Raw genomic sequence first — 55,675 nt, forward strand, 5'->3', positions numbered from 1 at the left:
AGGCGTGAAGGGTGCGTCGCCGGGATAGAGCGAGCCGAAGACCTCGTCGGTGGAGACGTGGTGGAAGCGGAAGGCGGTCTTGGCCTCGCCCTCCAGCGTGTTCCAGTATTCGCGCGCGGCTTCCAGCAGCACCTGCGTGCCGACGACGTTGGTGCGGATGAACTCCGCCGGCCCGTCGATGGAGCGGTCCACATGGCTTTCCGCGGCGAGGTGCATCACGGCCGTCGGGCGATGCGCCGCGAAGGCGGCGCGCATCGCCTCGGGATCGCAGATGTCGGCCTTGATGTGGATGTGGCGCGGATCGCCGGCGTGCATGCCGAGCGAGGCCGGCGTGGCCGCGTAGGTCATCTTGTCGATATTGACGACCGCATGGTCCGTCGCCGTCAGGAGACGGCGCACCACCGCGGATCCGATGAAGCCAAAACCACCCGTGAGAAGAAGCGTCAAGGTGCCCCCGATAGTCATGGCCTGCGACCATCCGCGGTTAGCGGCCTTTAGATGCGGGGTCAAGAAACAGCTGGGTGAATGAGGTCACGCTCCGGTCGAGCCGCGAGCATCGCCAACATGAGCGCGTGCGAGCATCTCCCGGTTGGCGCGCGGCGCGGCTTCGCTTAAAGAGGTTTCTCCCGCAAGGAATGCCGCATGCAAGACGTTGAAGTCTCGATTGGTCCGGTCACCCTTGGCAATCATCTGCCACTCGCGCTGATCGCCGGGCCTTGCCAGATGGAGAGCCGCGCCCACGCGCTCGAGACGGCGGGTGCGCTGAAGGAGATCGCCGCGCGCCGCGGGTTCGGGCTGATCTACAAGACCTCCTACGACAAGGCGAACCGGACCTCGGCGAAGGCCGCGCGGGGCATCGGCATGTCGAAGGCGCTGGAGGTGTTCGCCGAGATCCGCGAGAGCCTCGGCCTGCCGGTGCTGACCGACGTGCACGAGGTGACGCATTGCGCGCCGGTCGCCGAGGCGGTGGACGTGCTGCAGATCCCGGCCTTCCTGTGCCGGCAGACGGATCTGCTGCTGGCGGCCGCTGCCACGGGCCGGGCGGTGAACATCAAGAAGGGCCAGTTCCTGGCGCCGTGGGACATGAAGAACGCGGCGGCGAAGGTGACCGGCGCCGGCAATCCGCGGGTGCTGCTGACGGAGCGCGGCGCGTCCTTCGGCTACAACACGCTGGTCAGCGACATGCGCTCGCTGCCGATCATGGCGCGCGACACCGGCCTGCCGGTGGTGTTCGACGCGACGCATTCGGTGCAGCAGCCGGGCGGGCAGGGGACGTCGTCCGGCGGTCAGCGGGAGTTCGTGGAGACGCTGTCGCGGGCGGCGGTGGCGGTGGGCGTGGCGGCCGTGTTCATCGAGACGCACGAGGATCCGGACAATGCGCCGTCGGACGGGCCGAACATGGTGCCGCTGAAGGATTTCGAGGCGCTGATCGGACGGCTGCAGGCAATCGACGCGCTCGTGAAGGGCTGGGGCTGAGGCCGCGGGCGAAGCAGCGGCAGGCCGTGCTGAATCCCGGGAGCGTCGGTTCCAAGGATGGCGCGGCCACGGGCCTTCGTGGCTGCCGCCGGATGCCGGTCGGCGCGCGTCTTCGTGGAGAGCGGTCCCAGCTCTGGCGTCGTGGACGGCGATGCCGCGGTTGTGCCCGGGCGGGCGTGGGATGCGCTCGCAGCGAGGTCTTGAGTCCCGGGCTGAGCGCCGGCCGCGTTGGCGGGTGCGCGGCCCATGAGGCAAGCATGCATTCAACGCAGAGGCGACATGGACCATATCAAACGGACGACTGAGGAAGTCTTTCAGGCGGTCATCGGCGCCGAAGCCGAAGCCATCAGCCAGATCAGCATCCTCGACGAGGCCGTGAACGAGGCTGTTCGCCTCGTCGCTTCGGATGACTACATCGTGATCGCGACCGGGGTGGGAAAGTCCGGCCTGGTCGCAGCTAAGGTCGCCTCGACCATGTCGAGCCTGGGGATACCCGCCGTGTTCCTCGATCCGACCGGCGCGGCGCACGGCGATCTCGGCCTCGTGCGGCCGCGATCCGTGGTGCTCGCCTTCTCCAACAGCGGCAACACGGCCGAGCTGGTGGCCATCCTCCCCAGCCTTGTCGCGCGCGGCGCGCGCATCATCGCCGTGGTCGCCGATGCCGCCTCGGCGCTGGGTCGGGCCGCTGAGGTCTGTCTCGCCTATGGCCGCGTGCCGGAAGCCGATGGGCTCGGCCTGGCTCCGACCACGAGCACCACCATCCAGATCGCGCTGGGCGATGCGCTTGCGGTGGCGGCCTCCGTCGAGCGCGGGCAGTCCGCCGATGGCTTTCACGCCAACCATCCCGCCGGGACGCTCGGTCGCCGGCTGATCCGCGTCAACCAGGCCATGCGCACGGCGCCAGATGTCCCGCGCGTGTCCATCGACGCAACCTTCCTTGACGTGATTGATGCCATCTCCGATAAACGGATCGGGTTAACATGCGTTGTCGACGAGGCTGATCGCCTCATGGGCATCGTGTCGGATGGAGATGTGCGCCGTGCCCTGCATATGCCCGGAGACCCGCGCAATCTTCACGTCGCCGACATGATGCAGCGCAATCCGGAGACGGTGCCGCCAGGCATCCGCATTTCGGAAGTTCTCGACAACGACCGGGGCCTCAACCGGCACCTCTCCCTGCCTGTCGTCGATGAGCGCGGCGTTCTGCTCGGCGTTCTCGTCGGCCTCGATCTGCTCAAGTAGACAACTCCAAGCTCTCGAAGAGGTGCGCTGATGCGTGTAGTCGGATTCGTTCCTGCCAAGGCGTCGAGCGAGCGTATCAATTCGAAGAACATGCGGATCCTCGACGGCGAGTATCTGGTCCGCCGCAAGCTTCGCCAGTTGGTGGAAAGCGGCATCTTCGACGAGATCTACCTGGACACGGAATCGGAGGAGATCGCGGCGATCGCCGCCGACATGCCCGTGAAGGTGCTGCGCCGGGACCCGGCGCTGGCGAGCAATGCCACGGACGGGCACGAGCTCTTCAGCAACGAGTGCCGCTCCGTGCCGGGCGCCGACATCTATGTGCAGGCGCTTTGCACGGCGCCCTTCGTCGGACCCGATACCCTGCGCCGTGCGCTGGCCACGCTGCAGAAATCGCCCGAGGCCGACAGCCTCGTCGCGGTGACGCGGGAAAAGCACTACGAGTGGTCGGGCGAAAACCCGCTCTACGGCCGTGGCCGAATTCCCAACAGCGTCGATCTGCCTCCGCACACCATCGAGGCGATGAGCCTCTACATGATACGCGCCACCTCCGCGGATTTTCCGGTGAAGCGCTTCGGGCAGCAGCCCGTGCTATTTGACCTGACGACGCAGGAACGTCTCGACATCAACTACACCGAGGATCTCGAACTGGCGGAGACGATCTGCGCCGGCGGCCGTCAGCGGGAGAACATGCTGTTCCGGGCGCTGAGGCCGCATCTCAGCTCCTGCGTCTTCTCCGATCTGACCAAGGATCTCGGCCTCTCCTGCACCCTGCCCGCGAGCATCAAGCCGGTCGCCGGCCGGCGTATTCTGGGCCGCGCCAAGACCTTGCGGCTGGTGCCCCTGCCGGCGGACGCGACGCGCGAGAACGGCGCGTGGAAGGGCATCTACGACGCCCTGAAATCCTATGCGTTCCTCCGCTCGGGCGACGTCATTATGGTGTCCACCGCCGTGCCCGACCGCGCGTATTTCGGCGAGCTCAATGCCCACCTCGCCATGCGCGCCGGCGCGGTGGGCGTGGTGGTGGACGGATACACGCGTGACGTGGAGGCGGTCTCGACGCTGGATCTCCCGGTCTTCGCACGGGGCGTCTGGGCCAACGACATCAAGTACGAGGGCACCACGGGCGCGATGAACATCGATGTGACGATGGGCGACGTGCCGGTGCGGAACAACGATGTCGTCTTCGCCGACGCCGATGCGGTTGTCGTCATTCCGCACGAGCGGTGGGAAGAAGTCCTCCAGCAGAGTCTCGACGCCATCGTCAACGAGTCGCGCGTGCGCCTGAATGCTGCGCTCGGTCGGCCGGTGAATGAGTTGCTGGAGAAGTTCGGCTTCTTTTGATTGAAGTGGTTTGCTGAGATATATATTGCCGAAACATGCAGAGGACATAGAGATCTCATGAACCAGTACAAGATCGACAGGGCCGCGGATATCTACGAGGTGGAGAATACCTTCTACCTCAGGGCGGCCATGCCCCGCGTCGGCAAGTTCCTGGCTCATTATGAGCTGTATCGGCGAATTCAGAATCTGCCTGGCGCCATCGTCGAATTCGGCGTGTACAAGGGCGCGTCGCTGATGCGTTTCCTGACCTTCCGCCACCTGCTCGAGAACGACATGGCGCGGCCGATCATCGGCTTCGATGCCTTCGGCCGGTTTCCGGTGGCGTCCAACGAGGACGAGACCGGGATCCGCTTCATCCAGAAGTTCGAAGCGGCGGGAGGGGACGGCATCTCCAAGGAGGAATTGGAGAAGGCTATCGCAGAGAAAGGGCTTCGCAACTGCAGCCTGGTGGAAGGCGACATTTTCCAGACCCTGCCACGCTACCTCGAGGAGCATCCGGAACTTCGGATCGCCCTGCTTCATCTTGATATGGATGTCTACGAACCGACCCGTTTTGCGCTCGACTTGTTGAAGGATCGCATGGTTCCCGGCGGCCATGTTGTCTTCGATGACTATAACCTTGTCGCGGGAGCCAGCCAGGTGGCGGACGAATTCGCCAGGTCACGGCAGTTGAAGCTCGAGAAGCTCTCTTTCTATACCGTGCCGGCATTTATCGTAACCTGAACAGCCTTCGCCGATAGTGAAGGCAAATACCCTGAAATGTCAGTTCAGGACGCTGATGGACATTGGCCGGCGGAGTATGGAGGCGCTACCATTGTCCGCCTGATGGCACCGGGTATGATTTGAGCTGAAGTGCGGAGGTCTGAGAGGTAACTTCAGGCCTGGGGAGGCGCGTCGGCAAGTAATAGCTATAAAAATCGTCCAAATTGAACTGAGGGGCTGGTCGGGATGTTCTCGGACCGGGCGATAGACATCATCGGAATAATTTTCGTTCTGAACATCGGAGATGCGGCAGTGGCAGGTAAGCGGCATTTTGATCATGTTTATCTGGCAAGTCATTCGGCCTGGGGCTGGCTTATGTTATCTCATGTGCTTTATAAGAAAAAAGGATGCGGTGAGGATTTTTCTTTCGCTATCGTCTATAAAGGCCAGGATCATATATCCGATATTTTGAAAGGAATTGCGGAAAATTTGGGCGGAGAATTTCTATTCTCCGAAGAGATAGATGGAGATGCAGAGCCGATTTCTTGTGATACGATATATCTGCATTCCCATATGTTCAAGCATTACGATGTGCCTCTTTTGCCGAAGATAAAATTCAAGATATATTGGTTGTATTCAGATGGATATCGCAATGATTTCCGGAATGAGGATCGAAAGGTTGGAAAGAACGCGAGGGGAATAGTTTATTTTGGATGGTGTTTGTATCGTGAGGACTATATCCGGCCCTTTCACGACGATTGCGTCGTACCATTTTCCTTTATTCGGCAGATTCATGTCCAAATTCGGTCTGCTTTACTGGATAGAAAAGATCTGGGATTGTTGCCGTCCGGATCATCCATTGTTTTGCTGAGATACTGGACGCGAAAAATATATCAGCCGACAGTCCATTTCAAACTGTCAGATATCGTGCTCAAGTACCTTGAGGCAGGGGATTGCCCAAAAGAACAGCCCCTTATTATTAAAAGGGATACGAGGATTATTAAGAGTGACTTTCAGGAGGTGCTCGCAGCCTGTTCTGCAGCGGGATTCTCAACTCACGACATGTCTGACGTCATCCGCGCTTCAAGGGATGAATGTTCTTATTTTCCATTTGAAATATTTCTGCCAGATGGATTTCTCGGAACTATCTTTCCGTTCGATAGTGGTGTTTCCGTATACGTGGCAGCGATGTGTGGCGCAAAGTTAATTTTGCCGACACCATCTTTCATCTCGGAAATTCTTGGCCAGTACGAAGGCGCGGAGTTGGCGGAAGATTTGAGGGGGCGCTACGAAGTCCTGATCAAGAAATTCCAGGAAAACAACGCCGTGGATTACATTCCCACCTTAATCAAAGAGGAATCGGAAGGCGGCTCGGAATATCGCGAGTGGCGGCCGAGCCGGCCGGCGCCTTGAACGCTGCCGTCGGGAAGTCGGCCGCACTGGCGATTGATGGTACGTCGAAACGACGGCGCGCGTGACACTGGCGCCGAGGCTGGGTCAGCGCTTCCCTTTGCGCATGCGCCAGAGCTCGGCCGCGATGGCAAAATCCTCCTCCCAATCCACGTCGATGGTCTTCTCCTTGGAGACGGGGTAGAGGACCGGCCGCTCGCCGATGCGGTCCTGGCGATCGCGGTAGGTTGCGACATCCGCGATGAAGATGGAGCTGTTGACCTCGTACATCGGCGGCAGCGTCTGGGTGCGCGGCCACTTCTCCTTGTTGCGGTCGTAGTTGATCGGCCCGTTGTTGTCCCACATGAAGGTGTGCAGCGCGAGCACGCCCATCAGGCTGTCATGCGTGCCGGCCGCCAGCGCCGCGCGATAGGCGGCGATCGCGGCGCTGTACTCCACGGCGTCGAAGAAGGGCGAGGTCACGTGCGTCCAGAGAACGTCGCCTTCGGGGACGATGCTGGGCACGTAGGAGATGACCTCGTCGGTCGAGGTCGAGGAGGAGCAGAGCTGGTCCGGCCGATGGTCGATGCGCAGCCGCCCCTTCGAATGCGGCACGTGCCGCTCGCCGATCTCGATGACCAGCGGGTCGTTGGTGGAGAGCAGCACGAGGTCGATCTCGGGCGTGGCCAGCAAGTGGCCGAGCTTGATGCCGAGCAGCCCCTCCTCCTGGTCGGCGAAGGGGCGCGTGTTCTTGTGTGGCACGCGCTGGCTGCCGGCGCGGCAGGGCAGGAAGGCGGTGAGGGTCATGCGAGGTGTCCGGACGCCTGCTGCAGCCGCGCAAGCGCCGTCTCCAGTCCGCGCAGATCGTCGATGAGGGGAGTGCCATGCTCGGCGGCCAGCAGGCGCATGCGGGGCTGCGCCGCGGAGAAGCCGTCCATGTAGACGAAGCCCATGCCGGCCTTGCGCGCGGCGGTCATGTCGGCCTCGGCGTCGCCCACGAAGACGATGTCGCCGGGATCGACCGGCCCGTCCTTCGCGAGATCCTCCAGGACCAGCGCGAGGTTGTCGAACTTGTTGGTGGGCGAGCCCAGGATCAGCCGGAACATCGGCGCGTCGCCGCGCTCGGCCATCACGCCGCGCAGCTCGGCCTGGTCGGAGCCGGAGACGATGTAGACCGGTTGCCGCGCGGCCAGGCCGCCGACCACCTCGCGCATGCCCGGCGTGGCCGAGCAGGTCGTGTAGCGGCCGCTCAGCGCCTCGGCGTAGCGCGCGAGGAGATGGTCGCGGTCCAGCGGCGGGCGCACCGCCAGCTCCCAGCCGAGCAGCGCCTCGAAGAGGCGGTAGCGCGACATGCCGAAGCTTGCGCGCTGGAACTCGACGAAGCGGGCGATGTCGCCCGCATCGTAGCCGCCGGCCTCCAGCACTTCGCGGAAGCAGGTGGTCTTGAGCTCGTTGGAATCGAGCAGCACGCCATCGCAGTCGAAGACGATGGCGGCAAAGCCGCGCTCGGGCATGACGCGCCTAGTGGACCGCGGAGACGAGGCCGTAGACGGAGATCACGTCGAGCGCGTAGCGCGTCGGCGTCAGGCTGTGCAGCCGCACCGTGGGGTGCTTGCTGCGGAAGAGGTCCAGCATGCGCTGCACCTCGAGGGAGAGCTCCTGCTCGGCCGCGCTGGCCATCGCATAGCCGTCGAAGCCGATCAGCGCGCATTCGTCGGTCCCGAGCGCGGCCACGGCGCCGAGAGCGAGGTCGAGCGGGCTGATGTCCGAGACCGGGCCGATGCTGCCCTCCTCGCCGGCGGCGAGGGGCTGGGCCTGGCGCACCGGTACGCCGAGCTCGCGCGGGACGCAGCCCGTCACGCGCGGCGGCGGAGCGACGACGCAGCCCGAGATGGTGGAGAGGTTGTCCTCCACATCCGCGCGCATCGCGGCATGGCCGGGCAAGCAGAAGAGCTGCTCGCCGCCGAGGCTGCCGGCGAGGTCGAGATGGCGCGTGCTGGCGAAGAGCACGAGCGCATCGGTCTTGCTCACGTAGCGGCGGATGGCGTCAAGATGCGTGCGCACCGAATTGCCGCCGCCCACGACCACGACCGGCCGCGAGGAGTTCGCCATCTTCTCCTGCGCCGGGTAGGCGGTGGTGTCGACCTCGCTCTTGCTCTGGCGCTGCAGCGCCTGGATGATCGAGAGCACCGAGTAGCGGTTCTTCGAGATCCAGTTCATCACGTCGCGCTGCGGCAGGTTGTTCGCGCCCGAGATCATGTAGGGCAGGCTGGTGCCCCAGCCGTACTGGACGCGCAGATCCTCGAAGGGCTCGATCACCGCGCTCAGCGCCTGGTAGTCGAGCGAGTGGTCGTTCGCCTCGCTGTCGAGGTGCACGAGCAGCGTCTCGATGCGCAGGTTGCCCGCGCCGCGGCCCATGCCGACCAGCGTGCCGTCGATGATGTCGGCGCCGCCCTCGATCGCGGCGAGCGAGTTGGCGAAGGCGAGGCACATGTTGTCATGGCCGTGGAAGCCGAGCGGCTTGTCGGGCAGGGCCGCGCGCAGGTTCTGGAAGAGCTTGCGCACGCTCGTCGGCGAGCAGCCGCCGTAGCTGTCCACCAGCGCGAGGCTGTCGAAGGCGTCCTTGTCCTCGAAGGCGGCCGCGATCTTCGACAGGTCGTCCTGGAAGGTGGAGAGGTACATGATGTTGTACCCGACCTTCACGCCGGCCGCCTTGAGCGCCTTCGCGAGCGAGACGCCATGGGCCAGCGCCGTCGGCGCCACGGTGATGCGCACCATGTCGATGATCGACGAGAGGTGGCCGAAGAGCGGGCCCATACGATCCGGGGTGTAGCCCTTGCCGTCGATCATGACGACGAGCTTCTGGTCAGGCCGCAGTGCAGCACGCGCCTGCATCAGGCGCTCAGGCGAGAGAAAGAAGTACTCGCCAGAATAACCGCGCTGTGGATCGTTGACGTAGCCAAGCTCCACATGATCGATTGGCAGGCGAGACATCGAGGAGAGGTAAGTACGGACAGTCAAGGGATCGAAATCCCAGTCCGTATAATAGCCGCCGTCTCGAAGGGTGCAGTCCAGGAGTTCGACCATCCGCTCACGCCCTCGCTAAGGATTACATGCCATGAGTATCATGTGTTTTGCAGGGGATGCAACCGTGTCCCCGCACTGCACAAGCAGATACCTCGTCAAAATCCGCGGGCGCGGCGTAGGACGGCCGGGCACGGGAATCAGACCCCTTCCGTGGCTGTGGTGAGGAAGAGGCTGCTGTAGAAGGGCTCGATCCCGCTGGCCGCCTTCTCCGCGTAGAGCCTGTGCATGCGCGCGCGCTCCTCTTCGGTGGAGCGGGCGAATTTCAGCCGGATGACATCCTCGATCCGGAACTTGCCGAGCTTGGCCGGCCCCTCGATCACGAAGCGTTCCGTGCATTCCGTGAGCACGACGTCCGGCCTCTCCTGCTCGATGACGGACTGGTCGGGACTCGTGCTGTGGATGAAGACGAAGCGTTGGAAGATCTCTCCGAGGAAGGTCGCGAGATTCCAGGCGAAGGAATCGCCGAAGAGGACAAGCCTGCCGAGCGGCGCGCCGGGGCTCTCGTAGACCAGCGTGCGCCCGCGGTTGCGCAGCTCGCTGTCGAAGAGCAGCTTCGCGCGCGGCGCGCGTGCGGCCGCGGTGATGCGGAGCTCCGAGCGACGGGGCTCCATCTTGCTGTCGAGGTCTCCGCTGGACTTCCGCTCGGCGAACTCGAAGTCGTCGATCGAGAGCGCGGCCTCCAGGCCCAGCAGCTTCAACGTGGTCTCGACCGTGACATAGGCGCCGTAGTCGTTCCAGTGCGTGTCGCCCTTGTCGTAGACGCGCATGCGGTCGGCCTGCAGCAGCTCCTGGACGGGGAAGATCGTGCGGGCCTCGGCGGGCGCGGCGGCGACGAGCGCATCGACTGGCCGCACGGCGGCCCTCCGGTCGCGATGTGGATACCAGCGGTCGTAGACCGACTCCTTGGAGGGAGCGATGATCTGGACATGCTGGAAGCCCTGCCGTGCCGCCAGGGCCGCCATCCCCGCGAGCATGGCCTGCCACGCCGCCAGGGTCCTGTCGCCCAGCTCGACCTCGCCCAGGTACTGGCCGACGCTCCGGTTCTTGTCGTGGTCCAGGTAGAGCCATCCGTCCTCGCCCTCGAGGACCTTCTGGGGTGCCGTCACGGGTGTCGTCATGGCGCTGCGCCCGCTTCGGCGAGGGATGGCTTGGGCACGAAGATGCGGAACGCGGATTCGACCGTCTGATCGAGGAACAGACCGTTCTTGAAGCGCAGCGTGGAACGGATGGAGACGCGGGGATCGAAGTACTTCGACGGCTCCGACCGGCCGGCGGATCGCGCCACGGCGAGGTCGCGGCCCGCGAGGCAGTAGGCGCAGGACAGCAGCACGTCCGAGAGCTCCCGCGCGCTGGCGAAGGAGCGCGTGGCGTTCACGGGCGCGAAGTAGGCGATCTCGACCGCATGATCGAACGCCGTGCGCGCGCGGGGCCAGTCCTCCTGCAGCGTGCGCAGCGAGCCCAGCAGCAGGCAGCCCTTCACGTAGTTGTAGATGGAGGCGGGCTTCTCCCGGGACAGCTCCACCAGGGGCTGCATCTCCGTCAGGCAGCGGATGCAGATGTCGGCGAGCTCGTTGCGCAGCGCGAGCTGCGCGCAGGCGTAGCGGATCGAGAGGCTCCAATGCACGTTGCCGACCTGCGCCTCGGCCTCGCGGAAGGCTTCGAGCATCCGCCAGACGAGGTCGAGGCGCTCCGGCGTCGCGAGGCCCGGAGCGTCGCAGAGCCGGTAGCAGAGCACCGCCGCGACCTGCGCGACCGCTATGCCGTCGCGCTCGGGCTGCGCGAGGATCTCGATGGCGATGGCCTCGGCATATTCGAAGAGGATCCGCCGATTCGTGATGCGCGTGCCGTAGTTGCGCACGTCCCGCTCGACATCGGCCGCCACGAGTGGGATCGGCGCGAAGAGCCACCGCCAGCGTGCCGCCGAGAAATCCTCCGCCGACCAGCTCTGCGTTCCGGTCGGGCCCGCGGCGGTCAGCCGCGTGACGGTGCCGTAGGGGCGGACCGCCGGAAGCGCGAGGACGAACGTCCCGTCCGCGATGGAGACCGTCTGCACCGAGCCGTCGGCCATCTCCGCGACGAGCGTGCCGGCCTCGGCGCATGTGCCGGCCACCGCGACCGAGATGTCGCTGGCGTCGAAGCTCTTGAAGGCGAGTTTCAGTTCCAAGCCCGGGCCTCGTCGTCGTTTCGCGATCGGAGGATGTGATTCAATCCTCTGCATGGCAAGGGGCAGTTGCGGCGTGACACGACCGTTCGATTGACAGGATGGTGGCCATCCGCAACGACACCTGTGGCTGAAGGAGTCATCACTTGGAGCAGGCACCGATCTTCTTCGTGACGGACATCGAGACGGACGGTCCGGATCCGGGCATCCATTCGATGATCAGCCTCGCATCGGTGGCCTGCGGCAGCGACGGCACGCGCCTCGGGCACGTGGCGCTGAACATCGCGCCGCTGAACGGCCATGCGAGCGACGCTGGCACGATGGCCTGGTGGGGGACAGAGCCGGCCGCGTGGTCCGCCACGATGCAGGACCGCCTTCCGCCGCAGGCGGCGATGGCGCAGTTCGTCGAATGGGTGCGGGGCTTCGCGGGAGACGCCGTCTTCGTCGGCTATCCGCTGACCTTCGACGGCATCTGGGTGGACTGGTATCTTCGCCGCTTCGCCGGCATCCGCCTGCTGCGCGCGCCGCGCAGCGAGGATCGGCTCTTCGCGGGCGGCGGGCTCGACCTCGGCTCCTTCGCCATGGGACGCACCGGCCTCAGCTATGCCGACTGCACCGCGAAGCGCTTTCCGGAAGCCTGGCTCGGCGGACACCCCCATTCGCATATCGCTCTGGACGATGCGGAGGGCTACGCGAGCCTCCTCCGTCATCTCCTGGCGATGCCCGCGACCTAGGCTCCCCGGCGTCAAGCCCGGGCCGTTATGACCGCCATCCGCATGATGAAGTCCGCGGAGCCGAGCTTCGGATAGGCGCGGCGAACGCGCGGCGTGACGCGGATCACCGCATCCGGGTCGTCGAGCTCTTCGGCCCAGCCCTCGATCATGAAGTGGCTTTCCACACGATCGCGCAGCTGTGAGAAGCTGGGGACGGAAGCACGGATGCCGGTCAGATGGGCCCAGTCCATGACCTTCGCATGCTCGGCATCCTGCGGCTTCATCTCGGCCACCGTCTGCGGTGCGCGCCCATGACCCGACCAGCTGCGCGGGTTGCGCCAGTAGAGGATCAGCCGGCCGCCCGGCTTCAGCAGGCCGAGCGCCACGTCGATGGCGCGATCGAGCGCATCGGCCGTCGGCTCGGGCCGCGCGATGACGAGGTCCGCGGAGCGGCCGAGCTCCGGGCCGATCTCCTCCACGAAGGAGACGGCGGGGTCCAGCCCCTCGAGGTCGGTCGCGGCGAAGGACGAGCGCACGCGCGCCATGGTGAGCGGGTTGCGGTAGGACCGGCGGGCGCGGTCGGCCTCGCCGGCGAGGCCGACATAGCTCTGGGCGCCCAGCGCGCGGAGCAGCGCGGCGTTGAGCGTGAGCGAGCCGTCGATCTCGATGATCCTCGCACCGGGCACGAGTGGCGCAAAGCTCTCGGCCAGCGTCGGCAGGTTGAGCTCGATGCAGGACTGCAGCGCCGTGTAGAGGCGGCGGAACTTGATGTCGTCCGGCAGGCCGTGGAAGGCCACATGGCGCATCGCAAGCGCGCCGGCCGTGGTCCCCGCGCCGAGCATCTTCGCCGCGGCGAGCGCGGCCTCGCGCTCGGAGGCGTCGGGCGGCGTGGCGGGCTTCGCCGCTTCGGCCTGGGCCTGGAGCCGCTTCGCGGCGCGCATCAACGCGGCGGGCGGGGCCTCGGCGCGGAGATAGGCGAGAACCTGCATCAGGTGCAGCTTGGCATTTCCGGGTGACTTGCGAAGCAGGCGCCCCAACTCGGCGACGATGCTGGGCGCCGTGGGCGAATCACGCACCGCCCGATCCAGCACCTGGGTGGCGAGGTCCCACTCGCCGCGCTCGAGGAGGTCGAGGGCCAAGCCAGAGGCAAGCTCGCAGGAGCGCGCTTCCGGCAACACCACCGACAGCTTCTCCCAGAGCTCGATCAGCTGCGCGCTGGAGATCTGGTGGATGTCGGCCGGCACCTCCTGCGCGAAATTCGGCATGCGGCCGTTCAGCACGAAGGAGACCGCCGTGCCCTGGGCGACGACCTCGGTCGCTTCGAGCATGGGCAGCGAGGCGACGAGCCACGCGATCTGCCGCGACGTGATGTGCAGGAAGTCCTGGAACATGATGCGCGCGCCGGGCAGCAGCCGGGGACCGACGTGGTTCAGCACGGTCCAGAGCATGCGCCAGGACTTCGGCGCATCCACGAAGAGCATCTCGATGTTCTCGCGCAGCGGCAGGAGCTGCTCGATGTCGCGGATCTCGCCGGCGACGGTGTCGATGTTGGCGGAGTAGTGGAAGAGGTTCTCGCGGAAGAGCGGGAGCGTGCTCTCCTGCCGCTTCAGCGGCACATCGGGGTAGCTGCTGGCGTAGAGCGATGACCACTTGAAGCGATCGAGCACGGTGAGGTTCCAGGGATGGCCGCTCTCTTCGAGGCCGCGGCAGATCTGGAAGGTGCTGGCACCGAGCCAGGGACCGATCTCCATGACGGCACCAATCCCGGTATAGGCGCGGGCCGTGCGGAAATAGAGGGACTTCTCGTCATCCGAAAGCATGGCCGGAATGCTGACATGCGCGTCATAGCTTCCCGGCTCGGCCTGCACGGTTGTGATCATCATGAACGATGTTGCTCCTCAACGCTAAATTCGGTCATCGCAGTTCCCGGCATGCTGTGCAACGGCATTCTTGTTGCAGAATTGTGGGGTTTGCCGCAGCCCCGGCGCGAGACGATGCAACACGGAGCATGCTCTGCCTTCATGGTGTGCGGCAATCGCCGTTCGGCGCGCCGCCGACCGCGAAATGCCGGGCGCAGAGCCAGGCCGCGAGCCGGGGCAGCTCCGAAGCCGACGGCGTGTCGCTGACCGGGATCTCCAGCCGCCGCGTCGTGCCGGGCGCATCCGGAAAGCCGCCATCATCCTCGGCGCGGTCGATCATGCGGCCGGAGCCGTTCTCGACGCCGCGGATGATCGCCGCATCCGCCGGATGCCTCCGCCCGGGCCGCATTCCCGCATGCGCGAGGACAAAGCTGCGGACCTCGTTGGCGGGCATGACGCGCCAGTCGGGATCGGTGATGGGCGAAGTTCCGGCAAGCCGGGAGACGGTCAGCCTGTGCAGCCCAGGATCGACCCGGCATGCCGGGTCGGTGGCGTAGCGCGGGTCGAACAGGTTGTCGGCCATGTAGAGCGTGGCGTCGGGCGCCTCCAGGAAGACGCGGGGCGGCACCTGCACCGGGGTCATCCCGCAGGTGCTGTCGGGGTTCGGCATGATGACGTTGCCGAGGATGCTGCTCCGCAGATCGAGGCGTGACCGTCCGCGCTGGACGTGGATGGAGTTCCGGCCGTAGCCGAAGATGAGGTTGTTGGCGACGAGCACCTCGACGCCGGGATTGATCACCGGGTTCCGGCGGTCGTTGTTCGCGAAGATGTTGCCGACGACCGAGGCGTCCCTCACGTTCGGATAGATCAGCAGGCCCATGCTGTGGATCACGCGCGGATGCCCGGCGACCCGCAGCCCTTTCGCCAGCAGGGAGGATTCCACCCGCACCTGCCCGATCGCATCCCCCGCGAAGGAGAGGTTCTCGTCCGTCGCGTGGGAGAGCGTGAGGTTGCGCAGGACCACCCGCCTGACCTCGTGATGGCGCTCGGCGCGGCTCACCAGCGCCAAGGCATCGACCGAGCGCGCATCGGTGCCGGGCGGGCCTGCGCCGGGATAGACCGCGACATGCTCCATGCGCACGTCATGGGTGCGAAGGACCAGGCCCGCGCCACGGATGACGATGCCGGGGTCCGGTGCCGTCTGCCCTTCGACGCTGAGGTTGGGAGGCAGGATGTCGATCCGTCGCTGAAGGTCCAGATAGCCGGAGACCTCGAACACGACGACACGCGGACCGGTCGCGGTCAGCGCGGCACGGAGGGAGCCCGGTCCGTCGTCGGCGAGCGTCGTGACGCGGATGATGCGCGTTCCCTCGACGAGCCCGCCGCTGGTGCGCGCATCGATGTCCCGGGAGGCATCGGCGGCCCATGCATGCGTGCTGCAAACCAGGAGGAAAAAAGCGGCAGCGAGACGCAGCATCGAGGCAAGGGCTGCGGTTGCATCGAGGCGTCGTTTTCCCGCGGAAAACGGCCGCCGGAAAGGCCTGCGGCGACACCCTATACACACGCTGCGGAGCCGTCCGATTGTCGTCATTCCGTGGACCTCCAGAGTGCCAATGAGCGCTTGCCAATATGCGTCACCCATGCCACATCTTTGATTACATCTCGTTGGAGGCGACATGATCACGCCCATAACCATCGACCAGATGGCCAGCAATCTCAAGCAGAACGGCTATGGTCACTGGGGCAAGGGAAAGACCTCCGACGAGCCGGGTAGCGATCCGGGCCACGCTTCCTTCCGTCTCGGCAAGGACGTGTTGGATCTGCGGATCACCCCGAAGGAAATGCTGCCGTCGCAGCCCAAGGTCTTCACGATGGGCTCGTGCTTCGCGCGGGAGATCGAGCTGGGTCTGGAACGCCGTGGCATCGGCGTCCTCAGCATGCCGCCGGAGGTCATGGAGGACCCCGAGTTTCAGGGCAAGGAAGGTCACGTCCGGCGCGGCATCATCAACCGCTACAACACGCCGTCGATGGAGCTGGAGTTCCGCAGCCTGCTGGAGCCGGAGCCCGCGATCGCCGATACCGATTTCATCGTCGAGGCAAGGCCGGGCGCCTTCTACGATGCGCACTATGTCGGCGAGTATCCGAAGCCGACCGTCGAATCCCTCCTTGAGCGCCGCCACATGTTTCGGCGCGCCTTTGGCGCGGTGCGGGACGCGGACGTCATCGTCATCACCCTCGGCCTCGCGGAGGCGTGCTTTGACCTCTCGGCCGGCAAGTACCGCAACGCGTCGCCGTCGGTGCGTGAGATACGGCAGCGCAAGCCGCTCGAGGTTCATCTCACCGATTTCAAGACCAACATGCAGTGCCTGGAGAACATCCACCGCCTGATCCGCCAGTACTGCGTGGCGAACCCGCTGATCATCTGCACGGTCTCGCCCGTGCCTCTGACCATGACCTACCTCAACGAGGACGTCATCACGGTCAACTCCGCCGCGAAGGCCATCCTGCGCGCCGCTGCGCATGAGTTCGCCACGTCGTTCGACCGGGTCGAATATTTCCCGAGCTACGAACTCGCGACACTGTCCCGTCGCGAGAAGGCCTATTCCGGCGATCGCCGCCATATCCGCAAGACCTTCGTGGACTATATCATCCGCACCTTCATGACGGCCTATGGCATCGAGGTGCCCGAGGCTCCCGAGCGCATGGTGGCCGCTCCTGCGGTTGAGGCGGCGGAATAGTCGAGGATCGCGATCGGGATGCGATGCCTGGGCGCTGGCCGGAGGGCGGACCCCGCCGGTCCGTCCATGATGCAAACCGCCTTTCACCAGCGCGTCTTCGTCCCCTTTCGGCTCCGGCAAGGACCTTCGTCATAGCCGGTCGGAGCAGGGGGACGGTGGCCATCAGAGTGACATGGCCAGACCCCACTGTGTCTCGTGCTGCGTAATGCTCCCTGCGGCGGACACCTCGGCCGGCTCCAGCAAATTTTGACGCAATCCCGTTCCCCGCCTGCCGTTGTGATCTGGACGGCAGAATAGCGACCGGAGCGGCAGGAGACGGGCGGCGCGCGCCAGCGAGCCTGAAAGAGATGACGCGTGGAACCAGGACATGCGGAAGCGCTTTTTCGACGAAGCCGGAGCGGCTAGCCTAGGCACCCGCGCCCAAACCGCTCACATCATCCACGACGACACCGGAGGTGGAGACCTTGACGCAGCAGAGTTCGCCAGTAGCGGAATTGGAATCCTTCTTCGAAGGACAGGATCTGCGCGTCATCCTGCGTCTCTTCGACGACGATCCCGACCTCTTCATCACCTTCACGGGCCGTACCCCCAAGCCGCCCGTTCCGAACGGCTTCGGCGAGGCCTTCTTTCTCAAGCGTCACCTTTCCGCGGTGCATTTCATCAGCAAGGCCAACCACTGGTGGCAAACGCCGGAGGTGGGCGAGGCGATCGGCGCTCTGCGCAAGGCCGGCATCCTCTCGAGTAAGCGGCAGATCACGCTCTATGGCTCCAGCATGGGGGGCTACGCCGTCCTGGCGCGTTCAGCGGAGCTGAAGCCTCATCAGATCCTCGCCGTTTCGCCGCAGTACTCGATCGACGGCAAGGTTGTCCCGTTCGAAGAGCGCTGGCGCAACTATGCCGCCAAGATCAGCTTCGACTATGACGACATGGATGCCGGCCTCGACCGCGAGGCACGGGTCCTGGTGGTCGTCGACTCCTTCTTCCGGCCGGATGGGCTGCACCTCCGCCTGATCCAGAGCCACCGTCCGGTCGAGGTGGTGCGCATCTCCTTCGCCGGCCACAACACGGCGCGCGCACTGGAGGAGATCGGCCTCGCGACCCGGCTGGTGGTGGAGGTCGCGCAGGGCCGCTTCGACAACACGGCCTTCTGCCGCGACTATCGCCTTGGCCGGTCCGCTTCGTCCCTGTTTTGGTATGGCCTGGCCGAATACCTTGCCGAACGGGGGCGCCGAAGCTGGGCCTTGGCCGCCGTCACGCTGGCTGCACATCTGATGCTGTTCGGGACGCGCATGCGCGACCCGACCCTGCAGCGGGAAATTCTGCTTCTCGCCATCGAGCTTGCTGCCGAGGCGCGGCTCGGCAGCCCCGTTCTACGCTGGCTTGCTGCCTTCGAAGCGCACCCATCCTCGCCGCGGCTGCTGGCCAGGACACGCGCACAGGCGTTGTTGGCCTCGGGCCAGGCACGCGAGGCCCTGGAACAGGTGCGGGAGTTGCTGCGATTGGGTGTCCGGGAGGAAGACTATCCCGTTGTGATCGCCGTGCTGGATGCCAGCAACCGGCATCGTAAGGCCGAGGAAATCCTGGCGCGTTCGGCCACGTCGAATTTCGCGCCCCGGCTCTTCGCGGCCGGGGCTTCCTATCTCAGGAATGGCGAGGCGGCGGCCGCGCTGCCGTTGCTCACGAAGGCGCTCGCGCTCGATCCGCGATCCGCCGAGATTCGAATCCTGCTGGCGGCAACGCATCTGGCTTTGGGCGAAGAAGCCCCGGCGCGGCAGGCGCTCGGCGGTGCGGCCGCCATGACGCCGGCGTCGCCCGAGGTTGCGACGCAGCTCGTTGCTGTCACGGCAGCCCTCGACGGCGAGGCTGCAGCGCAAGCGGTCCAGGCGCGGATCGAGGGAATGAGGGCCGGCCAGAAAGCGCTCGTGGACGGGCTCGACACCATTGATCCGGCGGCGATCCGGGACGGAGTGCTTGCGCTCACCCAGAAGGCATCGGGCCTGTTGCACCGGCCGAGCTGATTCTTTCGCAGGGGCTCCGGGACGGGTCTCAGCCCGCGAGCCGATCCGGCGTGGTGCGGCGGGCGGCGACATAGGCGGCGGCCTCCTCCAGCCGCTGCCCGAGCCGCTCGATCGAGGCATTGGTCGTTAGGCGGCTGTAGCGCCGGGCCATGATGGCGGCGGAGAGCGTGCCGTCCCATTCGAGGGGCTGGCGTCCCTTCAATCCGGAGACGAGGTCGATGGCGACCGTTGCCGACTGCAGCGTCATGCCGAGCTCGGAGAAGATCTTCGACTTCGCCGAGGGCATGTTCATGGCGGCCGCTCGGAAGATGCCGACGATGGCCTCGCTGATCCGCACGGCCTCTTCCGCCTCGCCGGCGCGGGCGAGGATCCACGCCTGCAGGATCAGTGCGAGGCCGAGGTTGAAGGCTGTGATGGGCACGGCCGGAACCTGCGGCACATGCTCTTCCAGCGAGGCCATGTCATCCAGCGCCTCCTGCGGCTGGCCGATCATCAGCGAAGCCAGGATGCGGATGAAGCGCAGGGAGATCAGGATGTGCCGCGGGTGCTCCTTGGAGCTGCCCTTCTTGTCGTACGGCAGTGTGCCGAGCCGGGCGAACTGCGTGTCGAGCAGGCGGATCGCGCTGTCGATGGCCTCGGGTGTGCCGTCCTCGATGGCCATGTAGGCCAACACCTTCACGGCCTCGATCTGCACGAAGGGGCCGTATTCGGGGCTCATCGAGACCTGCTCCGCCATCAGCTGCAGCGTCCCGAGATGGCGGATGCGGTTCTTGCGCATGAAGGTCAGAGGCAACAGGCCATTCCTGGAGGCCGGCATCAGGTCCAGGATCTCGTAGTCGGCGCCATAGGCGAGCTCGGGGCCGAGCGCGCCCTCGTCGTTCGAAAGATGGGTGCGGACGGAGCGCACGAAGCCGTCGGGCAGGGTGACGCCGTAGACCGCTCCGGTGGGCAGGGCCCGCACGCGCGAGGCCGCCATGACCACCGGAGGACCGTCGCCGGGCGTCACGGAGAAACGCAGCGTGGGCGGCGTCTCAAGCGGAGTCTGCGAACGCAGCTCGATCCGGGCTCGGCGCCCCTTGATCGTGCCAGACCATGCCTGAGGATGCGTTTCCATTCCAGCGATCTTATCCGAAAAGCCTTCGTTACCAAGAGAGGAAGCGTACTTTTGCAATCAGAGCTGGCGGCGAGTCCGCGACCGAGGCCACCCCGGTCATTGTGGACTATTCCGCGGCCTGTGCCGGCCGTTTGACCCCGGCGGAGGCCGCTGCTGCTCCGCGCTTCGCGGCCGGTGGAACGGCCTCCGGGGCGGCTCAGGCGAAGTAGCCCCTCCACCACGCGACGAAGCGGCCGAGCCCGGTCCGCAAGTCCGTGGTCGGCTCCCAGCCGAAGTCGCGCTTCATGGCGGAGACATCGGCGAAGGTGCCAGGCACGTCGCCCGGCTGCATAGGCTTCAGCACGCGCTCCGCCTTCACGCCCAGCGCCTCCTCGAGGAAGGCCACCATGTCCAGCAGCTGCTCGGGCCGGCTGTTGCCGATGTTGTAGGTCCGGTGCGTGCCGGCGGCCGGCGCATGGTCCAGCGCCGCGACGATGCCGGAGACGATGTCGTCCACGAAGGTGAAGTCGCGCATCATCCGGCCCTCGTTGAAGAGCTGGATGGGGCGGCCCTTCAGCATGGCATCCGTGAAGAGCCAGTAGGCCATGTCCGGCCGGCCCCAGGGCCCGTAGACCGTGAAGAAGCGCAGCCCCGTCTGTGCCAGGCCGTAGAGGTCCGTGTAGGACTTGCTCATCACCTCGCCGGCGATCTTGGTCGCGGCGTAGAGCGAGGCGGGGCGGTCGACGCGGTCGGTCTCGCGGAAGGGCTGCCCGTCGTTGCGCGAGCCGTAGACCGAGCTCGTGGACGCATAGACCGTGTGGCCGATCCGCCCCTCGCTGCGCCGCACGCCCTCTAGGATGGAGAGATGGCCCGTGACGTTGGCGGCGGTATAGGCGAAGGGCGCCTCCAGCGACCAGCGCACGCCGGCCTGGGCGCCCAGATGCACCACGCGGTCGATGCCGGGATTGGCCGCCATCAGCGCGAGTACGCCTTCCGTATCGGAGAGGTCGAGGCGATGGAACTCGAAGGCTCCCGGCGGCGCGTCGCCCGTGAGCGCCTGGAGCCGCGCCTCCTTCAGTTTCGGGTCATAATAGGGATTGAGGTTGTCGAGCCCGATGACGCGATCCCCGCGCGCGAGTAACGACTGACTGACGTGCGCGCCGATGAAGCCGGCGGCACCCGTAACCAGGACTTGACCCATGCTTCAGGCGGCCTTTTCCGGCTGTGCCTTGGTGGCGGCGAGCTTCATGAGCAGGGTCCGATAGGCATGCAGCATCTCCGCGTGCGTGGTCAGTTTCCAGAAGGACCGTGCCGCCGTCGCCGTCATGGCAGCCCGCCGCTCGTCGTCCTGGACGAGGGTGGTGAAGTGCCGGCTCCAGTCGTCCATCGCGTCGAACTCGTAGAGGAAGCCGTTCTCGCCGCTCGTCACCTGCTCCTTCACGCCGAACACGGCGGTCGAGAGGACGGGCAGGCCGAAGAGCAGCCCCTCGACGACGGCGCGTGGATAGGCCTCGCTCGTGGAGTTCATGAGGAGGAAGTCTGCCGCGCGGTACCAGGGGCCGACCTCGCTGGTCGCGCGCACCAGTGTCATGCGGTCGCGGATCTCGGGCGCCAACTCGGCCAGCATGGCCTCGAACTGCGGCAGGTAGGAGTTCTCGAGCGCGCCGAGGAAGACGATGTGCGCCTTCTCGCGCACCGCGGCGGGCAGGGCGGTGAAGGCCTTCACGATGCCGTCCTGGCCCTTGCGCAGGTTCACCGTGCCGACGCAGAGCGCGATCACCTTGTCCTGCGGCAGGCCGAGGCTCGCGCGCATGTCCTCGCGCTTCGCCTCCAGGCTGCTGCCGAAACGGCCGGGATCCACGCCATTGGGGATCACCGAGACCTTGCCGAAGAACTTGTGGTCGCTCCAGGCCTCGCGGCTGGTCTTGGCGACGAAGACGACGTTCTTCGCCTGGCTCACGCCGAGCTCGGTCGCGAGCCGCGCCTCATGCTCGAAGTCGTTGAAGCGCCGCTCCGGCTCGAAGCTCTCGCGCACGATGACGATGGAGGGGACGCCGGCCTCGTCGGCGATATGCGCGAAGGCGCCCGCCTTGGCCGTGTTGCACACGAGAGCATCGATCTCGTGAACCTTCAGCCATTCGAGGAAATGCTTGTGCAGCAATGCGTAGCGGCGGTTCAGCGCCTTGCTCACATGGCTGACGGAGCGATCGAAGATCTCGAGCGGCACGCCGGCCTCGGCATAGGCGCTGGCGAGCGGGCCGGCGCCGGGGCTGTAGGCGAAGGATTCCACATAGCCGGCCGCCTGCAGCCCCTGTGCGAGCTCGAAGAGGCTGCGCGGCGCGCCCTCGCCGAGGACGAGGTTGTGCGACACGAAGCCCACCCGCAGCTTGCGCGAGGGGAGGTGGCGGAAGGTGCGGTCTTCGAAGAGGCCACGATAGGCGGCCGCGATGGCGGGCCGGCCGAAATTCTCCAGCAGGTGGCGCTGCAGCTTCTCGACGAAGGGCTTGCGGCGCAGGGGATCCTCGATCTTGACCATCGCGCGGTCGAGCTGGTCGGTCGTGGCGACGACGGCGAAGCCCATCCCTGCGGCGTTCATGATCTCCGCGCAGGAGATGGAGCCCGAGACCAGGACCGGCAGTCCGTGCATGACGGTGGTGACGAGGCGGTTCGGGCTCTTGGTCTGCTCCTCGGCGGAATGCGTGACCACCGCGAGATCGGCCTTGGCGAAGGCGGCCTGCATCGCCTCGTGCGACCATTCGACGACGTGCGGCACGAGCTCGGGATGGTTCTTCCGGAAGAAGCCGGGACGCGAGACGATGAGCGGCGTGTAGCCGTGGCGGTCGCGCAGGTGCTCGATCAGCCAGCGCGAGGATTCGAAGTTGCCGCGGTCGGGATTGCCGAACCAGAGGACGTTGCGCGCCTTCAGCGGCACCAGCGGATGCCGCCTGGCATTGTAGTCGATCGGCTCCGGCATGTGGACGACCGGCTTGTGCGGATAGCGCTGCGCGATCTCGACCTTCATCTCGGAGGTCGGCACCGTCACGAGGTCGGCGCGCTCGATCAGCTCCTCGAAGCGCGCCTGGGAATTCACCTCGCCGTCCGGACGCTTGAACTGGCGCGGGTTCTCGAAGTAGCGGTCACAGACGTCATAGATGACGAACTGCTCCTTGTTGGCCTTCAGCTTCTCCATCACCGGGTTGTCGGCCGACTGCGCGATGACCGCGATGTCCGCCTTGTCGGCCGGGCCGATGGCGATGCTGGGCCAGCCGTTCTCCTGCAGGATTTCCACCGGGTACTGCGCGCGCAGGCGCGAGGAGGCGAAGGATTCCGGCGGCATCCAGAAGGGCACGAAGCTCACGCTCGGCGTCCGCGTCACCCGCGAGGCCTCGCGGATCGAGGCGATGAGCCGCGCATAGGTGCGGGCGGCGGTGGGCAGGTTGTGGTTGCGCTCCGCGAAGTCGCGGCCGGTGGCGGCGATGTTGTCGCGCAGCTTCCGGTCGTTGCGCAGCAGCTCGATCGCTTCCGCGAAGGCCTCGACCTTCGCCTCGCGGATGAGGACGTTCCTGCGGTCGACCAGCAGCTCGCTGTGCAGGCCGGCGCCGAGGGTGGTGATCACCGGCACGCCGCAGGCCAGCGCCTCCATGATGACATTGGAGGAGCCCTCGCGGCCCGGGGCCACCGGATGCACCAGCGCGTGGATGCGGCTGTAGAAATCCTCGCGCATGCGGTCGTGCGAGATCTGCGTGCCGTCGCCGCGCTGCAGCCGATGCAGCCGCACGCCTGTCTCCTGCACCGCGCCTTCGGCGATGGCGACGCCCTTCACCTTGATCTCGGCGGCCGTGGTGGCGCTGGCGGCGAAGCCGACGGTGAACTCGGCCGGCAGCGACTTGCGGCGGCCCTCGGCGTGCCATTCCTGCAGGTCGAGCGCATTGGGGATCAGCACGACGCGCGGATGCAGCGGCGCGAGCTGGCGGTACAGCGAGAGGTTGAGGGCGACCACCGCGTCGAACTTGGCAAGGCCCTCGCGCATGCGGTCGGGGTCGTTGCCGTAAAGCCGGTCGAGCGGCCGTGGCCCGCCGACCCTGACGATGGAGTGCCGCGCCTTCACCGGGTAGCGCTCGGCGACGATGACGTCGAAATACACCGCGATGTCGGCATCCTCGGTGCCGATGACGTGGTCGAACTCCGGCAGTTGCTGCGACAGGCGCCGCGCATTGTTGCCGTAGGCCCAGCCGGCGTTCTCCTTCGGGCCGATGACCCAGCTCACGGAGAGCGTCCTGCTGAAGCGCCGGGGCGGGGGGCGCAGGGCATCCGCCCCGCCTTCCTTGAAGAGGGAGGAGAGCGGCTGCAGCAGGACCGGCGCCGGCCGCTCGGAGCGGGGGGCATCGGCCCTCGGCGGCTCGGGCCGGCTGGGGCTGCGGTCGCGCCCGGCATCGCTGACGACGCGGGCGATCTCGCTGCTGATGAGCTGGGCGGTGCCGCCCTGCTCCGCCATGTTGCGCAGGGTGGCGTGCAGGCGCTCGATGGCGCGCGTCGCCTTGGCCTGGGTTTCCACCAGGGACTGGAGGGTTTGAATCAGTTCCCGGATGTCCGCAGTCGCCGCACCGGCGTCTTTGTTCTTCACGGGAATGCTGTTCATAGACAGAAGCCCTCACCGTCCGGGTTTCCATGCGCAGTATCATATTGCGCTTGCGAAGGGCAGCCCCGAAGAACAACCTTTCCTGTGAAATCGCGCTCTTTTCTGCCCGTTCGGGTCCGATTTGCCTGGTCAGGTCCGGTTCGACTCTTGGGTGACGAAGCTCAGGGGCGGCATCAACCCTGGCGTGCGGAAACCATGTCACCCCCGGCCGCGATATCCCGGGACGTCCTGCGGCGGGATCCAGACGCCCTCCGGCGGCACGCCGGTCTGGTAGAAGACGTCGATCGGGATGCCGCCGCGCGGATACCAGTAGCCGCCGATGCGCAGCCACGCCGGTTCCAGCAGCGCCACCAGCCGCCGGGCGATGTCCAGCGTACAGGCCTCGTGGAAGGCGCCGTGGTTGCGGAAGCTGCCGAGGAAGAGCTTCAGGCTCTTGCTTTCCACGATCCAGCCGCGCGGGATGTAGTCGATCACCAGATGCGCGAAGTCCGGCTGTCCCGTCAGCGGGCAGAGCGAGGTGAACTCGGGCGCAGCGAAGCGGATGCAGTAGGCGAGGTCGGCGTGGGGATTCTGCACACGCTCCAGCACCGCCTCGTCCGGGCTGGCCGGGAGCTGCGTGTGTGCGCCGAGCTGGGTCAGGCCGGCGGTCTCGGTCTTCGTGGTCATGTTGCGTCCTCCCCTCCCTCGTCCTGCCTGGCCCATCCGGCCTCGATCGCCGCGGCCTCCGCCTCGAAGCGCCCCTCGAGGATCGCCCCGCGCATCCGCGCCATCAGATCCTGGTAATACTGGATGTTGTGCCAGGTCAGCAGCATCGGCCCCAACATCTCGTCGCATTTCAGCAGGTGGTGCAGATAGGCGCGGCTGTGGCTGCGGCAGGCCGGGCAGGCGCAGCCCTCGTCCAGCGGCCGGTCGTCCTCGGCGTGAACAGCGTTGCGCAGGTTGAGCTGGCCGCGCGAGGTATAGGCCCGCCCCATCCGGCCCGAGCGCGTGGGGATCACGCAGTCGAACATGTCCACGCCCCGGCGCACGGCGCCCAGCAGGTCGGCCGGCTTGCCCACGCCCATCAGGTAGCGCGGATGGCCCTCGGGCAGCATCGGAACCGTGAAGTCGAGCGTGGCGAACATCGCCTCCTGCCCCTCGCCGACGGCGAGACCGCCGATCGCATAGCCCTCGAAGCCGATGGAGGTGAGCGCGGCGCAGCTCTCGGCGCGGAGGTCGGGAAACGTGCTGCCCTGCACGATGCCGAAGAGCCCATGGCCGCCGCGCGCCTCGAAGCAGGTGCGGCAGCGCGCCGCCCAGCGCATGGAGAGGCGCATGGACTTGGCTGCTTCCTCATGGGTGGCGGGGAAGGGGGTGCATTCGTCGAAGCACATGGTGACGTCGGCGCCGAGCAGGCGCTGGATCTCCACGCTGCGTTCGGGCGTGAGCCGGTGCTTCGAGCCGTCCACATGGGATTGGAAGGTGACGCCGTCCTCGTCCATCTTCCGCAGCCCGGCCAGGCTCATCACCTGGAAGCCGCCGGAATCCGTGAGGATCGGGCCCTTCCAGTCCATGAAGCGGTGCAGCCCGCCGAGCCGCGCCACCCGCTCGGCGCCGGGCCGCAGCATCAGGTGGTAGGTGTTGCCCAGCACCATCCTGGCACCGGTGGAGCGCACGGCGTCGGCGGTCATGGCCTTCACCGTGCCGGCCGTGCCGACGGGCATGAAGACCGGCGTCGGCACCGTGCCGTGCGCCGTGTGCAGCGTGCCGGCACGGGCGCGGCCGTCCGTCTGCTGGTGCGACCATTGCAGCGTCATGTCGGGAGATCCGCCTCCTCGCGGAAGAGCAGCGAGGCGTCGCCATAGGAGAAGAAGCGGTAGCCCCCGGCCAGCGCATGCGCATAGGCGCGCCGCATCCGCCGCGTCCCCGCGAAGGCGGAGACGAGCATGAGCAGCGTGGATTTCGGCAGGTGAAAGTTGGTCATCAGCAGATCGGCGGCCCGGAAGGGGAATCCCGGCAGGATGTAGATGTCGGTGAGGCCGGAAAACATGGGGATCGGCGCATGGCGGTCCTCCACGCCAACAGCGGCGGTCTCCAGCAGCCGCAGCGCCGTGGTGCCGCAGCAGAGGATGCGCCGTCCCTCGGCGCGGGCCGCGTTGATGGTGGCGGCGGCCTCGGCGCCGAGCTCGCCCCATTCGTGGTGCATCACGTGGCGGCGCGGATCTTCCTCGCGGACGGGGAGGAAGGTTCCGGCGCCGACATGCAGCGTGACCGTGGCGCGCTGCACGCCCCGCGCCTCCAGGGCGGCGAGCAGCGCCGGCGTGAAGTGCAGGCTGGCCGTGGGCGCGGCGACGGCGCCCGGGCGCGCGGCGAAGACGGTCTGGTAGTCGGCACGATCCTCGGCGGCGGGGCCGGAGGCGCGCTGGATATAGGGGGGCAGGGGGATCTCGCCGGCCTGCTCCAGTGCCGCCATCAGCCGGGCCGGGTCGGCGCCGAAATCCAGCCGGGCGCTGCCGCCCTCGAACTTCTGCAGCACCCGTGCGGTCAGCTCGGCGCCCTCGATCGCGATCTCGTCGCCCACGCGCAGCCGTCGGGCATTGCGGATGAGGGCGTGCCAGCTGCCGTCGCCCTCGGCACGGTTCAGCATGACCTCGATCCGGGCTTCGCCGCGCCGGGCGCGCAGCCGGGCCGGGATCACGCGGGTGTCGTTCACCACCATCACGTCGCCGGGCTCGAGCAGCGCCGGCAGGTCGCGCACGCCGAGATCCTCCAGCGCATCGCCGCGCACGACCATCATCCGCGCGGCGTCGCGCGGGCGCACGGGCGCCTGGGCAATCGCGGCCTCGGGCAGCGCGTAGTCGAAATCCTGGGTGGCGAGCGTCATGGGCCGCCGCGGTTAGCCTGGGCCGGCCTCCGGCGCAAATCGCGGGCGCACGCCGCCCCCTTGCCAGAGGCCGAGAGACCCCTGGAACCCGGCTCGCGACCGACACGACAAAGCGCGGCGGCGCGCTGCGACAATTTCAGGCGAAAGAATGAACCGACAGCGATGGAGGACACCCCATGGACCAGAGACAAGCCGAAATCGTGCGGAACAGCTTCCCGAAGGTCGCTTCCATCGCGGCCCCGGCGGCGGCGCTGTTCTATCGCCGCCTCTTCGAGATCGAGCCCTCGACGCGACGGCTCTTCGTCCAGACGGATATCGAGGCGCAGGGCGCCAAGCTCATGGCCGCGCTCGGCTTCGTGGTCGCGAGCCTCGACCGGCCCGAGCGGCTGGCCCCGACGATCCAGGCCATGGCCCTTCGCCACGTGCAGTACGGCGTCCTCCGCGAGCATTATGCCGCCGTGGGTCAGGCGCTGCTCTGGACCCTGGAGCAGGGCCTCGGCGAGGCCTTCACGCCGCAGGTCCGCGCGGCCTGGACGGAGGCCTACCTCCTGCTTTCGGGCATGATGGTCGAGGCGGCCTATCCGCCGATCGCGGCCTAGCTCTGGCCTGGGACCGCGGCAGCGGCCTGACGAGGGGCCGCGGAAGCGGGTCTTCCGCCAGGAGGATTCCCGCCAGCGACGTTCATGAGCGGAGCTCGCGCGATTGGACCTCCCCCTGGGGGCCGAATCCCCGCTGGAACTGCGCGACGCCTGGAGCCAGACCTGTCGCGTGGCAGTAGCGAGCTTCGTCGGCTCACATTTTCGCGCGTTCGCCCCCTGATCGCGCCGCCGTAGAGGCGGGATCACGCGCGTGCCATTCACCATGACGCGGCCCGGCTCAGGTGGCTTCAGGTATTTGTTTTATGGGTATTTTTCTTTATTCACGTCGATGTTTCGGATTCGGAAAGATCTGAATTTGCATGTCCCCTCACGGAAAGTGAGCTTGCCATGGCGGGGGCGGCGGACCACCTCCAAATCTCGTCCTGCCTTTTCGGCAGGGATTGCCGGGCAGCCCATCCGGGCTGCGATGGTTTAGAGAGGAGATGCCCATGCCGCTCCCCGAATTCCGCCGGACCTCCATCCCAGTCCTCGGCCGCCGCGCAACCCTCGGATTTGCCATCGGCCTCGCCGCGCAGCGCGCCGAGGCCCAGCCGGCCCAGAGCCTGCTCAACGTCTCCTACGACCCGACGCGCGAGCTGTACCGCGAGTACAACGCCCTCTTCGCCGCCGCCTGGCGGGCACGGACCGGCCAGACCGTGCGCGTCAACGCATCCCATGGCGGCTCGGGCCGCCAGGCGCGCTCGGTCATCGACGGGCTGCAGGCCGACGTCGTCACCCTCGCGCTGGCCTACGACGTGGACGAGATCGCCGCGCGCGGTCTGATCGCCACCGACTGGATCACCCGCCTGCCGCACAACAGCGCGCCCTACACGAGCACCATCGTTTTCCTCGTGCGCAAGGGGAATCCGAAGGGGGTGCGCGACTGGCCGGACCTGATGCGCCAGGGCGTCTCGGTCATCACGCCCAACCCCAAGACCTCGGGCGGCGCGCGCTGGAACTACCTGGCCGCCTGGGCCTGGGCGAAGCGCCAGCCGGGCGGCAGCGACGCCACGGCCGAGGAGGCGGTGACGCGCCTCTTCCGCAACGTGCCCGTGCTCGATACCGGCGCGCGCGGCTCCACCACCACCTTCGCGCAGCGTGCGCAGGGCGACGTGCTGCTGGCCTGGGAGAACGAGGCGCATCTCGCTTTCCAGGAATTCGGCGCGAACCAGTTCGACATCGTCTACCCGCCGCTCTCCATCCTGGCCGAGCCCTCGGTCGCGGTGGTGGACCGCAACGCGGACCGGCGTGGCACCCGCGCCCTGGCGGAGGCCTATCTCCAGGGCCTCTTCGCCGCCGAAGGCCAGGCCCTCGCCGCGAAGCATTTTTACCGCCCGCGCGATGCGGCGGTGCTCGCGGCCAATGCCTCGCGCTTCCCGCGGATGGAGCTCGTCACCGTGGACGAGGACTTCGGCGGCTGGGCCCAGGCGCAACGGATCCATTTCAACGACGGCGGGGTCTTCGACCGCATCAGCCGGGCCATCCGGTGAGCGCGTCGGCCCTCGCCGGATGGCGGTCCTCGGCCGGCGCGGTCCCGGGCTTCCGCGTCTCGCTCGGCATCACGCTCGCCTGGCTTGGAATCGTGGTGCTGATCCCGCTCTCGGCGCTGGCGCTGCGGCCCTGGGAGCTCGGCCTCGCCGGCGTCTGGAACTCGCTGGCCGACGAGCGGGTCGTGGCCGCCCTGACGCTCTCCTTCGGGGCGGCGCTCGGGGCCGCCACGATCTGCCTGCCGCTGGGCCTGCTGCTGGCCTGGGCGCTGGTGCGGCTGCGCTTTCCCGGGCGCGGCGTGCTGGATGCCGCGATGGACCTGCCCTTCGCGCTGCCCACTGCCGTCGCGGGCATCGCGCTGACGGCGCTCCTCGCGCCGAACGGCTGGCTGGGCGCGCCGCTGGCGGCGATCTTCGGCTGGAAGGTCGCCTTCACCCCGGCCGGCGTGGTGGTGGCGCTGATCTTCGTCGGGCTGCCCTTCATCGTCCGCACGGTGGAGCCCGTGCTGCGCGACATGGGCGCCGAGGCCGAGGAGGCCGCGGCCACCCTCGGCGCCACCCGCCCCCAGGTCCTGTGCCGCGTGGTGCTGCCGGCCCTGCTGCCGGCGCTGCTGACCGGCTTCGCGCTCGCCTTCGCGCGCGCGGTCGGCGAGTACGGCAGCGTCATCTTCATCGCGGGCAACCTGCCGATGGTCAGCGAGATCGCGCCGCTGCTCATCGTCATCCGGCTCGAGCAGTTCGACTATGCCGGCGCGGCGGCGATCGGCCTCGCCATGCTGCTGTTGTCCTTCGCGATCCTGCTCGCGCTCAACCTGGTCCAGCGCGCCCTGCGCCGGGGTCGGGCATGAGCGAGCGGTCCTTCCGCCACGCGGCCCAGGACGCGCCCTGGATCAACGGGCTGATCGGCGCGGCGGCGATCGGCGTCGCCGTGCTGCTGCTCGGCCTGCCGCTCGCCGCCGTCTTCGTCGAGGCGCTGCGGCGCGGCTGGCCCGTGGCGCTGGCGGCGCTGTCCGACCCGGACGCGCTCGCCGCCATCCGCCTGACGCTGATCGTGGCCGCGATCACCGTGCCGGTGAACCTCGTGGGCGGCCTCGCCGCGGCCTGGTGCGTCGCCAAGCACGATTTTCCCGGCAAGCGCGTCCTGGTGACGCTGATCGATCTGCCCTTCTCGGTCTCCCCGGTGATCGCCGGCCTCGTCTTCGTGCTGATGTTCGGCGGCCAGGGCTGGTTCGGCACCTGGCTGCAGGAGCGCGACATCCAGATCATCTTCGCGCTGCCCGGCCTCGTGCTCGCCACGATCTTCGTGACCTTCCCCTTCGTCGCGCGCACGGTGCTGCCGCTGATGCAGGAGCAGGGCCGCGAGGAGGAGGAGGCCGCGGCCACCCTCGGCGCCGGCGGCCTGCAGACCTTCCTGCGCGTCACGCTGCCCAATGTGAAATGGGCGCTGCTCGCCGGCGTCCTGCTCTGCAATGCGCGGGCCATGGGCGAGTTCGGCGCGGTGTCGGTGGTGTCCGGCCATATCCGGGGGGAGACCAACACCATGCCCTTGCACGTGGAGATCCTCTACAACGAGTATCAGTTCGCCGGCGCCTTCGCGGTGGCGGCGGCGCTCGCGCTGCTGGGCGTGGTGACGCTGGTCGCGAAGACGGTCCTGGAGCGGATCGCCGGGCGCCGGATGCGGGAGGGGCGATGACGGTCGAGGCGGAAGAGGTCGAGCGCCGCTTCGGCACCGCCGCGGCCCTTCGCGGCGTCTCGCTGCGGCTGCAGCCGGGCGAGTTCGTGGCCCTGCTCGGTCCCTCGGGCTCGGGCAAGACCACGCTGTTGCGCATCCTCGCGGGGCTCGACTGCGCGGATGCGGGGACGGTGCGCATCGCAGGGCGGGACATGGCGGGCGTGCCGGCGCGCAGCCGCCGGATCGGCGTCGTCTTCCAGAACTACGCGCTGTTCCGTCACATGACGGTCTTCGAGAACGTGGCCTTCGGCCTGCGCGTGCGGCCGCGCGCCGAGCGCCCGCGGGAGGCGGAGATCCGAGCCCGCGTCGCCCGCCTGCTGGAGCTCGTGCAGATTCCCGACCTCGCCGGCCGTTACCCCGAGCAGATCTCGGGCGGGCAGCGGCAGCGCGCGGCGCTGGCCCGGGCGCTCGCCATCGAGCCCGAGCTGCTGCTGCTCGACGAGCCCTTCGGCGCGCTCGACGCCGTCGTGCGCAAGGAGGTTCGCCGCTGGCTGCGCGGGCTGCATGGCCAGCTCGGCATCACCTCCATCCTGGTGACGCACGACCAGGAGGAGGCGATGGAGATGGCCGACCGCATCGCCGTCATGGACCGCGGCCGCATCGCGCAATTCGCCACGCCGCGCGAGCTGCTGGACGCACCGGCGAGCGCCTTCGTGGCCGGCTTCGTGGGCGAGGCGGCGCGGCTGCCCTGCACGGTCTCGGCGGGCGTCGCGCGCTTCGCCGATGCGGGGCTGGGCTCGCTGCACGCCGCCCTGCCGGACGGGGCTGCGTCGGCCTTCCTGCGGCCGGCCGACGTGCGGGCCGAGGCCGGGGCAGGCAGCGCCGTGGTGCGCGCGCGCCTCGGCGGCGGCGGCTCGCGGCTGCTGCTCGAGGTGGGTGGCCTCGAGCTGGAGGCCGAGGCGGCGCCGGGCGCCGAATGGCTCGACCGCGGCGCCCGCTGCGGCGTGAGCCTGCGGGGCGCCTGGATCTTCGCGGAGAGCGGCGAGCGCGCGCGGGGACTGCCGGTGGGCGCGCCGCCGAGGTTGCGGAGCTTCACAGGCGGCCTTTCGGCGGAGGACTGAGGGGCACATCCGCGTGACAGACGCGACAATCCGCGCCCGCCGGCGGCAAATGCCCGTGACATCGCGCGCGCAGCCTGTCTCCCGAGCCTCGGGGGAGTCTGGCCATGGACGAGAAGAGCATCCGATTGATCCGCGAGAGCTTCGCGCAGGTCGCAGCCATCGCCTCTCCGGCAGCCATCCTCTTCTACGGGCGGCTCTTCCGCATCGACCCCTCGACGCGCGCTATCTTCGCCCGGGCGGACATGCGGGCGCAGGGCACGCGGTTCATCGCCGCCCTCGGCTATGCGGTGGCGACGCTCGACAAGCCCGACCGCCTGCTGCCGATCGCGCGCGACCTGGCGCAGCGCCACGTCGTCCACGGGCTGCGGCCGGAGCACTTCCGCTCGATCGGCGAGGCGCTGGAATGGATGCTCGCGGAATGCCTGGCGGAGGATTTCACGCCGGAGCTGCGTTCCGCCTGGAGCGGCGCCTTCGAGGAGCTGGCCGCGGCGGTGACGGACGAGGACTATCCCGCGTTAGCCGCCTGAGCCGCGCCCCGCAGACCGGCGCCGCGCGCATGGCATGGCATGCGTGCGGCGCATTTGCTGCGACGCCACGGCGCGTGGAAGATGACCTCGCCCCAGGGGAGTCCGGGAAAGCATGTCCGCCACGACCCGCAATGCCGGGATCCTGATCGCCTGTGCCGTCGCGGCCGCCGCCCTCGCCATGGGGCTGCGCCAGAGCTTCGGCCTCTTCCTCGCCCCCATGACCGCAGAGCGCGGCTGGTCCACCTCGGGCTTCGCGCTGGCTATCGCCTTCCAGGTGCTGCTGAACGGCTTCGCCCAGCCGATCGCAGGCCAGTTCGCCGACCGCTTCGGCGCGCGGCCCGTGGTGATGGGCGGGGCCGCGCTCTATTCCGTCGGCATCCTCGGCATGGCGCTGAGCGAGAACCTGCCCCTCTTCACCTTCTTCGCCGGCCTCGTCATGGGCGTCGCCGTCGCCGCCGCCGGCATGCCGGTGATTTCAGCGGCGCTCACCCGCGGCCTGCCCGAGAGCATGCGCGGCCGTGCCGTCGGCCTCGGCACGGCGGGCTCCAGCTTCGGTCAGTTCCTCGTCGTGCCGCTGAGCCAGCTCGGCATCAACCTCGCGGGATGGCACGGCGCGCTCTTCCTGATGGCGGGCGCGGCCCTGCTGATGATCCCGCTGGCCCTGCCGCTCGGCGCCCAGCCGGCGCCGCCCAAGCCCGGCACGACGGAGCAGACCGCCGGCGAGGCGCTGCGGGCTGCGACCTCCTCGCCGAGCTTCTGGTGCCTCTTCGCGGGCTTCTTCGTCTGCGGCGTGCATGTGAGCTTCCTCGCCGTCCACCTGCCGGGCTTCGTGGCGACCTGCCACCTGCCGGCCTCGGTGGGCGCGGCCTCCATCGCGCTGATCGGCCTGTTCAACGTGGTGGGCTCGCTCGGCGCGGGCGAGCTCTCCCAGCGCTGGAAGCGGCGCGAGCTGCTGGTGGCGATCTACGCGCTGCGCGGCGTGCTGATGGCGGTCTTCCTCTTCGCCGAGAAGACCACGACCAACGTGCTGATCTTCTCCGCCTTCATGGGGCTGCTCTGGCTCTCCACCGTGCCGCCGACGGTGGCGCTCTGCGCGCGCAACTGGGGCACGCGCTGGCTCGCCACCATCTTCGGCATCGTCTTCCTGGGCCATCAGCTCGGCGGCTTCACCGGCGCCTTCCTCGGCGGCTATATCTTCGACCTGACCGGCAACTACGACCTCATGTGGAGCGTTAGCATCGCCTTCGCCGCCTTTGCGGCCTTCATCCACCTTCCCATCCAGGACGGACCCAAGACCGCCATCCCGGGCCTGGCGCCGCCGGCCCGGCGGGCTACATAGGGGAAAGCTGTTGCCAGGAGTTTTCATGCTGCGCCGACGTTCGCTGCTTCCTCTCGTGTCCGGCCTGCTGGCCGCCCCCGCGCTCTCGTCTCAGACCGCCCGGGCCCAGACCCGCCAGGGACCGCCCCACGAGTGGATGTTCGGCGGCTGGACCGGCGGCATCTTCCCCGCGACCGAAACCGACGGGCCGGCCTGCTTCGGCAATGTCTCCGTGATCGTGACGCGGGACGTGGTGATGCGTGTCTCGAGCCTGGACGTCGCCTTCCGCCAGCGCGCGATCGAGACGGTGGCGCTCATCCCCAACGGCCTCGAATTCCGCTTCGTGCCCATGCCCGGCCGCGCCGCCGTTCCCGAGGCCGGCTTCGGCTGCGACAACAACCCCAACATCCTGCGCGTCCGGCGCGTCGGCGAGGACGAGGTGGTCTTCACCGACTGCCGCGAGTTCCCGAGCCCGCTGAAGCGCTGCAAGGGCTGAGCCCCAGAGGTCGATGATATGCCGCGCATCACGCTGATCCACGCGCTGCGCCACTCGCCGCCGCCGATCGAGGCAGCCTTCGCGCGGCTCTGGCCCGGCAACACGCTGATGAACCTGATGGACGACAGCCTGTCCGCCGATCTTGCCCGCCAGGGGAAGCTGACGCCGGAGATGACGCAGCGCTTCCGCGCGCTGGGCGACTACGCGACGGGCACGGGGGCGGAGGCCATCCTCTTCACCTGCTCGGCCTTCGGGCCCTGCATAGAGGCCGTCGCGGCCGAGCACGCGTCCATGCCGGTGCTCAAGCCGAACGAGGCGATGATCGAGGAGATCGTGGCCTCGGGCGCGCGGAAGGTGGGGCTGCTCGCGACCTTCCCGGGCACGCTCTCCTCCATGCCGCCGGAATTCCCCGAGGGCATCGAGGTCGTGCCCTGCCTCGCCGAGGGCGCGCTGGCCGCGCTCGACGCCGGCGACGTCGCGGCGCATGACCGGCTGGCCATGGAGGCCTCGCTCGCACTGAAGGACTGCGACGCCATCGCGCTCGGCCAGTTCAGCCTGGCGCATGTGGCGCCGATGGTGGCGGGGGCTACGGGCCTGCCGGTCTTCTCCACGCCGGACAGCGCCGTGCGCAAGCTGAAGAGGATCCTGGCATGAGCGAACTGGCCGTCGGCGACGCCGCGCCGGACTTCACCCTGGAGGCCTCGGGCGGGCGCACGGTCAGCGCCGCGTCGCTGAAGGGGAAGCCCTACCTGCTTTACTTCTACCCCAAGGCGAACACGCCCGGCTGCACCACCCAAGCCTGCGGCATCCAGGAGGCCCTGCCGGCCCTGGGCAGGACGGGGATCACCATCATCGGCGTCAGCCCCGACCCCATGCCGCCCATCGAGAAATTCGCGAAGAAGTTCAACCTGACCTTCCCGCTGGCGAGCGACCCGGAGCACCACCTCGCCGAGGCCTATGGCACCTGGGTCGAGAAGCAGTTCATGGGGCGCAAGTACATGGGCTTCGAGCGCTCCAGCTTCCTGGTCGACAAGGACGGGAAGATCGCGGCCATCTGGCGCAAGGTGAAGCCGGAGGCGCATGCGGCGCAGGTGCTGGAGGCGGCGAAGGCGCTGGGCTGACGCCAGGCTTTCGATCAAACCATGCTGCGGCAACCGACCCCGGTATCTCGGAGGACACGATCACGATGTGGGTGGAGCAGCACGAGCAGATCGACAAGCACCTAGACATGTCCATCCGCAAGGCTTTCGGCGCACCTCTGCGGAAGGCGATGCGCCGCCATCCGAACCAGACCCGCTGGCTGCTGATCCAGGATGACGACGCCATGGTGGCCGCCTGCTTCCTGAGCGTCTGGGGCGAATGGGCCAGCATCGAAGGAATCTGGGTGGATTCGTCGCGGCGCCGGCAGGGCCTGGGGACGCAGCTGCTGCTCTCGGCCGAGGAATTCGCCCGGGCCCAGGAGCTCCGGGGACTGGAAGTCATGATCCACGGCCTGAACGCGCCGGGATTCTTCCTCAGCGCCGGTTTCCAGGCGGTCGGTCAGCTCGAGAGCTCCCGGCCCGACATGGCGAAGAGCTGGTTCGTCAAGAGCTTCACGCCCCTGAAGCTGGCCTTCCCGGGCCGCCGCGTCGCGACGCCGCGTCGGGCCGTCGAAGCCGATTGACCGGCCCGGCGGCGGGCGGGCGGAGCTCCCGACGCGCCGCGCGGCTAGAGCCCTCTTCGTTCGCAAGAGCTCACTGCAAAGCCTCTAGCTTCCTGTTTTGAGAGCATGATTCACGCTTCCGGTGATTCCACCAGCAGCGATCATGCTCTAGTTGTACTGCTTCAGCGCCCGCCGCGCGATCGCCATGCGGTGAACTTCCGACGGACCCTCGTAGATCCGCATCACGCGCACCTGCTGTGCCATGAGCTGCAGCGGCAGCTCGCGCGTCATGCCCATGGCGCCGAAGGCCTGCATGGCGTGGTCCACGATCTCGGTCGCCATCTCCGTCGCATAGACCTTGATCATCGAGGCCTCGTTGCGCACGTCCCCGCCGGCGTCCAGCGTCGCCGCGCCCGCCTGCACCATGAGCCGGCAGGCGTGGATCTTCGTCGCGGCGTCGGCGATCCACCATTGGATGGCCTGGCGCTCGGAGAGCGGCACGCCGAAGGTGACGCGCTGCTTCACCTGCACGCACATCATCTGCAGCGCGCGCTCGGAGATGCCGATGCAGCGCGCCCCCAGCTCCAGCCGCCGGACGTTGAGGCGCAGCTGCATGGGCTCGTAGCCCTGGCCGACCTCGCCCAGCACGTTGCGGTCCGGCACGCGGCAGTCCTCGAAGACCAGCTCGTAGGTGCGGCGGCCGCCGATCATCTTGATCTGCCGCTCCACGAGGAAGCCCGGCGTGCCCTTGTCGACGAGGAAGGCCGTGACGCCGTCGGCGCGCTTGCCCGGGCTGGTGCGCGCCATGAGGATGATGAAGTCGGCCGCGGTGACGCGGCTCACCCAGATCTTGCGGCCGTTGATGATCCAGTCGTCGCCGTCCCTGACGGCGCGGGTCAGCATGCCGCCGGGGTCGCCGCCGGCGCCCGGCTCGGAGATGGCGATGCAGGATTTCTTCTCGCCCGCCGCGTAGGGGCCGAGATAGTGCTCGCGCTGGTACGCGTCGGCGACGGACAGCATCATGTGCAGGTTCGGGCTGTCGGGCGGGAAGAGGAAGGGCGTCACCGTCCGGCCCAGCTCCTCCTGCACGAGCACCAGCGCCGAGGCCGGCATGTTGGCGCCGCCCAGGTCCTCCGGCACGTCGAGGCCCCAGAGGCCGAGCTCACGGCACTTCGCATGCAGCGGCTCCTCCTCCGCCGGCGTGAGGCCGAGCGCGCCGCCCTCCGCCTCGCGGGCGAGGACGGCGGGCTCCAGCGGCATCAGCTCGCGATCCACGAACTTGCGCACCAGCTCCTGGAGCATGCGGTGCTCCTCGGGAATCTCGATCAGCGGCATGGCTCAGCTCCCCGTGAAGTTGGGCGCGCGGCGCTCGGCCATGGCCTTCGTGCCCTCGCGGAAATCATGGGTCTCGCGCAGCCATTTCTGCTGGGCGAGCTCATGGGCGGTGGTGCGCTCGTAATCCTCGGCGATGCCCTCGCGCAGCGTGGCGCGGGTGGCGGCGACGGCCAGCGGCGCGCTGCCGGCGATCTCCAGCGCCAGGGCGCGGGCGGCGGAGAGCACCTCCTCCTGCGGCACGAGCTGGTCGGCGAGTCCCATGGCGAAGGCCTCCTCGCCCGTGATCCGGCGGCCCGTGTAGAAGAGCAGCGCCGCCTTCTGCGCGCCGATCAGCCGGGGCAGGGAGGCGGTCAGCCCGAAGCCGGGATGGTAGCCGAGCCGGGTGAAGTTCGCGCTGAAGCGCGCCTCCGGGCAGGCGATGCGGAAGTCCGCCACCACGGCGAGGCCGAGTCCGGCGCCCACCGCGGCGCCCTGCACGGCGGCCACGATCGGCTTCTTCGTGCGCAGCAGCCGCGCGCCCTCGGTGTAGATGGTGCGGCCGGAGGCATCGGCGTCGCCGGCCTTGCGGTCGCGGTTGGAGAAGTCGGCGCCGGCGCAGAAATGCTTGCCCTCGCCGGTGAGCACGACGGCCCGGCAGGCGGCGTCGGCGTCGAGCGCCTCCAGCGCATCGGCGATCTGCGACGTGAGCCGGAGGTCGATGAAGTTGTTCGGCGGCCGGCAGAGCCACACCGTGGCGACGTGACCGTCGGTCTCCACGCGGACGTCGGAAGGGGCGGCATCGGGCATGAGTTTTCCTCCTGCGCCTCGTTGGCAGCGGCCGGCGCGGCGCGCAACTTCCTTCTCCGAAGGTTGGCCTTCCCAAAAGGAATGTCAGCCCTGGGCGCCCTCGGCCTCCAGCCAGTCCAGGAAGGCACGGAGCCGGTGATCGGGCGGCTGGCGCGCGGGCCAGACGGCGTAGTGGGCGAGGGGCCGTGCCAGCGGCTCGAAGAGCGGGACCAGCACACCGGCCGCGATCTCCTGCCGCAGCATCGGCAGTTGCCCCATGGCGACGCCGAGGCCCTCCATCGCCGCCTGGTAGGCCAGCACCGAGCCGGGCAGCACCATGCCCGTCGCGGCGATGTCCGGGCCGCCCATTGCCTCCAGCCAGTCCTGCCAGTCGTTGCGGCGGTACTTGGTGTGCAGCAGCGTGCAGCGCGCGAGGTCGGCGATCGCGCGCGGCGCGTTGCGGCGGCGCAGGAGCCTGGGGCTGCAGACGGGCTGGATGACGTCGGCGATCAGCCGGCGCTGATCGAGTCCCGGCCAGTCCCCGGGGCCGAACTGGATGGCCACGTCGGCTTCCTCGCGGGCGAAGTCGATGGGCGCGACCCCCGTGCTGATCACCACCTCCAGCCCCGGATGCGCCTCCTGGAAGCGCGGCAGCCGCGGCAGGAGCCAGCGCGTGGCGAAGGTGCTGTAGGAGCGCAGCCGGATGGGCCGCAGGTCCGCCGCCAGGATGCGCTGCGTGGCGCCGGCGATGCGCAGGAAGGCGGGCGAGATCTCCGCGTGGTAGGCGCGCCCGTCGGCGGTCAGGCTGATGCCGTGCCGGTCGCGGCGGAACAGGCGCTTGCGGAGATAGCCCTCCAGCACCGCCACCTGCCGGCTGACCGCCGATTGCGTGACCTGCAGCTCCTCGGCCGCGCGGGTGAAGCTGCCGTGGCGGGCCGCGGCCTCGAAGGCATGAAGCGGATTGAGCGGCGGGAGGCGCAGGTTTCCCTCCGCGGGTGCGCCTACTGCTCCCCGGTGGCTTCCGGGTGCCGCAGGTGCCAGAGCCGCTCATGCGCGGCGACCAGCGTCTCGATGTTGCGGCGGCGGTTGATGTCGGGCGAGACGGGACGGCGGGTCAGCATCATCTCCAGCACGCGCAGGAGTTGCTCGGCGACCTCGAAGTCCCCCTGGTCGCAGGCCTGGTGGAAGGCGACCAGGATCTTGTCCGAAAGCCGTCGTCCCTGGCGCGGAGCGGAGCCGACCCGGGCGGCGTCTTCCCCGCCCTCGCCCCGGTCTTCCTCGTCAGCCATTCATTACTCCTTCGGGACCGGCAGGGCCGAATCCAGCGAATCCGTTGGAAGGTTTATGCGCCGAATTGAAGCGCTTCGCCAAGACTCACGAGCCGGTGCGTGCCGCCGCACGCATCTGGCCCTCGACCGCCGCGGCGATCTGTTCCGGCGTCATTTCCGGCCGAAAGAGCGAGCGGACCCGCCCGTCGGGCCCGACCAGGTAGATGAAGCTGGAATGATCCATCAGGTAGTCGGTCATGTCCGGCCGCTGGACCCGAGCATAATAGACCCGATAGCGCCGCGCCACCGCCGCGATCTGCTCGGGCGTGCCGGTCAGCCCCTGCAGGCGCGGATGGAAGCGGGAGACGTAGTCGGCCAGGGCCGCCGGCGTGTCGCGCTGGGGGTCGATGGTGATGAGCAGCGGCGTCACCGACTCGCCGGCCGGGCCCAGCACGTCGAGCGCCGAGGCCATGGTGCCGAGCTCGGTCGGGCAGACGTCGGGGCAATAGGTGAAGCCGAAATAGACGAGCAGCCAGCGGCCGGCATAGTCGCGGTCGGTGACCGCCTTGCCCGTCTGGTCCACCAGCTCGAAGGGCCCGCCGAGCGAGACGCCGCCCGGCAGCTGCATGCCGCCTCCGCCCGCCGACGGCACCGCCATGTCCTGGCCGAAGACGCCGGCCAGGCGGGCCGCGAAGGCCTCGCCCAGCGTCTCGTCCGGGCCCTTGGTGACCCAGGCATAGCCCCAGATTCCCGCGACCAGCGCGAGAAGGAGCAGGGCGGAGAAGCGGATGACACGAAGCATGGCGGGACGGGCTTACGCCTCCCCGGTCAGCGCATCAATGCCGCCGGCCTTAATGTCGCCCCCTCTCAGTGACGCCCGTCGAGCTCGATCGCGCCCTCGGGCTGCGGCGAGGTGAAGACGTCGCCCGCAAAGGCCTCCTCCCACGAACCCTCGGTCGAAGCCTTGGAGTATTCCGTCGAGCGGTTCTCGAAGAAATTCGTGTGCTCGATGGCGTTCAGCATCTCGTCGAGCCAGGGCAGGGGGTTCTTCTCGATGTGGTAGAGCGGCTCGAGCCCCAGCTGCTGCAGGCGGCGGTCGGCGATGAAGCGGATGTACAGCTTGGTCTCCGCCGCGCTGAGACCCGTCACTGGCCCCATGGCGAAGGCGAGGTCGATGAAGGCGTCCTCGTGGTCCACGATGGTCGCGCAGATCAGATAGAGGTCGCGGCGCAGCTCCTCGTTCCAGATCTCCGGATTCTCCTGCACGAAGGTGCGGAAGAGGCGGATGCAGGACAGGCAGTGCAGCGTCTCGTCGCGCACCGACCAGGTCACGATCTGGCCCATGCCCTTCATCTTGTTGTGGCGCGGGAAGTTCATGAGGATCGCGAAGGAGGCGAAGAGCTGCAGGCCCTCGGTGAAGGCGCCGAATGCGGCCAGCGTCTTGGCGATCTCGGTCTTGTTCTCGACCGAGAAGTTCTGCATGTAGTCGTACTTCTCCTTCATCTCCTTGTATTTGAGGAAGGCGGAGTACTCGAGCTCTGGCATGCCGATGGTGTCGAGGAGATGGCTGTAGGCCGCGATGTGGATCGTCTCGATGTTCGAGAAGGCCGACAGCATCATGAGCACCTCCGTCGGCTTGAACACCTGGGAGTAGTGCTTCATGTAGCAGTTGTTCACCTCGACGTCCGCCTGGGTGAAGAAGCGGAAGATCTGCGTGACAAGGTTCTTCTCGCCGTCGGTGAGGTTTTTCTGCCAGTCCTTGACGTCGTCGGCCATCGGAACCTCTTCCGGCAGCCAGTGGACGCGCTGCTGCATCAGCCAGGCGTCGTAGGCCCAGGGATAGCGGAAGGGCTTGTAGACCGGGTTGGCGGTCAGCAGGTCGAACTTGATGGGGAGCTCGTCGATGGTGCCGTCGGCCATGGGGGGTGCCTTAGGTTTTGATGGTTAAGGCCATGGGCTCCGCCCCTGGACCCCGGCAGGAAACTGAGTTTCCTGCACCTTCCATCTGTAAAAAGGGTCCAGGGCCAAAAGCCCTGGTGGGGGAGTGTGAGGGGGCAAAGCCCCCTCACTGGCAGGCGAGGCATTCCTCGTAATTTGTCGAAACCGGCGCCGCCGGCGCCAGCAGCTGCAGCGCCAGCTGCTCGTCCGTGAACCCGAGTCGCGGCTGCACCGCCACCTTCTCGCTGATCGTGTCGGCCCGCGCCATCGACAGCGACCGGCAATAGTACAGGCTCTTCATGCCCTTCTTCCACGCGGTCATGTGGATCTGGTGCAGGTCGCGCTTGTGGACGTTCGCCGGCAGGAAGACGTTCACCGACTGCGACTGGCAGATATAGGGCGTGCGGTCCGCCGCATGCTCGATCACCCAGCGCTGGTCCAGCTCGAAGGCGGTCTTGAAGGTGGCCTTCTCCTGGTCGTCCAGGAAGTCGAGGTGCTGCACCGAGCCCTTGGTGACGGTGATGGAGGTCCAGGTGTCGTCGTCGTCGCGCCCGTGCTTGGCCAGCACCGCCTTCAGGTACGGGTTGCGCACGATGTAGGAGCCGGAGAGCGTCTTGTGGTTGTAGACGTTCGCCGCGATCGGCTCGATGCCGGGCGAGGCGCCGCCGCAGATGATGGAGATCGAGGCTGTCGGCGCGATCGCCATCTTGTTGGAGAAGCGCTCCAGGAAGCCGTACTCGGCGGCATCCGGGCAGGGGCCCCGCTCCTCGGCGAGCAGCCGCGAGGCGGCGTCGGCCTGCTCGCGGATGTGGCGAAACATCTTCTTGTTCCAGACCTTGGCGATGACGCTCTCGAAGGGAACGTTCAGGCCCTGGAGGAACGAATGAAAGCCCATCACGCCGAGGCCGACAGAGCGCTCGCGCATCGCCGAGTAGCGCGCGCGGGACATGCTGTCGGGCGCGGTGTCGATGAAGTTCTGGAGCACGTTGTCCAGGAACCGCATGACGTCGGTGATGAAGAGCGGGTCGTCCTTCCACTGCATCCAGGTCTCGAGGTTGAGCGAGGAGAGGCAGCACACGGCGGTGCGCTGCTCGCCATGCTGGTCGAGGCCGGTGGGCAGGGTGATCTCGCTGCACAGATTGGAGGTCTTCACCTCGAGGCCCGCGAGCTTGTGGTGCTCCGGCCGCGCGTTGTTCACGTGGTCGGAGTAGATGATGTAGGGCTCGCCGGTCTCGATGCGGGCCGTCAGCAGCCGGATCCAGAGCGAGCGGGCCGAGAGGGTGCGCACGATGGCGCCGTCCTTGGGCGAGGTGAGCGCCCAGGTGTCGTCGGACTCGACGGCGCGCATGAAGGCGTCCGACACCAGGATGCCGTGGTGCAGGTTGAGCGCCTTGCGGTTCGGATCGCCGCCGGTGGGGCGGCGGATCTCGATGAACTCCTCGATCTCCGGATGGCTGATCGGCAGGTAGACCGCCGCCGAGCCCCGGCGCAGCGAGCCCTGGCTGATGGCGAGCGTCAGGCTGTCCATCACGCGGATGAAGGGCACGATGCCGGAGGTCTTGCCGTTCTGGCCGACCTTCTCGCCGAGGCTGCGCAGGTTGCCCCAATAGGAGCCGATGCCGCCGCCCTTGGAGGCGAGCCAGACATTCTCGTTCCAGAGGCCGACGATGGATTCGAGGCTGTCATTGGCCTCGTTCAGGAAGCAGCTGATCGGCAGCCCGCGCGTCGTACCCCCGTTCGACAGCACAGGCGTGGCCGGCATGAACCAGAGCTTGCTGATATAGTCGTAGAGCCGCTGCGAATGCGCGGCATCGTCGCCATAGGCCGAGGCCACCCGCGCGAAGAGATCCTGGTAGCTCTCTCCGGGCAGCAGGTAGCGGTCATCGAGCGTGGCGCGGCCGAAGTCGGTCAGCATGGAATCGCGGCTGCGATCCACCTGCACCTGGTGATGACCCTGAAGCTGAACTGCATCGAACACGGTCTTGAATCCCCTCAATCCCCCGGTCGTGAATCATGCCTCAGTCGATCCGGGTTATCAACAGCCTCCCCACATATGGGGATGAATGCCCTGGCTGCACACAAGATGGAGTGGTTTGCCCAATTTTCACGAAGGCTTAGGAACTCTGCCGTTGTTCCCGCTTCGTTCATATGAGGCCGAATCTGGGCGGGTGCAACCTGCTGTGTCATGGCAGCCACATGACAAGCGCGGAAGCGGAGATTTGCTTATCCCCAGGATCCACCGAATCCACAGAGGTGGGTCCAGGGAGCGATGAACACACATATCCACCCTCTGGCAGGTCGGGGGCGGAGCTCCCGTCACTCCAGTGCCTTAAGTCCGCACCAATCGGCGATGAAGGCGGCCATGGCGAGGGTGGTTGTCTTGAGATGTTCGAGATTGGTCCGTTCGTCGAAGGCGTGGGCGCCTTCTCCCTTCGGCCCGTAGCAGAGCGCCGGCATGTCGAAGTAGAGCCCGTAGAATCGGGTGTCGTTCACGGCGGTGGTGATTCGGGCCCCCATATCCTCGCCGAAGGCGGCGCGATGGGCTTCGGCGAGGACGGCCTCGGCCTCGGTGCCCGGCTCCAGCACGTAGCCGTCGGCCAGGAAGCCGTGCCACTGCACCTCGGGCGGGTTGTTGGCGAGGAAGTTGTCGGTCCGGGCCGCGGCGGCGACGGCCTTCTCCACGGCACGCTGCTGGGCGGCGACATCCTGGCCGGGGAGGAGGCCGATGCGGCAGTCCACCTCGCACCACGCCGGAGTCGAGCTGGCCCAGTCGCCGCCGCGGATGATGCCCGGGTTGAACTTGATGGGGTCCTGGATCCCCGAATACCACTTGTCGTCCTTCGCGGCCTTGTTGAGCTCCTTCGTATGCTCCTGCAGGGCCTGGATGAGGTGGTAGCCGCTCATGATGGCGTTGCTGCCCGACTGCGCCACGGCCACGTGCACGGGCACGCCGCGCACCTTGATGCGGAACCAGAGCGTGCCGGTATGGGCGCGGGTGATGGTGCCGCCGGTGGGCTCGGGGATGAGGCAGGCGTCGGCGCGGTAGCCGCGCAGCAGGGTCGCCAGCGCGCCGTTGCCGGTGCTCTCCTCCTCGGTGACGGTCTGCAGGAAGACATCGGCAGCGGGCGCGAAGCCGGCGGCGCGCAGCGCCTCCATGGCGAAGCACATGGCCGAGACGCCGGACTTCATGTCATGCGCGCCGCGGCCATACATCCAGCCGTCCTTCACCGTGCCGCCATAGGGCGGGTAGGTCCACATCTCGGCTGGGCCCTCGGGGACGACGTCGATATGGCCCTGGATGATCAGGCTGCGGCCAATGGGCGAGGCGCAGCGCTTCGAGGCCACCACCTGGAAGGAGCCGGCGGGGTCCACCTCCACCATCGGGCTGGCCTTGGGATGCTCGAGCCAGCGGACGTCGGCGATGGAGAAGCGGTCGACCGTGTAGCCGTAGCCGCGGCCGGCGAACCAGCGGTACATGTGGTCCTGCAGGGGCGCCTCGCGGCCGCGCAGCGAGGGGTGGCGGACGATGTCGGCCAGGAAGCGGACCTGCTCGTCGAAATTGGCCTCCACGGCGGCCGAGAGCTTCTGCAGCGTGGTCTTGTCAGGCATGGATCATTTGACCTCGGGCTTGAGGGGCGGCGGCGCCCGGAGAGGATAACGCGGCCGTCGAGGCCGCGCTGCCACACTGCGGCAATATGGATGCCGCGCAAATCCGCTATTGGGTCATGGTCGTCGAGGTCCAGCTCTGGGGCACCTCGAAGACGATCACGGCGATGCCGCCCTCCAGGAAGGTCACGCTGTCGGCCGCGGGCCAGGCGGCGTGCGTCTCGGCATAGGTCCGGGCGACGGCGATCTCCGCGGCGGTCGGATATCGGAAGGCCTGCTGGCCGGCATAGAAGTTCAGCAGCTCGGGCTGCCGGAAGAAGTGGAAGGCCGGGATCTGGTTGTTGGCGACCGGCATGCCCGGGGACAGGTCGCGCGGCCAGGATCGGGGCGTGAGACCGAAGACGACCAGGGCATGCGGCGAGGCCGAGGCGAAGCGGGGATCCCGCTCGAGGCGGTCGAGGGCGCGCGTCACGATCGCGAGCTCCTGCACGCGATCCAGATAGGAGTAATGCAGGATCCTGGCGTCGAGGACGACGAAGCGGGCGATCACCAGGGCGGACAGCAGGCAGGAGGCGCGCCTGAGCAGCAGGCCCGGAGCGAGCTTGACGAGGTGGATCAGGAGGAAGGCAAGAAGATAGCTGTAGGCCACATAAAATCGGAAAAACAGCCAATAACTGTTCTTCGATACGATGAAGGAGGCGTATATGTAGAGCGGGATCGTAACCATCATGAAGATAGAAATCAGATAGACATACAATTTAATCTTGATGTTATGGGAATTCTTCCATACGGTCCATGCGTAAAAACAAAAAAATATCCCAATGATCGCCGCTTGGATCCATTGCACCCAGATCGGAAATATATAAGACTCCAGAAAAATATGTTGGCCGAAATTCCGGTAGATCTCGGGAATTATCTTGATGATATCATCGAAATTATTCGTATACAGTCGAAGGGCCGTGGACGCATTGGGCCAGAAATAAAACAAGGCCTTGAACTGAACATAGTACAAGACAATTCCGGCAACGAATGTCAGGGCCAGGGCCAATGGCGGGACGATCAGCTCGCGGAGCGTCGGCTGCCGGTCGTGCGGCTGGGCGAACCAGGTGAGGGTGAAGATCGCCACGATCACCGCGAGGATGGAGATCTTCGGCTGGTAGGTCGCAAGCGCGAAGGAGACGAGGCAGGCGGCCGCCAGCAGGCTGGACCAGTGCCGGTTCCGGATCGCCAGCCCGAAGGCCAGAAGAATGAACGAATCGCCCAGGACGAAGACCAGATGATCGCCGACATAGCTGTAATAATCGAGAATATAAGGATGGATGCTGATGATCGTCGCGCCAATCACGATCTGCGCCCTGGATGTCGGACGCAGGAGGGTGGCGAAGTAGATCCCGTTGCAGATCTGGAGTACTGTGGCCAGGCTCTGGTGAAGCAGCGGAATGCCGCTTCCGCCCTGCAGATGGTAGATGAACTCCGCGATCCAGCGGCCTTCCCAGATCCGATGTCCCGGCCAGGGCTGCATCAGGATCAGCGGCAAGGTATGATTGTTGAAAATATACTCGACGAAAAGATAGCCATGCGCCAGGAAATTGATGATCAGGACAATGACGAAAGTCGCCGAATGCAGTCGGGCGAATGCGATACCCTTGTGAAATGCTGCCCTGATTTCGTTTTCGACTGAGACTGCCAGCGACATTCGACCGATTCCAGGAACGGCTGCCAGAAATAGCCGCAACGTCCTGGCGCTGACAATCCGAGCCGGGTGGGCGAGGCCGTCTGCCACGGGCGCAGCCCGCAGATGGCCTCAGGCGAAGCTTGGAACCGGGGCGAACCGGCGCTGGCGCCACAGCCCGAGGCCTTCGGCCACCGGCTCCTGGCGCGGCTTCTGCGCCGCCGCCCGGGCGATCAGCACCTTGGCGCCCAGCAGGCGCGAGCCTTCTGGGCCGGTGAGCAGCACCGCCGGACCACCGTCCATGCCGTGCTCCAGGAGCAGCCCGCGGCCGCGGGCGACCGCCGCCGCGGCCGCCGCGACCAGCACCGGATTCGCCGCGGCCAGCAGATCCGCCGCGTTGCGCAGCCCGATCTCGCGCAGGATCGTCTCAACCACCATCGTGTCGCCGGTGTCGCGGCCATTCACGAATCGGGCGATCTGCAGGGCCTGCAGCGCGGCGACCTGCCGGTCGGGCCGGGTGCGGGCCACGGCGATCGCGGCCAGCGTCGCGGGCCAGGCGTCGAGATTCGCGGAGCCGCCGTTGAGCAGGGCCTGATAGGCGCGGGTGAAGGGCTGTCCGGTGTGCTGCGCCACCAGCCGGTCCGTGCCCCAGATGAGCTCGGCGAAGTCCGGCTCGATCGGCCGCGCCTCCTCCGGCAGGCCGATGGGCAGCAGCTCGATGCCGAAGCCGTCCTCTCCCATCCGGTCCAGGACCGGAGAGGCGCCGTAGCACCAGCCGCAAAGCGGATCGAAAATGAAAGTGGCGATGGTCATGCGGGTTCCTATTGGGACAATCGCATCTGCACCCCCCGGAAGATACTGCCACGGCATTGAAACAGTGTAAGCTAAAAGCGAACAATCGATTCCAGGGGTCGCCATGTCGGGGAGCGCCACGCAGCTCAATCGCCTGTCCTATTTCGTGGCCGTGGTGGACGCCCGGTCCTTCACGGCGGCCGCGGCGCGGCTCGGCGTCTCCAAGGCCGTGGTGAGCCAGCAGGTGGCGCGGCTGGAGGCGTCGCTCGGGATCACGCTGATCGCGCGCACCACCCGCCGGACAGAGCCAACCGTCGCCGGCCTCGCCTTCCACGCGCGCTGCGTCGAGATCCTGCGCCAGGCCGAGGAGGCCGTGGCGGAGCTCGGCGAGACCACGCGCGAGCCCAGCGGCACGCTGCGCCTGACCGCGACCTTCGCCTATGGCACCGCGGTGCTGGCGCCGCTGGTGGGCGCATTCCGGCAGCGCTACCCGGCCGTGTCGCTGGAGGTCGTGCTGTCCGACACGAAGCTGGACCTCATCGAGCAGCGGATCGACCTCGCCATCCGGATGGGGCCGGTGGGCGGCCCGGGGCACGTGGCGCGCAGCCTCGGCACCTTCGACCACCTGATCGTTGCGGCGCCCTCGGTGGCGCAGGCCGCTGGCGACACGCCCGAGTCGGTGACGGCGCTGCCCTGGGTGGCGAACATGGCGCTGCCGACGCCGCTGCACTGGCTGCTGCGGCACACCGACGGCACGACCTGCACGATCGAGCCCAAGGCAGCGATCTCGATGAACTCGACGCTGGCGGTGCATGGCGGGGTGCTGGCCGGCGCCGGCGCCTCGGTGCTGCCGGACTACCTGGTGAAGGGCGACATCGCGGCCGGGCGGCTCGTGTGGCTGCTGCCGGACTGGGGCCTGCCGGCAGGAGCGGCGCATGCGGTCTTCCCGCCGGGGCGCTACCGCCCGGCGCCGGCGCGCGCCTTCGTGGACATGCTCGTGGCGTCGCGCCGGGGGGGATGAGGACCTCAAGCCGCCCGGCGCGCGTCTGGCTCGGCGAGGGCGTCCAGCAATCCGCGCGCGCAGGCCGCCTGTTCCAGCGAGGCGGCCTCGGCCTGGGCGACGAGCTCCGGCAGCCGGGCGATGCTCCCTTCGGCGAGCTCGGCCGAGGCCTCGCGCAGGAGGGCGCCGACATGCCGGATGGAATCGGCGAGCCGCAGGACCAGCTCCGCCATCCTGTCCGGCGGCGCCTGCGGCGGCGGCGGACGGGCCGCGACCAGCGCGGCGAAGAGCGCGGCATCGGGGGAGGGCTCTGGCATCCCGGGAGGGTCGGGCCGGAAGTCTTTCGATTCCGTTAAAGCAGCAGCGAGATCCCGGAGAGGAACAGCAGCCCCACCAGCACCAGTCGGAAGCCCTGTGCGGGAATGATGTGGAAGGCCTTGAGGCCGAGCCAGGTGCCCAGCATCAGCGCGGGCAGGCCGGTCAGCAGGGTCCAGCCGGTTTCGCGCGTGACGAATCCGCCGAGGGCCAGGCTGATCGCGGTGATGACCTGCATCACCGTCACGAAGGGCTGCAGCCGGGCGCGCGCCTCCTCCTTGGTCAGGCCTTGCAGGTCGACCCACATGGCCGGCAGCGCGCCGGAGAAGCCGCCGATCCCGCCCAGGATGCCTGAGAGGAAGCCGACCGCCTTGTCCACCCAGTGGTTCGGCGGGATGTGCCGCGGCTGGATGCGCAGCGCCATGCGCGCCAGCGCGTAGCCGCCATAGCCCGCAAGCAGCACCCCCACGATGATGCCGACCTGCCGCGGATCGGCGATGCCGAGGATCAGGAGGCCGATCGGCAGGCCCAGCACGCCGGCCAGGATCGGCGCCACCAGCGGCCGCCAGCGGACCGAGCGCAGCACCGTCGGCAGGCTGATCGACTGGACCACGAGGTTGCCCAGCACCAGCACCGGCGCCAGCACCTGGGGCGAGACGAAGTGGAGGAGGATTCCGGCCGCGATCAGGTTGAAGGCGAAGCCCGCGAGGCCGGCGCAGAAGGCGGCGACGAAGAGCCCCAAAGGGACGAAGATTGGCAGGATCAGGAGTTCGGCGGACATGGTTCTTCCCGTGAGCCGCATCCTCGCCTGAACTTGTATCTTATACAAGACTGCGTCACGCTCCCCCCAAAGGGAGCGACACCACATCATGCAGCACGAGATCCGCGGCGCCGACCTCCTCTGGGCCGCCCTGAAGCGCGGCGGCGTCACCCGCGTCTTCAGCCTCTCCGGCAACCACATCATGCCGGTCTACGACGCTGCCTTCGGCGAGGGCATCGAGATCGTCCACGTCAGGCACGAGGCCGCCGCCCTGCACATGGCCGACGCCTGGGCGCGCCTCACCGGCGAGGTCGGCGTGGCGCTGGTCACGGGCGGGCAGGGGCACACCAACGCCATCGCCGCCCTGCCGACCACGCTGGCCGGCGAGGTCCCGGTCCTGCTCCTCTCCGGCCATGCGCCGCTGAACGAGCTCGGCCTCGGCGCCTTCCAGGAGACGCCGCAGGTCGAGATGGCCGCGCCCCTCTGCAAGGCGGCCTGGCTGGCGTCCTCCACCGCCGGCCTCGCCGCCGACATCGCCAAAGCCTTCCGGATCGCCCGCGCCGGGCGGCCCGGCCCGGTCCACATCTCCCTGCCGACGGACGTGCTGGAGGCCAAGGCCGTGCCCGCGCTGCCGGAGGAGGCCGCGTATCGCCCGACCGGCATGCCGCTCTCCGGCGAGGCTGCCGCCGCCATCCTCGCTGCCATCGCCGGGGCGAAGCGGCCCTTCCTTGCCGCCGGCCCCGCGCTCAACACGCCCGACGGCCGCCGCGCCCGCGCCGCGCTGGAGGCCGCCATCGGCCTGCCCATCCCGCTGATGGAAAGCCCCCGAGGCCTCGGCGACCCCTCGCTCGGCGCCTTCGCGGACAGGCTGGCGGAGGCCGACCTGGTCGTGCTCCTCGGCAAGCAGCTCGACTTCACCCTCCGCTTCGGGCGTGCGCCGGCCGTGGATGCGAAAGCCCGCTGGATCGTGATCGACCCCGACCCGAAGCTGCAGGCCCGTGCCGCGCAGGTTCTCGGCCCGCGCATCGCCCTCTCGGCCCTGGCGGTGCCGCTGGAGGCCGTGGCCGCGCTCGCCGCCGCGGCCACGGCGCATCCGGAGGCCGGCTGGTCGGAATCCCTCGCCGAATCCATCGCCTACCGCCCCGCCGAATGGGGACCGCTGGCCGGCAAGCCGGGCGGGCCCATCCATCCCGCGACCCTCGGCGCCGCGCTGGCCTGCTTCGTCACGCCCGACACCGTCCTCGTCGCCGACGGCGGCGAGATCGGCCAGTGGATGCAGGCCACCCTCCGCGCGCCCGAGCGCGTGATGAACAGCATCGCCGGCTCGATCGGCGCGGGCATCCCCTTCGCCATCGGCGCCCGCGCCGCCCGCCCCGCCGGGCGCATCCTCGCCGTGATGGGCGACGGCACCTTCGGCTTCCACATGGCCGAGTTCGACACGGCCGTGCGCCACGAGCTGCCCTTCGTGCTCGTCGTCGGCAACGACGCGAAGTGGAACGCCGAATACCAGATCCAGAAGCGCGACTACGGCGCCAACCGCACCCATGGCTGCGAGCTCCTGCCGGGCACGCGCTATGACCAGGTGGTCCAGGCGCTCGGCGGGCACGGCGAGTTCGTGGAGCGCGCGGAAGACCTGCCAGGGGCGCTGGAACGCGCCTTCGCCAGCAACAGGCCGGCCTGCGTGAACGTCATCATCGACGGGAAGCCTGCGCCCAACCTTCGGAGGGCCTGATGCGAGAGGGCTCTGCCCTCTCGCGTTGTCTCCCCTTCGGGGCTAACCCCGCCAGGGCTTTATGCCCTGGCCCCCTAAACTTGACGGATCGAAGGTGCAGGAAACTGAGTTTCCTGCTGGGGGAGTTTGAGGGGGCGAAGCCCCCTCAATGACACTCGATCGCCAGCCCCTCTACCTCCGCGCCGAAGCGGAACTCCGCGCCCGCATCGCACGCGGCGACTGGAAGCCCGGCGAGACCCTCCCCACCGAGCCCGAGCTCGCCGCCGACCTCGGCATCAGCCAGGGCACGCTGCGCCGCGCGATGGCCGCGCTGGAGCGCCAGCGCCTCATCGAGCGCCGCCAGGGCATCGGCACCCGCATCGCCGAGGCCACCCAGGAGCGCGAGCTCTTCCACTTCTTCCGCGCCGAATCCGTCCATCGGGGCCGCGTCACGCCCACCAGCCTCAACCACAGCTTGGAGACCGGGGCGGCCGACCCCGCCGAGCGGCGCGCACTGAAGCTGGAGAAGGGCGTGCGCGTGCACCGCCTGATGCGCGAACGGCGCATCCACGGCGCGCCCATGATCGCCGAGCTGATCATCCTGCCCGAGGCGCTCTTCCCGGGCTTCGCGGCGCCGCTCGGCGAGGAGCTCACCGACGAGCTCTACGTCCTCTACCAGCGCCGCTTCGGCGTCACGATCCCGCGCGTGGAGGAGAAGCTCCAGGCCGTGGCGGCGCCGCCCTCCATCGGCCGCCTGCTGGGCTGCGGGGAGGGCTCGCCCCTTCTGCTCGTCGAGCGGCTGGCCTTCGACGTGATGGACCGGCCCGTCGAGCGCCGCCGCTCCTGGCTGGAGACGGCGCGGATCCACTACGCGGTGGAGCTGCGGTAGAGCGTGATCGCCGCAGGTGGAATCACCGGAGGCGTGAATCACGCTCCAAACAAGGCCTCAGCCGCGCAGGGCGCGCAGCACCGAATGATAGGCCTCCCGGTCGATGGCGACGTCCACCACCACCGGCCGCTCCGCCCCGAACGCCTCCCGCATCGCCGGCGCCAGCTGCTCCGGCGCCTCCACCCGGATGCCGGTGCAGCCGAAGCCGCGCGCGACCGCGGCGAAATCCGCGGGGGAATAGTCCATGCCGCGCAGCGGCAGCTGCCGCCGCCGCTGCTTCACCTCGATCATCGACATCGCTGCATCGTTGAAGACCACGACGACGAGGTTCCGGCAGCCGGTCTGCACGGCCGTGCCGAGCTCCGCCGCGCACATCATCAGGCCGCCATCGCCGGTGAAGGCGATGACCGGCCGGTCCGGCTCGGCCAGCGCGGAGGCGATGGCCGAGGGCACCGCGCCGCCCATGGTGGCCAGGCCGCGGGAGATCAGCGCGTCGCGCGGCCGCGTGGCGTTCCACAGCGCCATCACCGGCAGCATGTGCGCGCCCGCATCCACGGCGATGCGCGTGCCCTCCGGCGCCGCGGCCGCGGCCGCCTCGACGACGGCATGCGGCGCGATGCCCTGTGTCGGGCCGGACCGGGCGGCCGCACGCATGGATTCGCGCGCCGCGGCGATCTCGCCGGCATTCCATCCGCCGGGCGTGACGCTGCCGACCAGCGCCTTCGCGCTCGCGGCGAGGTCGCCGACCAGCGTCGCTGCCGGCGTCAGGAAGGGCCGTGCGAATTCATGGGTGGTCAGCAGCACGGTCGGCACGGGGTAGCGCCAGGGCTGCGGCAGGAACTCGATCGGATCGCCGCCGAAGAGCACGATCGCATCGGCGGTGCGCAGCAGCGGGTCCTCCGCCGCGCCGCAGATGAAGGGGCCGACCGCCAGCGGGTCGGTGTCCGGGAAGGCGCCCTTGGCCTTGTAGGTGGCGAGGACGGGGCTGCCCCAGGCCCTGGCCAGTTCGCCCAGGGCGGCGGCGGCGCCGGCCTCCGAGGCCTGCAGACCGGCGATGATCACGGGGCGCCGGCTCGCGCGCAGCACCGCCTCGGCGGCGGCGATGTCGGCCGCCGCGGGCGCGGCCTTGGCGGGCAAGGCTCCGGCGGAGGCGCCGTTCCGCGGCGGCGCCGGCGCGCGGACGCGCCCGCCGATCAGCTCGACATAGATCGGGCCCTGCGGCGCCGCGAAGGCCGTCGCGATCAGCCCGTCCATCTCCGCGGCCGGGTCGGCCTCGCCCAGCGCGCTCTCCGCCTTGACCAGCGGGCGCATCAGCGCCGCCTGGTCAAAGCGCTGGTGGCTGGCGAAGCCCGATTCCGGCTCGTGCCCGTCGGCCAGCACCAGCAGCGGCGCGCGGTCGAGCGAGGCATAGGCGACGCCGTTCACCGCATTGGCGAGGCCGGGGCCCCGCGTGGTCATGAGCACGCCCGGCGCGCCCGTCAGCTCCGCCGTGACCGAGGCCATGATCGCCGCCGCGGTCTCGGTGCGCGTGACCACGAAGTCGATGCCGAAGCCCGCCGCCGCCTCGATCAGGTCGAGGCTGCAATCCCCGCCCGGCACCCCGAAGAAGCGCTTCACGCCGTGTGCCGCCAGGCGCTCCGCGAGCGCCTCGGCAACCGTTCCTGTTGTGCTGCTCATTCCGCCCGTATTCCCGCCTCTCGCGCGACCTGGGCCCAGCGGGCGATTTCGCCGCGGATATAGGTCCCGAATTCCTCCGGCGTGCCGGTCACCACCTCGGCGCCCTGGCTCGCCATCCGCGCGACCATCTCCGGCTCCTGCATGATGCGGTTGAGCGCCGCATTCAGCCGCGCGACGATCGGCGCGGGCGTGCCGCGCGGCGCGACGATGCCCAGCCAGCCCGTCACGTCGTAGCCGGGCAGCCCCGCCTCCGCGACGGTCGGGATGTCCGGTGCGGCGGACAGGCGGGTCGGGCCGCTGACGGCCAGCGCGCGTACGCGGCCCTCCGCGATCTGCGGCAGGGTCAGCAGCGGATCGCTGAAGGCGGCGACGAGGTTGCCGGCGACCAGGTCGGTCAGCGCCGGCGCGGCGCCGCGATAGGGCACGTGCTCCATCTCGAGCCCGGCCATGCGCGCGAAGACCACCATGGCGAGGTGCGGCGAGCCGCCATTGCCGGGCGAGCCGTAGGTCGCGCGTCCCGGCCGCTCGCGGGTCTGCAGGATGAACTGCTGCATCGTGCGCGCGGGATTGGACGGGTTCACGACGAGGATGTTGGAGAAGCGCACAAGCCGCGCCACCGGGTCGAAGTCGTTGGCCGGGTCGTAGCCGGCGTCGCGGTAGATGGCGACATTCACGGCCATCACGCCGATCGTCCCCATCATCAGCGTGTAGCCGTCCGCCGGCGAGCGGGCGGCGGCGACGGCGGCGATGTTGCCGTTCGCGCCGGGACGGGGATCCACCACGACGGCCTGGCCCCAGGCCTCGGTCAGCTTCTGGCCGACCTGCCGGGCCAGGATGTCCGAGGCGCCGCCCGCTGCCGTCGCGACGATCAGGCGGATGCTGCGCTCGGGATAGGCCGGCTGGGCCTGGACCACGGACGGCGTGAGGCCCGCTGCCAGCCCAAGGCCGAGCAGCGCGGCGATCCCGGATCGTGGGCGCATCAAACCGGCTGCTCGAGCGTCGGTGCGATGTCGGAGAGCGTCACGCGCCTGAGGTCGCGGGGATAGACCTTGTCCTCGTAGCGCCGCCCGCGATGCATGGTGCAGCGGTTGTCCCAGATGACGAGGTCGCCTTCCGCCCAGCGATGGCTGTAGACGAACTCGGGCTGGGTCGCGAATTCGGTCAGCTCGCGGATCAGGGCCATCGCCTCGGGCGTCGGCCAGCCCTGGATGCGGCCGATATGGGCCGAGAGATAAAGCGAGAGGCGGCCGGAGTTCCGGTGCCGCCGCACGAGGCGCTGCGGCACCGGTGTGCAGCGCTCGCGCTCCTCCGGCGTGAACTCGTCGAAGCCCAGCTGCGCGCGAGAGAAGATCAGGGAATGCTCGGTCACGAGGTCGCGGATCTCGGCCTGCATCTTCACGGGCAGGGCGTCCCAGGCGGCGCGCATGTCCGCGAACTCGGTCTCGCCGCCGACAGGCGGGATCACGCGCGCATGGAGCATGGAGTATTGCGCGGGCGTCGGCTTGAAGCTGCTGTCGCTGTGCCAGAGCAGGTTGCCGAGGTTGTACATGCGCCGCCGGTCGTCGGCGGCCAGGATCTGGCCGTCCGCGCCGAGGTTGGAGATGTCGTTGACGCGGTTGTCCGCGAGCCGCCGGCGCCCCTGATCCACCAGCGTCGGCACTGCCTCGACCTCGCCGAACTGCCGGCCGAACTCCAGCTGCTGGTCGTCCTGGAAGTGCTGCC

The 55,675-nt window shown here is 68.2% G+C and carries 51 protein-coding genes (1 of these 51 cut by a window edge); 22 read left to right on the forward strand and 29 right to left on the reverse strand.

Annotated elements, in window-relative coordinates; translation table 11 throughout:
- Nucleotides 1-447: GDP-mannose 4,6-dehydratase (locus AC1ROY_RS29335; RefSeq protein ID WP_493152483.1), on the reverse strand; the 447-nt coding region annotated here is incomplete at its 3' end.
- Between the two features lie 195 nt (nucleotides 448-642).
- Between AC1ROY_RS29335 and kdsA the strand changes: the two genes are divergently transcribed.
- The 5 genes from kdsA (at nucleotide 643) to AC1ROY_RS29360 (ending at nucleotide 6,177) form a co-directional block, all read left to right on the forward strand.
- Nucleotides 643-1,476 (forward strand): 3-deoxy-8-phosphooctulonate synthase, encoded by an 834-nt coding sequence (kdsA, locus tag AC1ROY_RS29340; RefSeq protein ID WP_493152484.1) that lies wholly within the window; start codon nucleotides 643-645, stop codon nucleotides 1,474-1,476.
- A 279-nt stretch (nucleotides 1,477-1,755) separates the two neighbouring features.
- On the forward strand, nucleotides 1,756-2,718 hold the full coding sequence (locus AC1ROY_RS29345) for a KpsF/GutQ family sugar-phosphate isomerase (protein ID WP_493152485.1): 963 nt from the start codon (nucleotides 1,756-1,758) through the stop codon (nucleotides 2,716-2,718).
- 30 nt (nucleotides 2,719-2,748) lie between these two features.
- The gene (locus AC1ROY_RS29350; RefSeq protein WP_493152486.1) at nucleotides 2,749-4,062 is read left to right on the forward strand and encodes an RraA family protein; all 1,314 of its coding nucleotides are present in this window, start codon (nucleotides 2,749-2,751) and stop codon (nucleotides 4,060-4,062) included.
- Between the two features lie 57 nt (nucleotides 4,063-4,119).
- Nucleotides 4,120-4,785 (forward strand): TylF/MycF/NovP-related O-methyltransferase, encoded by a 666-nt coding sequence (locus tag AC1ROY_RS29355; protein WP_493152487.1) that lies wholly within the window; start codon nucleotides 4,120-4,122, stop codon nucleotides 4,783-4,785.
- A 225-nt stretch (nucleotides 4,786-5,010) separates the two neighbouring features.
- Nucleotides 5,011-6,177 carry a hypothetical protein gene (locus tag AC1ROY_RS29360; RefSeq protein ID WP_493152488.1) on the forward strand — a complete coding sequence of 389 codons (1,167 nt, stop codon included), beginning with the start codon at nucleotides 5,011-5,013 and terminating at the stop codon, nucleotides 6,175-6,177.
- An 84-nt stretch (nucleotides 6,178-6,261) separates the two neighbouring features.
- Here the strand turns inward: AC1ROY_RS29360 and AC1ROY_RS29365 are convergent, their stop codons facing one another.
- The 5 genes from AC1ROY_RS29365 to AC1ROY_RS29385 all read right to left on the reverse strand — a co-directional run bounded on the left by AC1ROY_RS29365 (nucleotide 6,262) and on the right by AC1ROY_RS29385 (nucleotide 11,404).
- Complete coding sequence (locus AC1ROY_RS29365; RefSeq protein WP_493152489.1) at nucleotides 6,262-6,960, reverse strand: acylneuraminate cytidylyltransferase family protein; 699 nt, start codon at nucleotides 6,958-6,960, stop codon at nucleotides 6,262-6,264.
- Nucleotides 6,957-7,667: an HAD family hydrolase gene (locus AC1ROY_RS29370; RefSeq protein WP_493152490.1), complete on the reverse strand. Its 711-nt coding sequence runs from the start codon at nucleotides 7,665-7,667 to the stop codon at nucleotides 6,957-6,959. Before AC1ROY_RS29370 ends, AC1ROY_RS29365 begins: the two co-directional genes overlap by 4 nt.
- A gap of 7 nt (nucleotides 7,668-7,674) precedes the next feature.
- The gene (locus AC1ROY_RS29375) at nucleotides 7,675-9,240 is read right to left on the reverse strand and encodes a hydroxymethylglutaryl-CoA lyase-like TIM-barrel protein (protein ID WP_493152491.1); all 1,566 of its coding nucleotides are present in this window, start codon (nucleotides 9,238-9,240) and stop codon (nucleotides 7,675-7,677) included.
- A 137-nt stretch (nucleotides 9,241-9,377) separates the two neighbouring features.
- On the reverse strand, nucleotides 9,378-10,358 hold the full coding sequence (locus tag AC1ROY_RS29380) for an alginate O-acetyltransferase AlgX-related protein (protein WP_493152492.1): 981 nt from the start codon (nucleotides 10,356-10,358) through the stop codon (nucleotides 9,378-9,380).
- Entirely contained in the window at nucleotides 10,355-11,404 is a 1,050-nt protein-coding gene (locus AC1ROY_RS29385; protein ID WP_493152493.1) for a hypothetical protein, read from the reverse strand. The genes AC1ROY_RS29380 and AC1ROY_RS29385 overlap by 4 nt, the downstream gene beginning before the upstream one ends.
- Before the next feature lie 143 nt (nucleotides 11,405-11,547).
- Here AC1ROY_RS29385 and AC1ROY_RS29390 point away from each other — a divergent pair, with 143 nt between their 5' ends.
- Nucleotides 11,548-12,135, forward strand: coding sequence for a DNA polymerase III subunit epsilon (locus AC1ROY_RS29390; protein ID WP_493152494.1), 588 nt, complete (start codon nucleotides 11,548-11,550; stop codon nucleotides 12,133-12,135).
- Between the two features lie 11 nt (nucleotides 12,136-12,146).
- Here AC1ROY_RS29390 and AC1ROY_RS29395 read toward each other — a convergent pair whose 3' ends face one another.
- Together AC1ROY_RS29395 and AC1ROY_RS29400 are read right to left on the reverse strand one after the other, a co-directional pair.
- Entirely contained in the window at nucleotides 12,147-13,997 is a 1,851-nt protein-coding gene (locus AC1ROY_RS29395; protein WP_493152495.1) for a class I SAM-dependent methyltransferase, read from the reverse strand.
- Nucleotides 13,998-14,133: 136 nt separating this feature from the next.
- Entirely contained in the window at nucleotides 14,134-15,564 is a 1,431-nt protein-coding gene (locus AC1ROY_RS29400; RefSeq protein WP_493152496.1) for a hypothetical protein, read from the reverse strand.
- Between the two features lie 85 nt (nucleotides 15,565-15,649).
- Here AC1ROY_RS29400 and AC1ROY_RS29405 point away from each other — a divergent pair, with 85 nt between their 5' ends.
- The gene (locus AC1ROY_RS29405) at nucleotides 15,650-16,711 is read left to right on the forward strand and encodes a GSCFA domain-containing protein (RefSeq protein ID WP_493152497.1); all 1,062 of its coding nucleotides are present in this window, start codon (nucleotides 15,650-15,652) and stop codon (nucleotides 16,709-16,711) included.
- Between the two features lie 464 nt (nucleotides 16,712-17,175).
- On the forward strand, nucleotides 17,176-18,729 hold the full coding sequence (locus tag AC1ROY_RS29410; RefSeq protein ID WP_493152498.1) for a tetratricopeptide repeat protein: 1,554 nt from the start codon (nucleotides 17,176-17,178) through the stop codon (nucleotides 18,727-18,729).
- Between the two features lie 28 nt (nucleotides 18,730-18,757).
- Here AC1ROY_RS29410 and AC1ROY_RS29415 read toward each other — a convergent pair whose 3' ends face one another.
- From AC1ROY_RS29415 to queA, 6 genes are all read right to left on the reverse strand, one after another.
- Nucleotides 18,758-19,843: a hypothetical protein gene (locus AC1ROY_RS29415; RefSeq protein WP_493152499.1), complete on the reverse strand. Its 1,086-nt coding sequence runs from the start codon at nucleotides 19,841-19,843 to the stop codon at nucleotides 18,758-18,760.
- Between the two features lie 196 nt (nucleotides 19,844-20,039).
- Complete coding sequence (locus tag AC1ROY_RS29420; RefSeq protein ID WP_493152500.1) at nucleotides 20,040-21,023, reverse strand: NAD-dependent epimerase/dehydratase family protein; 984 nt, start codon at nucleotides 21,021-21,023, stop codon at nucleotides 20,040-20,042.
- 3 nt (nucleotides 21,024-21,026) lie between these two features.
- A complete protein-coding gene (locus AC1ROY_RS29425) occupies nucleotides 21,027-24,446 on the reverse strand; it encodes a glycosyltransferase (protein ID WP_493152501.1) in 3,420 nt (1,139 codons plus the stop codon).
- Between the two features lie 213 nt (nucleotides 24,447-24,659).
- Nucleotides 24,660-25,127: a preQ(1) synthase gene (queF, locus tag AC1ROY_RS29430; RefSeq protein ID WP_493152502.1), complete on the reverse strand. Its 468-nt coding sequence runs from the start codon at nucleotides 25,125-25,127 to the stop codon at nucleotides 24,660-24,662.
- Nucleotides 25,124-26,257: a tRNA guanosine(34) transglycosylase Tgt gene (gene tgt / locus AC1ROY_RS29435; protein WP_493152503.1), complete on the reverse strand. Its 1,134-nt coding sequence runs from the start codon at nucleotides 26,255-26,257 to the stop codon at nucleotides 25,124-25,126. Before tgt ends, queF begins: the two co-directional genes overlap by 4 nt.
- Nucleotides 26,254-27,324 (reverse strand): tRNA preQ1(34) S-adenosylmethionine ribosyltransferase-isomerase QueA, encoded by a 1,071-nt coding sequence (gene queA, locus AC1ROY_RS29440; RefSeq protein WP_493152504.1) that lies wholly within the window; start codon nucleotides 27,322-27,324, stop codon nucleotides 26,254-26,256. Before queA ends, tgt begins: the two co-directional genes overlap by 4 nt.
- 176 nt (nucleotides 27,325-27,500) lie before the next feature.
- Here queA and AC1ROY_RS29445 point away from each other — a divergent pair, with 176 nt between their 5' ends.
- The 11 genes from AC1ROY_RS29445 to AC1ROY_RS29495 all read left to right on the forward strand — a co-directional run bounded on the left by AC1ROY_RS29445 (nucleotide 27,501) and on the right by AC1ROY_RS29495 (nucleotide 36,246).
- The gene (locus tag AC1ROY_RS29445; protein ID WP_493152505.1) at nucleotides 27,501-27,923 is read left to right on the forward strand and encodes a globin family protein; all 423 of its coding nucleotides are present in this window, start codon (nucleotides 27,501-27,503) and stop codon (nucleotides 27,921-27,923) included.
- Nucleotides 27,924-28,411: 488 nt separating this feature from the next.
- Nucleotides 28,412-29,452: a sulfate ABC transporter substrate-binding protein gene (locus AC1ROY_RS29450; RefSeq protein WP_493152506.1), complete on the forward strand. Its 1,041-nt coding sequence runs from the start codon at nucleotides 28,412-28,414 to the stop codon at nucleotides 29,450-29,452.
- Complete coding sequence (gene cysT / locus AC1ROY_RS29455) at nucleotides 29,449-30,297, forward strand: sulfate ABC transporter permease subunit CysT (RefSeq protein WP_493152507.1); 849 nt, start codon at nucleotides 29,449-29,451, stop codon at nucleotides 30,295-30,297. Before AC1ROY_RS29450 ends, cysT begins: the two co-directional genes overlap by 4 nt.
- Complete coding sequence (cysW, locus tag AC1ROY_RS29460; protein WP_493152508.1) at nucleotides 30,294-31,142, forward strand: sulfate ABC transporter permease subunit CysW; 849 nt, start codon at nucleotides 30,294-30,296, stop codon at nucleotides 31,140-31,142. Before cysT ends, cysW begins: the two co-directional genes overlap by 4 nt.
- Nucleotides 31,139-32,242, forward strand: coding sequence for a sulfate/molybdate ABC transporter ATP-binding protein (locus AC1ROY_RS29465; RefSeq protein WP_493152509.1), 1,104 nt, complete (start codon nucleotides 31,139-31,141; stop codon nucleotides 32,240-32,242). Before cysW ends, AC1ROY_RS29465 begins: the two co-directional genes overlap by 4 nt.
- A 104-nt stretch (nucleotides 32,243-32,346) precedes the next feature.
- Entirely contained in the window at nucleotides 32,347-32,769 is a 423-nt protein-coding gene (locus tag AC1ROY_RS29470; RefSeq protein ID WP_493152510.1) for a globin domain-containing protein, read from the forward strand.
- Between the two features lie 112 nt (nucleotides 32,770-32,881).
- A complete protein-coding gene (locus tag AC1ROY_RS29475; RefSeq protein WP_493152511.1) occupies nucleotides 32,882-34,108 on the forward strand; it encodes an MFS transporter in 1,227 nt (408 codons plus the stop codon).
- Between the two features lie 25 nt (nucleotides 34,109-34,133).
- On the forward strand, nucleotides 34,134-34,583 hold the full coding sequence (locus AC1ROY_RS29480; protein WP_493152512.1) for a hypothetical protein: 450 nt from the start codon (nucleotides 34,134-34,136) through the stop codon (nucleotides 34,581-34,583).
- 18 nt (nucleotides 34,584-34,601) lie between these two features.
- Nucleotides 34,602-35,237, forward strand: a complete 636-nt coding sequence (locus AC1ROY_RS29485) for an aspartate/glutamate racemase family protein (protein WP_493152513.1) — start codon at nucleotides 34,602-34,604, stop codon at nucleotides 35,235-35,237.
- The gene (bcp, locus tag AC1ROY_RS29490) at nucleotides 35,234-35,704 is read left to right on the forward strand and encodes a thioredoxin-dependent thiol peroxidase (RefSeq protein ID WP_493152514.1); all 471 of its coding nucleotides are present in this window, start codon (nucleotides 35,234-35,236) and stop codon (nucleotides 35,702-35,704) included. The genes AC1ROY_RS29485 and bcp overlap by 4 nt, the downstream gene beginning before the upstream one ends.
- A gap of 65 nt (nucleotides 35,705-35,769) precedes the next feature.
- Nucleotides 35,770-36,246, forward strand: a complete 477-nt coding sequence (locus tag AC1ROY_RS29495; RefSeq protein WP_493152515.1) for a GNAT family N-acetyltransferase — start codon at nucleotides 35,770-35,772, stop codon at nucleotides 36,244-36,246.
- A gap of 147 nt (nucleotides 36,247-36,393) precedes the next feature.
- On the opposite strand, the gene AC1ROY_RS29500 is transcribed toward AC1ROY_RS29495, so the two are convergent.
- The 10 genes from AC1ROY_RS29500 to AC1ROY_RS29545 form a co-directional block, all read right to left on the reverse strand.
- Nucleotides 36,394-37,560: an acyl-CoA dehydrogenase family protein gene (locus tag AC1ROY_RS29500; protein WP_493152516.1), complete on the reverse strand. Its 1,167-nt coding sequence runs from the start codon at nucleotides 37,558-37,560 to the stop codon at nucleotides 36,394-36,396.
- A gap of 3 nt (nucleotides 37,561-37,563) precedes the next feature.
- A complete protein-coding gene (locus AC1ROY_RS29505; protein WP_493152517.1) occupies nucleotides 37,564-38,346 on the reverse strand; it encodes an enoyl-CoA hydratase/isomerase family protein in 783 nt (260 codons plus the stop codon).
- A gap of 84 nt (nucleotides 38,347-38,430) precedes the next feature.
- The gene (gene gcvA / locus AC1ROY_RS29510) at nucleotides 38,431-39,366 is read right to left on the reverse strand and encodes a transcriptional regulator GcvA (RefSeq protein ID WP_493152618.1); all 936 of its coding nucleotides are present in this window, start codon (nucleotides 39,364-39,366) and stop codon (nucleotides 38,431-38,433) included.
- Nucleotides 39,327-39,614 carry a hypothetical protein gene (locus AC1ROY_RS29515; protein WP_493152518.1) on the reverse strand — a complete coding sequence of 96 codons (288 nt, stop codon included), beginning with the start codon at nucleotides 39,612-39,614 and terminating at the stop codon, nucleotides 39,327-39,329. Before AC1ROY_RS29515 ends, gcvA begins: the two co-directional genes overlap by 40 nt.
- Before the next feature lie 85 nt (nucleotides 39,615-39,699).
- Nucleotides 39,700-40,395 carry an SCO family protein gene (locus AC1ROY_RS29520; RefSeq protein ID WP_493152519.1) on the reverse strand — a complete coding sequence of 232 codons (696 nt, stop codon included), beginning with the start codon at nucleotides 40,393-40,395 and terminating at the stop codon, nucleotides 39,700-39,702.
- Between the two features lie 65 nt (nucleotides 40,396-40,460).
- A complete protein-coding gene (locus AC1ROY_RS29525) occupies nucleotides 40,461-41,513 on the reverse strand; it encodes a ribonucleotide-diphosphate reductase subunit beta (RefSeq protein ID WP_493152520.1) in 1,053 nt (350 codons plus the stop codon).
- Between the two features lie 145 nt (nucleotides 41,514-41,658).
- Nucleotides 41,659-43,509, reverse strand: a complete 1,851-nt coding sequence (locus AC1ROY_RS29530) for a ribonucleoside-diphosphate reductase subunit alpha (RefSeq protein ID WP_493152521.1) — start codon at nucleotides 43,507-43,509, stop codon at nucleotides 41,659-41,661.
- A gap of 338 nt (nucleotides 43,510-43,847) precedes the next feature.
- A complete protein-coding gene (locus AC1ROY_RS29535) occupies nucleotides 43,848-45,140 on the reverse strand; it encodes an ArgE/DapE family deacylase (RefSeq protein WP_493152522.1) in 1,293 nt (430 codons plus the stop codon).
- A gap of 106 nt (nucleotides 45,141-45,246) precedes the next feature.
- Nucleotides 45,247-46,920, reverse strand: a complete 1,674-nt coding sequence (locus tag AC1ROY_RS29540; RefSeq protein WP_493152523.1) for a glucosyltransferase domain-containing protein — start codon at nucleotides 46,918-46,920, stop codon at nucleotides 45,247-45,249.
- A 21-nt stretch (nucleotides 46,921-46,941) separates the two neighbouring features.
- Nucleotides 46,942-47,622 carry a hypothetical protein gene (locus AC1ROY_RS29545; protein WP_493152524.1) on the reverse strand — a complete coding sequence of 227 codons (681 nt, stop codon included), beginning with the start codon at nucleotides 47,620-47,622 and terminating at the stop codon, nucleotides 46,942-46,944.
- A gap of 103 nt (nucleotides 47,623-47,725) precedes the next feature.
- On the opposite strand from AC1ROY_RS29545, the gene AC1ROY_RS29550 reads away from it, so the two are divergent.
- Nucleotides 47,726-48,622, forward strand: coding sequence for a LysR family transcriptional regulator (locus AC1ROY_RS29550; protein WP_493152525.1), 897 nt, complete (start codon nucleotides 47,726-47,728; stop codon nucleotides 48,620-48,622).
- Nucleotides 48,623-48,627: 5 nt separating this feature from the next.
- Here AC1ROY_RS29550 and AC1ROY_RS29555 read toward each other — a convergent pair whose 3' ends face one another.
- Both AC1ROY_RS29555 and AC1ROY_RS29560 read right to left on the reverse strand, forming a co-directional pair.
- Nucleotides 48,628-48,918, reverse strand: a complete 291-nt coding sequence (locus AC1ROY_RS29555) for a hypothetical protein (protein WP_493152526.1) — start codon at nucleotides 48,916-48,918, stop codon at nucleotides 48,628-48,630.
- 35 nt (nucleotides 48,919-48,953) lie between these two features.
- Entirely contained in the window at nucleotides 48,954-49,697 is a 744-nt protein-coding gene (locus AC1ROY_RS29560; protein ID WP_493152527.1) for a sulfite exporter TauE/SafE family protein, read from the reverse strand.
- A gap of 88 nt (nucleotides 49,698-49,785) precedes the next feature.
- Here AC1ROY_RS29560 and AC1ROY_RS29565 point away from each other — a divergent pair, with 88 nt between their 5' ends.
- Both AC1ROY_RS29565 and AC1ROY_RS29570 read left to right on the forward strand, forming a co-directional pair.
- Complete coding sequence (locus AC1ROY_RS29565; RefSeq protein ID WP_493152528.1) at nucleotides 49,786-51,408, forward strand: thiamine pyrophosphate-binding protein; 1,623 nt, start codon at nucleotides 49,786-49,788, stop codon at nucleotides 51,406-51,408.
- Nucleotides 51,409-51,556: 148 nt separating this feature from the next.
- Entirely contained in the window at nucleotides 51,557-52,276 is a 720-nt protein-coding gene (locus AC1ROY_RS29570) for a GntR family transcriptional regulator (protein WP_493152529.1), read from the forward strand.
- A gap of 57 nt (nucleotides 52,277-52,333) precedes the next feature.
- On the opposite strand, the gene AC1ROY_RS29575 is transcribed toward AC1ROY_RS29570, so the two are convergent.
- The 3 genes in view from AC1ROY_RS29575 to AC1ROY_RS29585 are tightly spaced (each overlapping or abutting the next) and all read right to left on the reverse strand, a layout consistent with a single transcriptional unit that may run on beyond the window.
- A complete protein-coding gene (locus AC1ROY_RS29575) occupies nucleotides 52,334-53,953 on the reverse strand; it encodes a thiamine pyrophosphate-binding protein (protein WP_493152530.1) in 1,620 nt (539 codons plus the stop codon).
- Nucleotides 53,950-54,933, reverse strand: coding sequence for a Bug family tripartite tricarboxylate transporter substrate binding protein (locus AC1ROY_RS29580; RefSeq protein WP_493152531.1), 984 nt, complete (start codon nucleotides 54,931-54,933; stop codon nucleotides 53,950-53,952). The genes AC1ROY_RS29575 and AC1ROY_RS29580 overlap by 4 nt, the downstream gene beginning before the upstream one ends.
- A protein-coding gene (locus AC1ROY_RS29585; RefSeq protein ID WP_493152532.1) for a TauD/TfdA dioxygenase family protein crosses the window boundary here: on the reverse strand, nucleotides 54,933-55,675 show its 3' portion. It continues 199 nt past the right edge of the window; 743 of the gene's 942 nt are visible here — the last part of the coding sequence; its start codon lies off the right edge, out of view; its stop codon occupies nucleotides 54,933-54,935. The genes AC1ROY_RS29580 and AC1ROY_RS29585 overlap by 1 nt, the downstream gene beginning before the upstream one ends.

This window comes from Roseococcus sp. GW821-FHT12F05 (genome assembly GCF_058806835.1).

Bases quoted from the DNA above. Each gene is read 5' to 3' on its own strand.
- AC1ROY_RS29505 (WP_493152517.1), bottom strand. From the start codon at position 38,346: ATGCCCGATGCCGCCCCTTCCGACGTCCGCGTGGAGACCGACGGTCAC.
- AC1ROY_RS29515 (WP_493152518.1), bottom strand. From the start codon at position 39,614: ATGGCTGACGAGGAAGACCGGGGCGAGGGCGGGGAAGACGCCGCCCGG.
- AC1ROY_RS29380 (WP_493152492.1), bottom strand. From the start codon at position 10,358: ATGACGACACCCGTGACGGCACCCCAGAAGGTCCTCGAGGGCGAGGAC.
- AC1ROY_RS29375 (WP_493152491.1), bottom strand. From the start codon at position 9,240: ATGGTCGAACTCCTGGACTGCACCCTTCGAGACGGCGGCTATTATACG.
- AC1ROY_RS29355 (WP_493152487.1), top strand. From the start codon at position 4,120: ATGAACCAGTACAAGATCGACAGGGCCGCGGATATCTACGAGGTGGAG.
- AC1ROY_RS29500 (WP_493152516.1), bottom strand. From the start codon at position 37,560: ATGCCGCTGATCGAGATTCCCGAGGAGCACCGCATGCTCCAGGAGCTG.
- AC1ROY_RS29405 (WP_493152497.1), top strand. From the start codon at position 15,650: ATGATCACGCCCATAACCATCGACCAGATGGCCAGCAATCTCAAGCAG.
- AC1ROY_RS29400 (WP_493152496.1), bottom strand. From the start codon at position 15,564: ATGACGACAATCGGACGGCTCCGCAGCGTGTGTATAGGGTGTCGCCGC.
- AC1ROY_RS29485 (WP_493152513.1), top strand. From the start codon at position 34,602: ATGCCGCGCATCACGCTGATCCACGCGCTGCGCCACTCGCCGCCGCCG.
- AC1ROY_RS29560 (WP_493152527.1), bottom strand. From the start codon at position 49,697: ATGTCCGCCGAACTCCTGATCCTGCCAATCTTCGTCCCTTTGGGGCTC.
- queF (WP_493152502.1), bottom strand. From the start codon at position 25,127: ATGACCACGAAGACCGAGACCGCCGGCCTGACCCAGCTCGGCGCACAC.
- AC1ROY_RS29450 (WP_493152506.1), top strand. From the start codon at position 28,412: ATGCCGCTCCCCGAATTCCGCCGGACCTCCATCCCAGTCCTCGGCCGC.
- kdsA (WP_493152484.1), top strand. From the start codon at position 643: ATGCAAGACGTTGAAGTCTCGATTGGTCCGGTCACCCTTGGCAATCAT.
- AC1ROY_RS29420 (WP_493152500.1), bottom strand. From the start codon at position 21,023: ATGGGTCAAGTCCTGGTTACGGGTGCCGCCGGCTTCATCGGCGCGCAC.
- AC1ROY_RS29475 (WP_493152511.1), top strand. From the start codon at position 32,882: ATGTCCGCCACGACCCGCAATGCCGGGATCCTGATCGCCTGTGCCGTC.
- AC1ROY_RS29565 (WP_493152528.1), top strand. From the start codon at position 49,786: ATGCAGCACGAGATCCGCGGCGCCGACCTCCTCTGGGCCGCCCTGAAG.
- AC1ROY_RS29575 (WP_493152530.1), bottom strand. From the start codon at position 53,953: ATGAGCAGCACAACAGGAACGGTTGCCGAGGCGCTCGCGGAGCGCCTG.
- AC1ROY_RS29555 (WP_493152526.1), bottom strand. From the start codon at position 48,918: ATGCCAGAGCCCTCCCCCGATGCCGCGCTCTTCGCCGCGCTGGTCGCG.
- AC1ROY_RS29370 (WP_493152490.1), bottom strand. From the start codon at position 7,667: ATGCCCGAGCGCGGCTTTGCCGCCATCGTCTTCGACTGCGATGGCGTG.
- AC1ROY_RS29550 (WP_493152525.1), top strand. From the start codon at position 47,726: ATGTCGGGGAGCGCCACGCAGCTCAATCGCCTGTCCTATTTCGTGGCC.
- bcp (WP_493152514.1), top strand. From the start codon at position 35,234: ATGAGCGAACTGGCCGTCGGCGACGCCGCGCCGGACTTCACCCTGGAG.
- AC1ROY_RS29470 (WP_493152510.1), top strand. From the start codon at position 32,347: ATGGACGAGAAGAGCATCCGATTGATCCGCGAGAGCTTCGCGCAGGTC.
- AC1ROY_RS29535 (WP_493152522.1), bottom strand. From the start codon at position 45,140: ATGCCTGACAAGACCACGCTGCAGAAGCTCTCGGCCGCCGTGGAGGCC.
- AC1ROY_RS29445 (WP_493152505.1), top strand. From the start codon at position 27,501: ATGGACCAGAGACAAGCCGAAATCGTGCGGAACAGCTTCCCGAAGGTC.
- AC1ROY_RS29580 (WP_493152531.1), bottom strand. From the start codon at position 54,933: ATGCGCCCACGATCCGGGATCGCCGCGCTGCTCGGCCTTGGGCTGGCA.
- AC1ROY_RS29520 (WP_493152519.1), bottom strand. From the start codon at position 40,395: ATGCTTCGTGTCATCCGCTTCTCCGCCCTGCTCCTTCTCGCGCTGGTC.
- AC1ROY_RS29360 (WP_493152488.1), top strand. From the start codon at position 5,011: ATGTTCTCGGACCGGGCGATAGACATCATCGGAATAATTTTCGTTCTG.
- AC1ROY_RS29345 (WP_493152485.1), top strand. From the start codon at position 1,756: ATGGACCATATCAAACGGACGACTGAGGAAGTCTTTCAGGCGGTCATC.
- queA (WP_493152504.1), bottom strand. From the start codon at position 27,324: ATGACGCTCGCCACCCAGGATTTCGACTACGCGCTGCCCGAGGCCGCG.
- cysW (WP_493152508.1), top strand. From the start codon at position 30,294: ATGAGCGAGCGGTCCTTCCGCCACGCGGCCCAGGACGCGCCCTGGATC.
- tgt (WP_493152503.1), bottom strand. From the start codon at position 26,257: ATGACGCTGCAATGGTCGCACCAGCAGACGGACGGCCGCGCCCGTGCC.
- AC1ROY_RS29545 (WP_493152524.1), bottom strand. From the start codon at position 47,622: ATGACCATCGCCACTTTCATTTTCGATCCGCTTTGCGGCTGGTGCTAC.
- AC1ROY_RS29350 (WP_493152486.1), top strand. From the start codon at position 2,749: ATGCGTGTAGTCGGATTCGTTCCTGCCAAGGCGTCGAGCGAGCGTATC.
- AC1ROY_RS29570 (WP_493152529.1), top strand. From the start codon at position 51,557: ATGACACTCGATCGCCAGCCCCTCTACCTCCGCGCCGAAGCGGAACTC.
- AC1ROY_RS29525 (WP_493152520.1), bottom strand. From the start codon at position 41,513: ATGGCCGACGGCACCATCGACGAGCTCCCCATCAAGTTCGACCTGCTG.
- AC1ROY_RS29365 (WP_493152489.1), bottom strand. From the start codon at position 6,960: ATGACCCTCACCGCCTTCCTGCCCTGCCGCGCCGGCAGCCAGCGCGTG.
- AC1ROY_RS29465 (WP_493152509.1), top strand. From the start codon at position 31,139: ATGACGGTCGAGGCGGAAGAGGTCGAGCGCCGCTTCGGCACCGCCGCG.
- AC1ROY_RS29395 (WP_493152495.1), bottom strand. From the start codon at position 13,997: ATGATGATCACAACCGTGCAGGCCGAGCCGGGAAGCTATGACGCGCAT.
- AC1ROY_RS29495 (WP_493152515.1), top strand. From the start codon at position 35,770: ATGTGGGTGGAGCAGCACGAGCAGATCGACAAGCACCTAGACATGTCC.
- AC1ROY_RS29415 (WP_493152499.1), bottom strand. From the start codon at position 19,843: ATGGAAACGCATCCTCAGGCATGGTCTGGCACGATCAAGGGGCGCCGA.
- AC1ROY_RS29480 (WP_493152512.1), top strand. From the start codon at position 34,134: ATGCTGCGCCGACGTTCGCTGCTTCCTCTCGTGTCCGGCCTGCTGGCC.